Here is a 42,620-nt window from a genome sequence, read left to right on the forward strand (position 1 = left end):
TCGTGCACCACGAACGGCACGCCCTCACGGCGCGCGGCGACATATGCCGGCGCAGACGCGTATCCGCCGAAGCCCACCACCACGTCGATGCCGTGCCGACGGATGTGGTCGCGCACCTGGGCGATGGCCCGACGGAACCGCCCCGGGAACGACAGGGCCTGTCTGTTCGGCCGCCGCGGGAAGGGCACCTTGTCGACGATCAGCAGTTCGTAGCCGCGCGCGGGGACGAGACGGGACTCCAGCCCCTCGGCCGTGCCGAGCACGAGCACGGAGGCTTCGGCATCACGTGCGCGGAGACCGTCCGCGACGGCGAGCAGGGGGTTGACATGACCGGCGGTGCCACCGCCGGCGAGGAGATACGAAGTCACCTGGTGACCCTACCCCGCTCGGCTGACTGCTTCTCGGTCACAGGGATCGTCCGTGCGAACGCCAGCAGCACGCCACAGGCGATGAGCACCGCGAGCAGGGCCGTGCCGCCCTGGGACATGAACGGAAGGGGGACGCCCATCACCGGGAAGACGCCGATCACGACGCCGACGTTCATGACGGCCTGGCCGACGATCCACACGGTGATGCCGCCGGCTGCCACGCGGATGAACGGATCCGGTGTCTTGCGGATGATGTGGAAGGCGCCGATCGTGAAGAACGTGAACAGGGCGAGCACGACGATGCAGCCGATCAGGCCGAGCTCCTCGCCGACGATCGCGAAGATGAAGTCATTGCCCGCGGCGGGAAGCCACCCGTACTTCTCCTGCGAGTTGCCGAGGCCGAGGCCGAAGATGCCTCCGGTGGCCATACCCCAGATCCCGTGGATCGACTGATAGCAGTCCGTGTAGTAGAGCGCCATGTTGTCGCAGGTCGCGGTGATGCGCCGCATGCGGTCCTCGCTCGACAGCGCGTAGGCGAGCACCGCGATGACGCCGAGGATCAGCGGGATGATGAACAGTCGGAGCTTGACGCCCGAGAAGAAGAGGCACCCGAGGAGGATGAGCACCAGCACCATCGCGGTACCGAGGTCCTTGCCCGCGAGCACGGTGCCGATCGCGAGTGCACCGACCGGGATCACGGGGATGAACACATGATGCCAGGTGCCGAGCATCGTGCGCTTGCGCAGCAGCACGGCAGCGATCCAGAGCGCGAGGGCCAGCTTGAGGAACTCCGAAGGCTGCAGGGTGAAGCCCGCGATCTTGACCCAGTTCCGGTTACCGCCGTCCTCGATGCCCAGCGGAGTGAACACGAGCATCTGCAGCGCCACGGCCCCGAAGAGTGCGGGCCACGCCATCCTCTTCAGGAAGTCCACCGGCAGACGGCTGATCAGGAACATCAACGGGATGCCGAGCAGCGCGAACACGCCCTGGCGCAGCACGCCGTCCATCGGGTTGACCCCCTTGGAGACGGCTGTCGCGCTGGTCGCAGACAGCACCATGACGAGACCGAAGAGGGTGAGGAGCAGGGCGGTCGAGGCGATGAGCAGGAACTCGGTCGACACCGGGGTGAATCGGCGTCCGAGGGAGACCCTGGCCGCGAGACCGCCGGACTCAGAGCGCGGAGGGCGGGATACCTGTGTCATCGGCGCTCCCCCGGTCGATCCAGTCCCGCACCGCCTCGGCGAAGCGATGGCCTCGTTCCGCGTAGCCGGAGAACTGATCGAAGGATGCCGCCGCCGGGGCCAGTAGGACTGTGCCCTCGTCGTCGACGATTCCCGCGGCGATCTCCACGACACGGTTCATGACCTGTCCAGTCTCGCCAGCATCCACCTCGAACACCGGCACCCCGGGCGCGTGTCGTCGGAATGCCGCGACCACGACGGAGCGTTCGACCCCGATCACGACGGCTGCACGCGCCGTCGTGCCGACATCGGCGACCAGGTCGGAGATGTCCACACCTTTCAGATCTCCGCCGATCACCCACACGGCGCCGGGGTATGCGCGCAACGACGACGCCGCGGCGTGCGGGTTCGTCGCCTTGGAGTCGTCGATCCAGGTGATGCCGCGGTGCCGGGCGACCACCTGGATGCGATGCGCATCGAGGCGGAAGGACTGCAGGGCCGTGTGGATGGCCTCCGGCTCGACGCCGAGCGAGCGTGCCAGGGCACTCGCGGCGAGGATGTTCTGCACGATGTGAGGAGCGGCGAGACCCGCCGCATCGAGATCGGCGACCGTCGTCAGCTCGAGGGCGGTTCGCGAGCGATCGTCGAGGAAGGCCCTGTCGACGAGCAGTCCCTCGACCACGCCGAGATCGCTCGGGCCGGGGATGCCGAGATCGAAGCCGATCGCACGGGCTCCCTCGACCACTTCCGCCTCTTCCACCATGCGACGCGTGGCCTCGTCCGCCTTGTTGTAGACGCACGCGATCCGGGTGTTCCGATACACGACGGCCTTCGCGTCCCGGTAGGCCTCTGCGCTCCCATGCCAGACGAGGTGATCGTCGGCGAGGTTGAGACACACGGAAGCGTAGGGGAACAGCTCCCCTTCGGGCCTCGACTGTCCCAGATACCAGAGCTGATGGCTGGAGAGCTCGACCACGAGGACGTCGAATCCCGCGGGGTCGCGTACGGCGTCGAGCACCGGCACGCCGATGTTCCCGCAGGGGGCAGCCCGCAGTCCGCCTTCCACGAGCAGCGTGGCGGTCAACTGGGTGGTCGTCGTCTTGCCGTTCGTCCCGGTGATGAGCACCCAGTCTGCCGGCGTGCCGTCGTCACGGACGACCTTGTCGCGCACGCGCCAGGCGAGCTCGACGTCACCCCAGATCGTGACAGCGGATTCCTGCGCCCACCGGATGAGTGGATGCGACGGCGAGAATCCCGGCGAGGCGATGACCACCTCGGGGTCGAACTCGACGAGCACGGGCGGCACCTCGGCGAGCGGGCCCAATTCGAGCCGGGCACCGATCACCGGGAGCAGTCGCTCGTACTGATCCTCAGCCGACTCGCTCAGCACGAGAACGTCGGCGCCCAGTTCGGCGAGCGTGTCCGCCACCGAGAAGCCTGTCATCGAGAGGCCGAGAACGGCGACCCGTAGACCGCTCCAGTCGGCGTTCCAGCTCGTCAGTCCGGCGAGACGATCAGTCGACACGAGTGAGCCATTCGACGTAGAAGAGTCCGACCGCCGAGACGGCGAGCAGCCCGGCGATGATCCACATGCGCACCACGATCGTGACCTCGGACCACCCGCGCATCTCGAGATGGTGATGGAACGGGCTCATGAGGAACAACCGCTTGCCACGAGTGATCTTGAAGTACGCGCGCTGCAGGATGACCGAGCCCGACGAAAGCACGAAGACGCCGGCGATCACGAGCAGGAGGAGCTCGGTGCGGGTCAGGATCGCCATCGCGGTGATGACGCCGCCGATCGCCATCGACCCGACGTCCCCCATGAAGACCTTCGCCTTGGGTGCGTTCCACCAGAGGAATCCGATGAGGCTCGCCGCGAACGAAGCCGCGATGATGGCGAGGTTGAACGGGTCGCGCACCTCGTAGCAGCCGCCGAGGGCATCGGGATCGCCGCCGATGCACGGCTGCTTGAACTGCCAGAATGCGATCACGCTGTAGGCGCCGACGACGATGACGCCGGCTCCGGCAGCGAGCCCGTCGAGTCCGTCCGTGAGGTTCACACTGTTCGAGGTCGCGACCCCGATGATCGAGATCCAGACGAGATAGAGGATCCATCCGAGCACCACGCCGAAGGCGAACAGGTTGAGCCAGGTGATGTCGCGGAACAGCGAGATCGCGGAGCTCGCCGGTGTCTGGCCCCACTTGTTCGGGAAGTTCAGCGCGACGATGCCGAAGGGGATGATGACCAGCAGCTGGCCGATCACCTTCCGCCAGCCCGAGAGCCCGAGGCTGCGCTGACTGCGCACCTTCATGTAGTCGTCGATGAATCCGACGGCACCGAATCCGACCATCAGCCAGATCACCAGCAGCGCGGAGAGTGCGGGGACTTCACCGCTCACCAGCACACCGGTGAAGTAACCGACCATCGAGCCGACGATGAAGATGACGCCGCCCATCGTGGGGGTGCCGCGCTTGGCCTCGTGACTCGGGTTGTGGACGGACTCCGGGGTACGGATGACCTGCCCCCAGCCCCACTTCCGGAAGAGCCGGAGGAAGACGGGGGTCAGGAACAGGGTGAAGGCGAGCGAGATCGCCGCCGACATGATGAGAGACCTCACGAGAACAATTCTCCCAGACGATCGCCGAGATGCCGGAGGCCCACGGAATTGGATGACTTCACGAGCACGCGGTCGCCGTCGCGGAGCTCGGTGCGGAGATACTCGAACGCAGCGTCCTGGTCGGGCAGATGGATTGCCTCGCTGTCCCAGGAGCCCTCCCCGACCGCGGCGAGGTAGAGGCGCCTCGCCTCGGGGCCGACGACGACGATCCGCTGGATGTTCAGACGTACGGCGAGCAGCCCGATCCTGTCGTGCTCCTCCCCCGCGCTCTCACCGAGTTCGCTCATGGCTCCGAGGACCGCGACGGTGCGCTCGTCGGGACCGGTGATCTGTGCGAGCGTGCGCAGGGCCGCCGCCATGGAATCCGGGCTGGCGTTGTAGGCGTCGTTGATGATCCGCACCCGATCGCTGCCCAGGGGCTGCATGCGCCAGCGTTCGGCGACCTCGACCGTCTCCAACCGGGCCACGGCGTCGGCCGCCGAGACCCCGAGCACGCGCGCTGCGGCGATGGCCGCCAGAGCGTTGGAGACGTGGTGCGCCCCGAGCACGCGCAGCCGCAGGGGAATCCGTTCGCCGTCGACCTCGATGACGCAGGACGTGCCGGAAGCGGATACCTCGATCTCATGCGCGCGCACGTCCGCTGTGGGCCCCTGACCGAAGCCGACGGTGCGGAGTCCGCGAGCGTCCGCGAGTTCGCGCATGGCCGCGACACGCGGGTCGTCGACGTTGAGCACGGCGGTCCCGGGCACGCGGGCGGCGGCGACGAGCTCGGCCTTCGCCTTCGCCGTCTCCTCGATGCCGCCGAATCCGCCGGCGTGCGCCATGCCGACCATCAGCACGACGGCGACGTCCGGCTCGACGAGTCCTGCGAGGTGCGCGATGCTCCCCGGCGCCGCGGCACCGAACTCGCTCACGAGGAAGCGGGTGCTCTCCGTCACCCGGAGCATGGTGACGGGGGCGCCGACCTCGTTGTTGAACGACTTCACGGGAGCGACGGTCTCGCCTTCACCCTCGAGGATGCGTGCGAGGAAGTTCTTGGTGGTGGTCTTGCCGTTCGATCCGGTGATGCCGACGATCCGGAGCGCGCCGTCGGTACGGACACGCGCGACGACCTCCCTCGCGAGTGCGCCGAGGGCGGCGACAGCGTCCGGAACCACGATCTGGCTCACGGCGACGTCCACCGGGTGCTCGACGATCGCCAGGGCCGCTCCTGCGGCGACAGCGGACCCGACGAAGCGGTGTCCATCGGTCTCGGCTCCGGGCTTGGCCACGAAGATCGATCCGGGCCCCATCGTGCGTGAATCGGTGTCGACGATTCCGTCGACCGCGGTCTCGGCCGTGTCTTCACCGGCCACGCGCAGATCACCGCCGACTGCGGCGGCGATCTCAGCGAGCGTCAGGGCGATCATGTCATCTCCATGCGCGGCTCTCGCCGACTATCCGAACTTGGGGAGGAGCTCGTCCATCGGGACAGAGGACGGCATCACGCGATACGTTTTCATCACCTGCGTCATCGCCTTCTGGAAGGCGGATGCGGTGGCCGCGGACGATACAACCTTAGTCGGCTCGTCGAGGGTGACCACGACGACGTACTGCGGATCGTCGACCGGCGCGAAGCCCACCATGCTGGTGTAGTACACGCCGGCCTTGTAACCGCCGTTGCCGTCCGACACCTGGGCCGTACCCGTCTTGCTGGTCACGCGGTAGCCGGGAACCTGGATGCGCTCGGCGTTGCCGCCCTGCACTGCGACGTTCTCCAGCATGCGAGTGAGCTCCGCTGCCGTCTGCTCCTTGATGATCTGCTCGCGCTTCGGGTCGGCTGGCGCGGTCACGGTGCCGTCCGCGGCGGTGCACGACTCGACGAGCGAGAGGTCGATCTTCTCGCCGCCGTTCGCGATCGCCTGGTAGGCGCCGGCGAGCTGGGCTGCCGTCACGGTGAAGTACTGCCCGAACGTCGTCGTGTAGAGCGACTGGTTGTCCCAGTCGCTGACCGGGTGCAGGATCCCTCCGACCTCCGAGGGGAAGTCGAGCGTCTTGTCCCCCACCCCGAAGCGCTGGAGGTAGTCGTAGCGCACATCGGGGCTCACCATGGTGCCGAACTTCGACAGGGCGACGTTCGACGAGTCGATGAGGCCCCCGGCGAGCGTGTAGTTGTACGCCGGGTGGGTGAACGCGTCGTTCACGACGGCGCCGTTCGGGAACTTCTCCCGAGAGGCCGCGCTCACCGTGCTGAGCGGGGTCAGGCCCGCACCTTCGATGGCGGCAGCCGCGGTGACGGCCTTGAACGTCGATCCGGGCTCGAAATCGTGGTGGAAGATCTGACTGGCCCTGGTCGCCGGTGTCGACGCATCGAGATCGTTCGGGTCCAGCGCGGGCCACTCGGCCGCGGCGCGGATCTTGCCCGTCTTGACCTCGACGACCGTGACTGTCCCGCCCTTGGCGCCCTGCGCCTGTGCCTCTTCGGCGATCATCTGCTGCAGGTACCAGTTGAGGTCGCTGTTGATGGTCAGCTGCACGGATCCGCCGTTCACGGCATCGACGGTGCGCTCGCTGCCGGGGATCACGACGCCGTCCTTGCCCTTGCGGTAGGTCTCCTCGCCGTCGATGGGCGCCAGGCAGGAGTCGTCGAGCTTCTCCACACCGGCCTGCGCCTCACCCGAGCTGTCGAGGAAGCCGAGGATGTTTCCGGCGACCGCGCCGTTCGGGTATACGCGTGTCTCTCGCGCCTTCAGCGACAGGTACGAACCGACTCCGAGATCCCGCAGCGCCATGTACTGCTCCGTGTTCAAGCCCTTCTTGAGAGGCGCGTACTGGCTGTCGGGGTTCTCGGCGAGGGCATTCGAGACCAGAGCCCGCACCTCGTCGCCGGTCTGGCCGGTGATGGCGGCGATCTTGTCGGAGGCCTCGGCCCACGGCAGCTTCGGCTTCTTCTCCTCGACGAGCATGATGACCTGCGGGCTGAGCTGCGCGTCGTAGACCATCACACTGGAAGCGAGCACCGTGCCGCCGGAGTCGACGATCGACCCGCGCTGGCCCGGAATCGCCGAACTCGCACCGAGGTGCTCGAGGGACTCGGAGACGTGCTCGTCAGCGCTGACCACCTGGATGTCGACGAGGCGCACCACGAACGCGACCAGCACCGAGAGGATGACGGCGAGAGCGACGACGGTGCGTCGCCGCGGGCCGCGGGTGGCTCGTGTCGTCATGGGATCTCTCCGTCGCTCGTGGGTGTCAGTGCGTCGTGGGGCTGGGGAGGCCGTCGGTGATCGACGGCGGAAGGTCCTGGGTGGGCTGATCGGTCGCCGTCCCCTCCTCGGTCTCCGCCGGAGGGGGCGGCGGTTCCACGATGAGGGAGTTGCTCACGGCGCCGACACCGGCGGGATTGACGGTCGATGTCCAGTCGGCCCCCGCACCGGTGCCGAAGACGGCACCGTCGCTGAGACGCAGATACGACGGCGAGCCGGCGACCACCATCCCGAGTCCGGCTGCATTGCTCGCGAGCACCTGGGGCGAGCTGACTCCGGTGAGTTCCTCCTGGAGCGCGTGGGTCTGGAGATTCAGTTCGCGCTGCTGCGACGAGAGGCTCGCGAGCGTGAACGAGTCCTGGGTGATGGCGAGCGACAGCGCGATCTGGGCGGCACCGATCGCGAGCGCACCACCGAGCGCGACCAGGGCGTAGGCCAGCTTCGGCTTGCGCCGCACCGCCGGTCGGGTCACCGGGTGCAGCTTCCGCTGCGGCGTCCTCTCCGGGGCGACCGGCTGCACCGGCTTCCGGACGACGGCATTCAGGCTCATGCGCTCTCCCGCAGCTTCTCGGCGGCGCGCAGGCGCACCGGGATCGCCCGCGGGTTGCGCGCGCGTTCTTCGTCGTCGGCCAACTCGGCGCCCTTGGTCAGGATGCGGAAGCGCGGAGCGTGTTCGGGGAGCTCGACCGGGAGCCCGGCAGGAGCGGTCGAGGCGGAGGCCGCAGCGAACGCCTGCTTCACGAGACGATCCTCCAGCGACTGGTACGACATCACGACGATGCGCCCGCCGACTGCGAGCGCGTCCATCGCCGACGGGATCGCGTCGGCGAGCACGTTGAGCTCGGTGTTCACCTCGATGCGCAGCGCCTGGAAGACGCGCTTGGCCGGGTGGCCCGCGCGCTGGGCAGCCGCAGGTGTGGCGGCGATCAGGATCTCGACGAGTTCACCCGACCGCGTGATCGGCTGCTTCTGCCGCGCGTCGATGATGAACCGTGCATACCGACCGGCGAGCTTCTCCTCGCCGTAGCGCTCGAAGATGCGGCGGAGATTGCCTTCGCTGTAGGTCGCGATGACCTCTGCGGCCGTGACGCCCTTGGTCTGATCCATCCGCATGTCCAGCGGGGCATCCTTCGAATAGGCGAAGCCGCGGTCGGCTTCGTCCAGCTGCAGAGACGAGACGCCGAGATCGAAGAGGATGCCGGCTGCGCCCTGGGCGTGCAGTCCGATCTCGTCGTACACCGTGTGCACGAGCGTGACGCGGTCCTTGAAGCGGGCGAGCCGCTCCCCCGCGATGCGCAGCGCATCGGTGTCGCGGTCGAGTCCGACCAGACGGATGTTCGGGAAGCGTTCGAGCAGCGCCTCGGAGTGACCGCCCATGCCGAGGGTGGCATCGACGAGCACCGCTCCGTCCGCCTGGAGGGCGGGAGCGAGCAGCTCGACACAGCGGTCGAGCAGTACTGGGGTGTGGATGTCTCGGAGGTTCATGATCTTTCTCGGGGCGACCTTCGGCTCTGATCCCCCTCCGCTTCTCGACCCGGCACCGGGGAAGTGTGTCGGGGCGGGAGCGGCGGGGCATCACAGCCGTGGTCAGAAGAGTCCCGGAATCACCTCCTGCTCGAGGTCGGAGTAGGTCTCCTCGCCGGCGGCGAGGTAGGCGTTCCAGCTCTCGGCATCCCAGATCTCGGCGTGGGCGCCGACTCCGGTGACGATGAGTTCCTTCTGCAGGCCTGCGTACTGACGCAGGTGCGCCGGGATGGTGATGCGGTTCTGGCTGTCTGGCATCTCCGCGCTGGCTCCGGAGAGGAACAGTCGCATGAAGTCACGCGCCTGCTTGTTCGCGAGCGGCGCCTGACGGATCCGCTCGTGCATCGCCTCGAACTCGGCCGTGCTGAACACGTAGAGGCACCGTTCCTGGCCTCGGGTGACGACGATGCCGCCGCCGAGGTCTTCGCGGAACTTCGCAGGAAGGATGACCCGTCCTTTGTCGTCCAGCTTCGGTGAGTGCGTACCCAGCAACATCGGCCACCACCCCCTCTGCGTCCGGCCAACTCGAGGTGCGCCCCACTTTACTCCACTTTCCTCCACATACCTACGACCAATCCATCGGGAATCAGGGTCTATGCCGACAAGCGCGCCGAACAACCCCGGAATTCCGGGGTGGAGGAAGGTGGAGGGCGAGTGGAGGGCGAGTGGGGGACGGACACGGTGAGCCGGCCTGCCGCGAACGCGGTCAAACGACAGAAGCCCGGATGCTCAGCATCCGGGCTTCTGTCGTGAAGTGTGTGGGGAGGTCAGTGACCGTCCTGGCGGCGATCCCATCGGTCGTTCATCCGATCCATGAAGGAGGCGGATTCCTGCCGCTTCGGAGCGGAACGCTCACGGGACGCGGTCGCGGTGGTGCGTCGCACAGGCGTGACGGCGACCATGACACCGGCGAGCATCGCGGCGAATCCGACGACACCGACGACGATGCCCCAGACGCCACCGAGAATCACTCCGGCGACCAGACCGCCGACACCGGCGAGCAGGAGAAGTGCTCCGTAGACGAGATTTCGGTAGCTCAATGCTCGATCGCCGGACGGCGCGGTCACGACGTCGGCATCGTTGTGGAGGAGATGGCGTTCCATCTCGTCGAGCAGACGCTGCTCCTGTTCGGAGAGTGGCATTTCGTCCCCCTCGGGTATCGTGCCTCCCATTCTACGCGCGCCGAGGCGTCCGGGGCTAGCAGTTCGACGTCCCCTTGCTTTACGTATGCTGGGAGTCGTGCCGTCCTCCTCCCCCGTCCCCGACGCCGTCGCCACGCACCTCGCACGCTTCCTCGCACGGATGCGTGAGGAAGCCTCGGACTACGGCCCTGACGCGGCAGCATTCCTGGACGCCGCCGCCGGCACGCTCGAGGGCGGCAAGCGCCTTCGAGCCCGCTTCTGCCATGCGGGGTGGCGGGCCGTCGCGAAGTTCGATGACCGCGACGCGACGGAGACCGATGCGCTGTGGGACATGTGCACCGCACTGGAGATCTTTCAGTCGGCCGCGCTCGTCCACGACGATCTGATCGACAACTCCGATACCCGCCGCGGTCGCCCTGCCGCGCATCGTGCGCTCGAGACGTCTCATCGCGCGGCCGGGTGGTCCGGAGATGCAGAGCAGTTCGGAAGGGCGTCCGCGATCCTCCTCGGCGACCTGCTCGTCGCGTGGAGCGATGACCTTCTGGAATCCGCACTCGAGGGACAGCCGCATGCGCGAGCCGTGCGCTCCGAGTACGCGCGGATGCGAAGGGATGTGACCACCGGCCAGTTCCTGGACATCGCAGAGGAGTCGGCCTGGAGCGTGAACGACGGAAGTCTCCACGCCGAGAGGGCCCTGCGCGTGGCATCCCTCAAGTCCGCCAGATACAGCATCGAGCAGCCGCTCGTCCTGGGTGGCGCTTTCGGCGGAGCCCACGAGGACCAGGTCGCCGCGCTGCGGCGCTTCGGCCATCCGATCGGCCTGGCCTTCCAGCTCCGCGACGACGTGCTCGGCGTGTTCGGCGACGCATCCGTCACCGGCAAGCCGGCGGGCGACGACCTTCGGGAGGGCAAGCGCACGGTGTTGATCGCCCTCACCCGACAGTCGCTCGATGCCTCCGCACGGAATCTCCTGGACGAGATGCTCGGCGACCCCGCCCTGACATCCCCGCAGGTATCGTTCCTGCAAGCCACGATCACTGCTTCGGGCGCGCTGGAACAGGTCGAGGCGATGATCGCCGACTATGCCCTCGAAGCCGATCGTGCGCTGTCGGGCGCCCGGCTCGACAACGCCGCCGTCGGCGAGTTGCGCGATCTCGCACGCGCGGCCACCGTGCGCGCGTCCTGACGGGATTCGTCAGGCGAGAGTGCGCGCGAGACGCCGGACCGAGCTCTTGTGCCCGGCCAGCAGGGCGGCGATCGGCGAGCGACCCAGGCTTTCCTCCTCGGCGAGCAGCCAGTCGATCAGCTCGTCGTCGGTGAAACCGGCGTCCTGCAGGACGATCACTGTTCCGCGCAGAGAACTCAGCGGGTGGCCGTCGACGATGAACACCGAGGGCACAGCGAACGTCCCGTTGCGACGCGACCCCACGAGGTAGTGCTCATCGATCAGACGACGCACTCGGCCGAGGGGTTCGTCGAGCACCTCGACGAGGTCGGGCATCGTCAACCACTCGACATCGGGAGCGGCAGGGGATCCAGCAACGTTCTCAGACACGTTGCCACTATCTCACCTCCGCCTGGCCGACGCATATCGACCCACCAGTCACATCTGTCACTTGCGTCACTTCTGTTGACTTCTGTTTACATCCGTGTCAGCGTGAAAAACTCGAAAAGGGGGCAAGCCTTGACAGTCAAGACCGCCACGCGTCGAACGCGACACCTGCCTATCGGAGTGCCTGCGGCGGTGCTCGGAGCCCTGGCGACCACGCTCACGGCGACGCCGGCCCATGCGGCTTCTCCGTCGGATGCTGCCGCCGTCGAGCGTCCACGTCTTCTCCCCGCACGCGCGGTGCCCACCGAGGCCGCTCCACCGAGCTACGTCGTCCGCCCGGGCGACACCGTCTCCGCCATCGCCACGCGCTTCGGTCTTCGAGCGGTCGACGTCCTGGCCTGGAACGGCCTCTCCTGGCGTTCCGTGATCTACCCGGGCCAGACCCTGACGCTCCTGCCTGCGACCCCCGCTGCCATGCCCGCCGCCGCGCCGGCGCCCCCGGCCTCGGCCACGCATCAGGTCGTCGCCGGCGACACCGTCTACGCCATCGCGCAGCGATACGGCACCACCGTCGACGCCGTCCTGTCGGCGAACGGTCTCACGCGCGCTTCGATCATCCTTCCCGGTCAGAGCCTCGTCGTCGCCGGCACCGCAGCACCGGCAGCCGCGCCGACACCGGCAGTTGTCCCCGCAGTCGCTCCCGCATCCGCCGCGACGCACACCGTCGTGGCCGGAGACACGCTGTTCGGCATCGCGCAGAAGTACGGCACCACGACGCAGACGCTGTACGCCGCGAACGGCCTCGGCCCCTCGTCGATCATCTATCCCGGCCAGACACTCTCTCTGCAGGCGACGCCGGTAGCGGCTCCCGCCCCCACCACCGCTTCCGCCTCGGCCGGCGGCCAGCAGACGGCGACGCTCACCGCGGAACAGGCTGCGAACGCTGCGCTCATCATCCGCGTCGGTCGCGAGCTCGGCGTCTCGGACCGGGCCATCGCCATCGCCCTCGCGACGGGGATGGTCGAGTCCGGGCTGCGCAACCTCGACTGGGGCGACCGTGACTCGCTCGGCATCTTCCAGCAGCGCCCCAGCACCGGGTGGGGAACGCCCGCGCAGATCATGGACGCCGAGCGGAGCACACGCGTGTTCTACGGAGGGCAGGCCGACCCCAACGGGCAGGTGACGCGCGGGCTCCTGGACATCCCGGGCTGGGAGGGCATGCCCTTCACCGAGGCGGCCCAGGCGGTGCAGATCTCCGCCTATCCGGACAAGTACGGCCAGTGGGAGACGCAAGCCTATGCCTGGCTCGCTCTGCACGGCTGACGACATCCGGGAAAACCCGAAGGCCCGAGGGGTGAGCCGCTCCCCTGTCTTTCAGGCAGTTCTCCATAGAATTCTGACGTGACGACCAATCAGCAGGCCGACCCCCTCATCGGGCGGCTTGTCGACGGCCGCTACCGGGTGCGTGCCCGCATCGCCCGCGGCGGGATGGCGACCGTGTACGTCGCAACCGACCTCCGCCTGGAGCGGCGCATCGCCCTCAAGGTGATGCACGCGCACCTCAGCGACGACTCCGCCTTCCAGAGCCGGTTCATCCAGGAGGCCAGAGCCGCTGCCCGGCTGGCGGACCCCCACGTCGTGAACGTGTTCGACCAGGGCCAGGACGGCGAGCTGGCCTACCTCGTGATGGAGTATCTGCCCGGCATCACGCTGCGCGAGCTCCTCCGCGAGCAGAAGCGCCTCACGATCCCGCAGACCATCACCATCATGGATGCGATCCTGGCCGGTCTCTCGGCCGCGCATCGTGCCGGGATCGTGCACCGCGACGTGAAGCCCGAGAACGTCCTCCTCGCCGAAGACGGTCGCATAAAGATCGGCGACTTCGGGCTCGCGCGAGCGACCACCGCGAACACCGCGACCGGACAGCAGCTGCTCGGGACGATCGCCTACCTCGCCCCCGAACTCGTCACCCGCGGAACCGCCGACGCCCGCAGCGACATCTACGCCCTCGGCATCATGCTGTACGAGATGCTCGTGGGTGAGCAGCCCTACAAGGGCGAGCAGCCCATGCAGATCGCTTTCCAGCACGCCACGGAATCGGTGCCCCGACCGAGCGTGCGCAACCCCGCCGTGCCGGAGCAGCTCGACGAACTCGTGCTCTGGGCAACGGAGAAGTCGCCGGACGACCGACCCGACGACGCGCAGCAGATGCTCGAGCGCCTGCGGGAGATCGAACGAGACCTCGGCATCGCCCCGACTGCGGCCAGAGCCACCGCGCCGCAGCACAGCCAAGGCGACTCGGGTGACCTCACCAAGGTGATGCCGGGAACGATGGTCATCGCCGACCCCACGGCTCCGGCACCCGCCGCCCTCGACAACGCGACCCTCCTGCGACGACGAGCGTCCAAACGCCGCGCGCGCGGGGCGTTCCTCCTCACTCTCGTGCTGCTGCTGGCGGTGCTCGCCGGCGGGGTCGGCTGGTGGTTCGGTTCCGGACCCGGCTCTCTCATCGCCGTGCCCGCGGTCGCCGGAGGCACATACGACGCCGCCGCGGCGACGCTCACGGACGCCGGATTCGCGCCGTCGCAGAAGGACGAATTCTCGATCGACATCCCCGCGGGGACCGTCATCGAGACCGATCCGGAAGAGGGGGCGCGACTCGAAAAGGGCGCCTCGGTCACGGTGATCGTCTCCGCGGGGCCGGCGACGCACACGCTCGACCCGTTGAACGGCCGCGCCGAGCAGGATGCGCGCGACTACCTCACCGGTCTCAAGGTCAACGTCACGGACAAATCTCTCCTGCTCTTCTCCGATGCCGACGCCGGCATCGTCATCAACGCGTACGTCACACCGCGGGCCGGCGGGGACGCCTACATCTGCGGGGACGGCTGCGAGGTCTTCGAGGACGACACGGTGGAGCTCTACGTCTCCGCCGGCGACTTCCCCGACGTCGCGGGTATGTCGGTCGGCGAGGCCACCTCCACCCTCACGGACAAGGGCCTCACCGTGACGGAGGACCCGCAGTACACCTTCAGCGACAGCGTCGCCAAGGACGTGGTCATCGGAGTGGCCGATCGTGCGGAAGAAGGCAATTGGCGGCCGGGCGACAGCGTGCAGCTCATCGTCTCCAAAGGCCCGGAGCTGTTCCCCGTGCCGGATGTCTCGGGCAAAACCTTGAACGAGGCCAAGAAGATCCTCTCCGACAAGGGGTTCAAGTCGACCTATGCCGCCTGGGGCGATCTGCCGGGCTTCGCGGAGATGGCCAAGGTCACGGGGCAGGATCCCGGCCCGGACAAGTCGCTCCCCCGTGGAGGCACCGTGAACCTCTCGATTCAGCTCAGCGGCTGAGCGCTCCGTCGGCGAACGTCCGTGAGACGTCATGAGCAACGAGAAGGCCGCCCTCCCCGTCTTCCGGGGGGGCGGCCTTCCTCGTCTGCGTCTCAGCGCTTATGTCTCAGCGCTTCTCGAGCTCCTCGGCCACCAGGAAGGCGAGCTCCAGCGACTGCATATGGTTCAGTCGCGGGTCGCACAGGCTCTCGTAGCGCGTGGCCAGCGCGGCCTCGTCGATCTGCTCCGACCCACCGAGGCACTCGGTGACGTCGTCGCCGGTGAGCTCGACGTGGATGCCGCCGGGGAAGGTGCCGACCGCGCGGTGCGCTTCGAAGAAGCCCCGCACCTCGTCGACGACGTCGTCGAAGCGACGGGTCTTGTAGCCGGTCGGCGTGGTGATGCCGTTGCCGTGCATCGGGTCGGTGACCCACAGCGGCTGCGCGCCGGAATCGCGGACCGCCTCGAGCAACGGCGGCAGTGCGTCACGGATCTTGCCCGCACCCATGCGGGTGATGAACGTCAGGCGTCCGGGCTCGCGTTCGGGATCGAGCTTGTCGATCAGCGCGAGCGCGGTGTCGGGCGACGTCGTCGGTCCGAGCTTCACGCCGATGGGGTTGCGGATCTTGGAGAAGTAGTCGACGTGTGCGCCATCGAGCTCGCGCGTGCGCTCTCCGATCCACAGGAAGTGCGCAGAGGTGTTGTACGGCGTGTCCGTGCGCGAGTCGATGCGCGTCATCGGGCGCTCGTAGTCCATCAGCAGACCCTCGTGCCCCGTGAAGAACTCGACGCGCTTGAGCTCATCGAAGTCCGCTCCTGCAGCCTCCATGAACTTGATCGCGCGGTCGATCTCCGCGGCCATGCGCTCGTAGCGCTGGTTGGCAGGGTTCTGCGCGAAGCCCTTGTTCCACGAGTGCACCTCGCGGAGATCGGCGAAACCACCCTGGGTGAACGCGCGGATCAGGTTGAGGGTCGACGCCGCCGTGTGGTAGCCCTGGAGCAAGCGACCGGGGTCGGCGGTGCGGGACCCCTCGGTGAAGTCGTAGCCGTTCACGATGTCACCGCGGTAGGCGGGCAGAGTGACGTCACCGCGGGTCTCGGAGTCGCTAGAGCGCGGTTTCGCGAACTGACCCGCCATCCGGCCCATCTTGACGATGGGCATCGAGGCGCCGTACGTGAGCACGACAGCCATCTGCAGCACCGTCTTGATGCGGTTGCGGATCTGTTCGGCGGTCGCCCCGGCGAAGGTCTCGGCGCAGTCACCACCCTGGAGGAGGAACGCCTGGCCGGACGCCGCACGGGCGAGCCTGTCACGCAGGTTGTCGACCTCGCCGGCGAAGACCAGGGGCGGAAGGGTCGCGATCTGCTGGGAGACGTCGGCGACGCGGTCCGCGTCGGGCCACTGCGGCTGCTGCTTGATGGGAAGCGAGCGCCATGCATCAAGGGCTTCGATGTGGTGCGGGAGCATGCGTTCCAGCCTAGTGGTCGCGGGTACCACCCAGATCCGCGTGAGGCCTATGTGACGCGCGTGGGGAGCCGGTCCTTGACGGTCGACGCGTAGACGTCTTCGTACTTCTGCTCGCCGAGCCGCTGCAGGGCCACCATGATCTCGTCGGTGACCGAACGCAGGATGTAGCGATCGTTCTCCATGCCCGCGTAGCGCGAGAAGTCGAGGGGCTCCCCGATCACGATTCCGACGCGCACGATGCGGGGTAGCCTCCTGCCGATCGGCATCGCCGTATCGGTGTCGACCATGATCACCGGCACCACCGGGACCTTCGCCTCGAGCGCCATCCTGGCGATGCCGGTCCGACCCCGATACAGCTTTCCGTCGGGGCTTCTGGTGCCCTCGGGGTAGATGCCGAGCAGGTCGCCTCCGCCGAGCACCTGGAGTCCGGTGTTCAGCGAGGCCTCGGAAGCCTTGCCACCCGATCGATCGATGGGGATCTGTCCCGTCGCCTTCATGAAGAACTTCGTGGCCCAGCCTTTGAGGCCGCGGCCCGTGAAGTAGTCGCTCTTCGCGAGGAAAGACATCGACCGGTCGATCACCAGAGGAAGGAAGATGGAGTCGGCGAAGGAGAGGTGATTGCTCGCGAGGATCGCCGCACCGTTCGCGGGCACGTTGTTGCGCCCGACGATCCAGGGGCGGAACACCGCCTTGACCACGGGGCCGATCACCACGTACTTCATCAGCCAGTAGAACATCGTGGTGAAGTCTAGCGCCGCGCCCGGCGTCCGTGGAGTCGGCTCCTTACTCCGACCATCCACGCGACCCAGTTCCACCCGAGGCGCGACTGGGTTCCATGCCCTAGACTCAGAGGCAAGTCCGTGCCCGACCGGTACCGAAGGAGCTGCCGTGGTCCAGTTTGAAGTCCCCGCGATCGTCCCCGCCGATCCCGACGCGAACGTCGCCGACCTGCTGGTGAAGCGCGTCGAAGCCACTCCGGATCGTGCGCTGTTCTCGGTTCCGGAGGGAGAGGGGTGGCGAGACATCTCGGCCGCCGACTTCCAGACGGCCGTGACCGCCCTCGCGAAGGGCTTCGTCGCCGCCGGCATCCAGCCCGGCGAGAAGGTCGGATTCCTGGCGCGCACGACCTACGAATGGACACTCGTCGACTTCGCGCTGTTCTACGCCGGCGCCGTGATGGTGCCGATCTACGAGACCAGCTCGCCCTCTCAGATCCAGTGGATCCTCGAGGACTCCGGTGCCATCGCGCTCATCGTGGAGTCGCCCGAGCACTTCGCCCGCGTCGACGAGGTCCGTGGCGACCTCCCGCTGATCCGCGAGGTGTGGCAGCTGCACCTGGGCGCCATCGACACCCTGACCGCCCAGGGCGCCTCCGTGGCCGATGCCGAGATCGAACGCCGGCGCTCCCTTGCGGTCGGATCCGACATCGCCACGCTCATCTACACCTCCGGCTCCACGGGGCGCCCGAAGGGGTGCGTGCTCACGCACAGCAATTTCGTCGAGCTCTCCCGGAACTCCGCCAAGGCTCTGGACGAGGTCGTCCAGACACCGGGAGCCTCCACCCTTCTCTTCATCACGACTGCCCATGTGTTCGCACGGTTCATCTCGATCCTCGACGTCCACGCGGGAGTGCGCACGGGTCACCAGCCCGATACGCGCCAGCTTCTTCCGGCGCTCGGCTCGTTCAAACCGACGTTCCTCCTCGCTGTCCCCCGCGTGTTCGAGAAGGTGTACAACTCGGCGGAGCAGAAGGCCGAAGCCGGTGGCAAGGGCAAGATCTTCCGTGCCGCCGCCGACGTCGCCATCGAGCACTCCAAGCTGCTCGAAGCGGGCAAGCCGATCCCGTTCGGGATGAAGCTCAAGTTCGCCCTGTTCAACAAGCTCGTCTACAGCAAGCTCCGGGAGGCCATGGGCGGCAATGTCGTCTACGCCGTCTCGGGCTCCGCTCCCCTCGGCTCGCGGCTCGGCCATTTCTTCCACAGCCTCGGTGTGGTGATCCTCGAGGGCTACGGCCTGACGGAGACGACCGCGCCCGCCACGGTGAATCTGGCGGACAAGTCGAAGATCGGGACGGTCGGCCCCGCCCTCCCCGGCGTCGGCGTCCGCCTCGCCGACGACGGCGAGATCGAGGTGCGCGGCATCAACGTGTTCAAGGAGTACTGGAACAACCCCGAGGCGACGGCCGAGGCCTTCAGCGAGGGCGGCTGGTTCCACACCGGCGACATCGGCAGTTTCGACTCCGAGGGCTTCCTGACGATCACCGGTCGCAAGAAGGAGATCATCGTCACGGCCGGCGGCAAGAACGTCGCTCCGGCCGCGCTCGAGGACCCGATCCGCGCGAATCCGATCATCGGTCAGGTCGTGGTCGTCGGTGACCAGCGTCCGTTCATCTCGGCGCTCGTCACGCTCGATCCCGAGATGCTTCCGACCTGGCTCGCCAACAACGGCCTCGAGGCCACCATGTCGCTCGTGGACGCGTCCAAGAACGCGGCCGTCCGGGCCGAAGTGCAGCGCGCGGTCGATGCCGCCAATGCGCGCGTCTCGCGAGCCGAGTCGATCCGGAAGTTCACGATCCTCGACTCCGAGTGGACGGAGGCCTCGGGGCACCTGACCCCGAAGCTCTCGATCAAGCGGAACATCATCATGAACGACTTCGCCGACGAGATCGCCGCGATCTACGACGAGCCCGTCGCGACCACGAATGTCCCGATCGGCGGCTGACCCGATCCCCCCGATGAAGAAGGGCCCCGCACGCGCGGGGCCCTTCTTCATCTGTCCGGCGTCAGAACCAGGAGCTCTCCCGCACTTCGCGCATGGCGACCTTGCGGACCTCCGGATCGAGCCGGGTCAGGAAGAGCTTGCCGTCGAGGTGATCGGTCTCGTGCTGCAGCGCCTGAGCGAGCAGGCCGTCCCCCTCGAGCACTACGGGGTCGCCGTCGAGATCGATCCCCTCGACGCGCGCCCAGGGATGGCGCTGCGCGTCGTGCCAGAGCCCCGGGACTGAGAGACAGCCCTCCCCCGTCGGCTCCGGCTCACCGCGCACCTCGGTGAGCACCGGGTTGAGCACATAGCCGATGTCGCCGTCGATGTTGTAGCTGAAGGCACGCAGAGCGACGCCGATCTGCGGCGCCGCGACTCCCGCGCGCCCCGGCAGCTCGACGGTGTCGACGAGGTCGGCCACGAGTGCCCGGACCCCGTCGTCGATCACCTCGATCGGGGCGCAGACCGTACGCAGGACGGGGTCGCCGAAGATGCGGATCTCACGGACGGCCATCAGGCGGCCCTGGCCCGCAGGGCCCCCCCCCCCCCCCCCCCCCCGTCGCCGCGGGGGGGGGGGGGGGNNATCAGGCGGCCCTGGCCCGCAGGCCCTCGACCAGCAATGCCGCGAGTTCTCGGGCGGCGATGCGGGTCTCGGGCAGAAGGTTGGCGAACACGATCGTGCCACCCCCGGCGATCTGCGGGTCGTAGGGGACCCGCACGACACTCCGTGCACGTGTGGCGAAGTGCGCCTGCAACTCGTTCAGCCGCACGAGGGGCGTCCCGGGCGTGGACTGGTTGAGGACCACGATTGCCTCGCGCGCCTGCTCGGCATACCCGTTGGTCTCGAGCCACGTGAGGGTCTCGGATGCGAGGCGCGCCTCGTCGACGCTCAGCCCCGAGACGATGACGACCTGGTCGGCGAGATCGAGAGTTGCCGACATCACCGAGTGGACGATCCCTGTTCCCGTATCGGTGAGGACGAGCGAGTAGTAGTGCGCCGCCACGCCGGCCACGTCACGGTAGTCGCTGTCGCTGAAGGCCTCGGCGATGCGCGGGTCGGCATCGGAGGCGAGGACGTCGAGGCGTGTCGCGTCGCGCGCCACGATGGCGGAGATGTCGTGGTATCCCTTGACGTCATCGTGGATGCGGACGAGGTCGCGCACGGACTTGCGGTGATGCGGACGCACGATGCGCTCGGCGAGTGTTCCGCGATCCGGGTTGGCGTCGACGGCGATCACGCGATCTTCCCGAGCGTCGGCCAACGCCATGCCCAGCAGCGCCGTGATCGTGGTCTTGCCCACCCCGCCCTTGCGGGAGAGTACGGGCACGAAGCGCGCTCCCCCCGCGAGCGGTGCGGCGATCCGCGCGGAGAGGGCCTTGCGCTCCCGCGCACGACGGCCGTCGCCGATGTTGATGCGACGACCGGAGACGGCGTAGAGGAAGTGGCTCCATGCCCCCTCGGGCTCCGGCTTCGCGATCCGGTGCGGGTCGAGCAACCGGTCGGCGGTGAGCAGATCGGCGGACTCGCGCGAGGACTCGCCCAGATCGTCCAGGCGCTTCGAGGTGAGCGTCACGTCCGTGCGGGCCGCCGGGCGAGCCGGTTTCGCCACGACGGGCCTCTCTTCTGGGGTGGACACGGTGGTGGTCTCCTTCTCGGCGGACGCCCGCACGGCGGATGCCGGTGCAGGAGGAGTCGTCTCGATCTCGGATCGAGCCTGGGAGAGGAACCGGGCAGCCGCGGCTTCCTCTGCAGCCCGCCCCTCGGCGGAATCCAGATCGTCGGTGACCGGCTCAGAGTCCGGCTCATCGATGACGACCGCATCGACGACGACCGCATCGACGACGACATCGTCGACGGGGATCACCGGATCGAGTGCGGTCACCTCGATCACGATCCGTTCCGTGCCGGGTGCCTCATCGATGACGGGCGCCTCGTCGATCACGGGCGTCTCGTCGATCACGCCCGTGACGACGGGAGGTTCCACGGTCGACCCGACTGTGGGCTCGACGTTCGAGGAGGCCGCCGGCTCCTCCGCCGGTTCGACGACGGGTGCCGATCCGGAGACCGGCGCGGATGCGGCGGCGTTCGCCGATGGGGTCACAGGACGGGTCTGCGATTTCGGCAGCGTCTTCGTCTTCCCCTTCGTCCCGGACTTCGGGTTCTGCTCCACGGCAGGCACCTGATCGATCACGAGGTCGCCGATGACCTCGCCGTCGACGACGCCGTCGTCGGCGAGGTCATCCTCCTCGTTTCGGGGAAGGGTCACGCTGACCTGAGCGGTCCCGCCGAGGATGCCGATGCCGGCCGTGTCGAGAGACGCGGCTTCGTCGAGCACCCCCAGCGAGTTCTCCTCGGGGTCGGTGGTGTTCTTCGGTGTCACGATGTCGCTCCAAGCCTGCGCGAGCCTCGGGTGCGCACGCATGCGCGGCCCTCGCCCGCACAAGATTAGTGCGCCGGACGGATCACGACCAAAAGATCTCCGGCGTCCACCTGCTGCGTCTCGGCGATCGCGTGGCGCTCGACCACGCCGTCGACGGGGGCGGTGATGGCCGCCTCCATCTTCATCGCCTCGATGGAGGCGACGGGTTCGCCGGCCCGGACGACGGCTCCGACCTCTGCCTTCAGAGTGACGACGCCGGAGAACGGAGCCGCCACCTGACCGGGAACGGAGGTATCGGCCTTCTCGACCTCGATCGCATCGACCTTGATGGAGCGGTCCCGAACGAACACCGGGCGGAGCTGTCCGTTCAGCGTCGTCATCACGGTGCGCATCCCCTTGTCGTCCGCGTCGCCGATGGCTTCGAGCCCTACGTACAACCGCACCCCGCGATCGATCTCGATCTGATGCTCCTGGCCGGCGACGAGGCCGTACAGGTAGTCGCTCGTGTCGAGCACCGACAGGTCGCCGAACAGCTCGCGACGCTCCGCGAACTCCGCACTGGGCGCAGGGAACAGCAGCGTGTTGAGTCGCGTCCGCCGTTCGGCGCTGGTCCCACCGAGGGCTGCCTCGTCGTCTGCAGTGATCGCGGTGAGCCCCGTACGCACGGAGCGCCCGGCGAGGACCTTGGTGCGGAACGGCTCCGGCCATCCTCCGGGAAGATCGCCGAGCTCGCCGGCCATGAAGCCCACGACCGAATCGGGGACGTCGTACTTCTCGGGATGGGCTTCGAAGTCGGCAGGGTCCGCCTTCACCGCCGCGAGGTGGAGGGCGAGATCGCCGACGACCTTCGACGACGGCGTCACCTTGGGCACACGGCCGAGGATACGGTCGGCCGCGGCGTACATGTCCTCGATGAGCTCGAAGTCGTCGGCGAGGCCGAGCGCCTTGGCCTGCTGCCGGAGGTTCGACAGCTGACCGCCCGGGATCTCGTGGTGGTACACACGGCCTGTGGGACCGGGAAGCCCGGACTCGAAGGGCGCATACTGGCGACGCACCGCCTCCCAGTACGGCTCGAGGTCGGAGACGGCGTCGAGCGAGATGCCGCTGTCGCGTTCGGTATGGGCGAGGGCCGCGACCAGCGACGACAAGGACGGCTGACTCGTGGTTCCGGACAGCGGCGCCGACGCGGCGTCCACCGCATCCACGCCGGCGGCGCTGGCGGCGAGGAGAGTCGCGAGCTGACCGCCGGGGGTGTCATGCGTGTGCAGATGGACCGGCAGATCGAAGCGCTCGCGCAGCGCCGTGACGAGTGCGGCAGCGGCGGCGGGACGCAGCAGACCCGCCATGTCCTTGATCGCGATGATGTGCGCGCCGGCCTCGACGATCTGGTCCGCAAGGCCCAGGTAGTAGTCGAGGGTGTAGAGGTCCTCCGCGGGGTCGAGCAGGTCGCCGGTGTAGCAGAGCGCGACCTCGGCGATCGCGGTCCCGGTGTTGCGGACGGCCTCGATCGCCGGACGCATCTGCTCCACGTCGTTGAGTGCGTCGAAGATGCGGAAGATGTCGACGCCGCTGGCGGCGGCCTCCGCGACGAATGCCTCGGTCACAGCCGTCGGGTACGGCGTGTAGCCGACGGTGTTCCGCCCACGAAGGAGCATCTGGATCGCCACGTTGGGCAGAGCGGCACGGAGCTTGTCGAGGCGCTCCCACGGGTCTTCGCCCAGGAAGCGCAGCGCGACGTCGTAGGTCGCACCGCCCCATGCCTCGACCGAGAGGAGTCCAGGAGTGAGCCGCGCGAGATACGGTGCGGCAGCGACGAGATCCTTCGTGCGCACACGCGTCGCCAGAAGCGACTGGTGCGCGTCGCGGAACGTCGTATCGGTGATCGCCAGCGCCGTCTGCGCACGAAGGTTGCGGGCGAAGCCCTCCGGCCCCAGCTCGAGGAGCTTCTGACGCGAACCCGGCACCGGCTCAGAGGTCAGATCGATCGACGGAAGCTTGGTGACCGCGTCCACCACACCGGGGTGCACGCCGTGGGGCTTGTTCACCGTGACGTCGACCAGCCAGTTGAGGAGCTTCGTGCCGCGGTCCTTGGAGACGCGACCGCGAAGCAGCTCGGGCCGCTCGTCGATGAACGACGTGCTCACGTCGCCGGCGATGAACGCGTCGTCCTCCAGAAGCGCCTGGAGAAAGGGGATGTTGGTCGAGACGCCACGGATGCGGAACTCCGCGAGGGCTCGACGGGCACGAGCGACGGCAGCGGGGAAGTCGCGTCCGCGGCAGGTGAGCTTCGCCAGCATGGAGTCGAAGTGGGGGCTGATCTGTGCGCCCTGATGGACCGTGCCGCCGTCGAGACGGATCCCGGCGCCCCCGGGAGAGCGGTAGGTCGTGATCTTGCCGGTATCGGGGCGGAAGCCCTGCGTCGGGTCCTCCGTCGTGATCCGGCACTGCAGTGCGGCACCGCGCAGATGCAGGTTCTCCTGCTGCAGTCCCAGTTCGGCGAGGGTCTGGCCCGAGGCGATGCGCATCTGGCTCTGCACCAGGTCGACGTCGGTCACCTCTTCGGTGACCGTGTGCTCGACCTGGATGCGCGGGTTCATCTCGATGAAGACGACCTCTCCCGTGCGCTCCCCCGCGGTCTCGAGCAGGAACTCGACCGTCCCGGCGTTCTCGTACCCGATGGAGCGGGCGAAGGCGACCGCGTACCCGTGCAGAGCGGTGCGCACGCTGTCGTCGAGGTTCGGCGCCGGTGCGATCTCGACGACCTTCTGATGACGCCGCTGCACCGAGCAGTCACGTTCGAACAGGTGCACGGTCTCGCCGGTCTTGTCGGCGAGGATCTGCACCTCGATGTGGCGCGGGCGCACGACCGCCTGCTCGAGGAACATCCTGGCGTCGCCGAAGGCACTCTCGGCCTCTCGCATCGCTTCTGCCAGAGCGGGAGCGAGGTCCCCGGCCGTCTCGACACGACGCATCCCGCGGCCTCCGCCACCGGCCACGGCCTTGGCGAACAGCGGGAATCCGATCTCCTCCGCCTGGGCGACCAGCGCCTCGACGTCATCGGATGCCTCGGTGGAGCGGAGGACCGGGACACCGGCTTCGATCGCATGGCGTTTCGCCTCGACCTTGTTTCCGGCCATCTCGAGCACGTTCGATGGCGGACCGATGAACACGATGCCGTTCGCCGCCGCCTTCTCGGCGAGCTCCGGGTTCTCGGAGAGGAAACCGTATCCGGGGTAGATCGCGTCCGCCCCCGACTCGAGTGCGACGCGGATGATCTCGTCGACATTCAGGTACGCGCGCACCGGATGCCCGCGCTCACCGATCTCGTAGGCTTCATCGGCCTTGAGCCGATGGACGGAGCCGCGGTCCTCATGCGGGAACACCGCGACGGTGCGCGCTCCCACTTCGACAGCCGCACGGAAGGCACGGATCGCGATCTCGCCGCGGTTCGCCACAAGGATCTTCTGGAACATGCACACCTCTGGGAGCTCGATGCGCAGCGTTTTCGATGCGCATGGGGCGGGGCTGAGTGTTCCCCCAGCCTAGGGGAAGGTAACGTGGTCTCCGTGCACGTACTCAGCGTCAGCTCTCTCAAGGGAGGCGTCGGCAAGACGACCGTGACACTCGGGCTGGCCTCAGCGGCTTTCGCCCGAGGCGTCCGGACTCTCGTCGTCGACCTCGACCCGCAGTCCGACGTCTCCACCGGGATGGACATCCAGGTGGCCGGACGACTCAACATCGCCGACGTCCTGGCGAACCCGAAGGAGAAGGTCGTCCGTCAGGCGATCACCTCCAGCGGCTGGGCGAAGGTGCACCCGGGCACGATCGACGTGCTCATCGGCAGCCCCTCCGCGATCAACTTCGACGGTCCGCACCCGAGTGTGCGCGACGTGTGGAAGCTCGAAGAGGCCCTCGCCTCCGTCGAAGCCGACTACGACCTCGTGCTCGTCGACTGCGCGCCGTCCCTGAACGCGCTGACCCGCACGGCGTGGGCTGCGAGCGACCGTGTCATGGTCGTCACCGAACCCGGCCTCTTCTCCGTCGCCGCAGCCGACCGCGCCCTCCGCGCGATCGAGGAGATCCGGCGCGGACTCTCGCCCCGACTCCAGCCGCTCGGCATCGTGGTGAACCGCGTGCGCCCCCAGTCCATCGAGCACCAGTTCCGCATCAAGGAGCTGCGCGACATGTTCGGGCCGCTCGTGCTCTCCCCTCAGCTGCCCGAGCGCACGTCTCTGCAGCAGGCTCAGGGTGCCGCCAAGCCGCTGCACATCTGGCCCGGAGACTCCGCCCAGGAGCTCGCCGCCGACTTCGACCAGTTGCTCGACCGCATCATCCGCACCGGTCGCATCCCCGTCCCCGAGAGCGGTCAGCAGAGCTGACCCTCCCGACGCGCACAGCGAAACGGCCGCCCTCTTCGAGGACGGCCGTTTTCTGTATGACGTGAGACGTCAGGCGGAACGCTTGGTGCGACGAGCGGACAGCTCGTCGACAGGGTCCGGAGCGGTGGCATCGAAGGCGACGAGCGTCGACTCCACCTCGCGGAGCACCTTGCCGACGGCGATTCCGAAGACACCCTGACCGCGGCTGACGAGGTCGATGACCTCGTCGTTCGATGTGCAGAGGTAGACCGAGGCGCCGTCGCTCATGAGCGTGGTGCCTGCGAGATCGCGGATGCCGGCGCGACGGAGTTCCTCGACGGCGGTGCGGATCTGCTGCAGCGAGATGCCGGTGTCGAGAAGACTCTTCACGAGCTTGAGGACGAGGATGTCGCGGAAGCCGTAGAGACGCTGCGAACCCGAGCCGCTCGCGCCTCGGACGGTGGGCTCCACCAGCTCGGTGCGGGCCCAGTAGTCCAGCTGACGATAGGTGATGCCGGCGGCACGAGCAGCGACCGCACCACGGTAGCCGACCTCGTCATCCATGGCCGGAAGGCCGTCGGTGAAGAGGAGTTCGGGTACGAACCGCGGGTCGCCTGTGAGCTCATCCGCATTCATCTGAAATCCTCCCTGGAACGGTTATCTTCCACGGTAGAGCAGTGCCTGGGCACCGGCAATCACATCCGTGCCGCGGCGAAGGTGTGTCGCAATCAGTTCGTTACGAAAGCACGCGCGAGAGCGCATCCTTGACGAAGAGCGAGCGCACTTCGTCGATGCGCGTGGCGAGCTCGGGAGCGAGCTCGCTGGCTTTCGCTCGGGAGGCCGCATCGGTCCGGCGGAGCAGCGCGGACATGGCGGATTCGATGAGGGCGACCTCGCGCTCGGCGCCCTGACGCAGCGAACGAAGGTGCCGCGGCTCGATGCCGTGGCGGTCCAGGCCGACGAGACCGCGAAGCAGTGTCACCGTCGCCTCGGGGTAGCTCTCCTGAGCGGTGATGACGCCGGTGCTGATGGCGTCGTTGAGGAGCTGCGGGCCTGCTCCGGCCGCGGCGAGGAGCTCGTCGCGGCGGTACCGGCGGGGCGCCGGGGTGATCGACGGCGGGGGCACGAGAGCAGTCGCGTCTCCCCCGGCGTCGACGTCGTCGAGCTGTTCGCGGATGACGCTCAAAGGAAGGTAGTGATCACGCTGCAGCGTGAGTCCGAGCCGGAGGCGCTCGATGTCGGACGCCGAGAACTTGCGATAGCCGGAGTCGGTGCGAGAGGGCGTGACGATGCCCTGCACCTCGAGGAAGCGCAGTTTGCTGGAGGTCAGGTCGGGGAACTCCGGGGTGAGCCTTGCGAGCACCTGACCGATACTCAACAGACCCGCGGACGCAGAGCGTTCGCGGGCAGGAGAGGCCCCCATCAGGCGTTCGCCGCCGGGCGGTCGTGCGGAGAGGCGAAGAAGTTCAGACGGAACTTGCCGACGCGGAGTTCGGAACCGTCCACCAGGGTGCTGCGATCGACACGCTCGCCATTGACGTAGGTCCCGTTGAGCGAACGCTGGTCGATGATCTCGAACGTCGACCCCGTGCGCGTGATCTCCGCATGCCGGCGCGAGACCGTCACGTCGTCGAAGAAGATGTCGGCCTCGGGGTGACGGCCGACGGTCGTCACGTCGGTGTCGAGGAGGTACCGGGCTCCGGCGAGAGCGCCGGAGCGGACCAGCAGAAGCGCCGATCCCGCAGGCAGCGCGGCGATCGCCGACTGCTCGACGTCGGTGAGTTCCACTCCGAACGGCACGAACGACAGATCGGAATCGTGCCCGAACGTCTGCGTAACGTCGTGTCTCTGCTCACCGGAACGGTGGATCGCGGCTTCTCCGGCCGGTCGGCTGTCGCTGTCAGTCACTGTGCCCTCCTGGTTGTCCAGACTAACGGATGCCGAGCCGGTCGCGGGAGGCCGCTTCCACACTCAGCCGCCCCATACCGAGGATTCATAGGCTGTACTCGTGAAGACCAAAGCTCTGAGCCGCTCGGCCGCCCCGATCGCCCTCGCCGCGACCCTGCTCGCCGCCTTTCTCGTGCTCCTCTCCCCTCTCTCCGCCTCTGCGCACGACGCACTCGTATCGTCGTCGCCGGCGGCAGACGAGTCACTCGAGGTCGTTCCCGCCGCGTTGACGCTCACCTTCAACGCGAAGCTGATCGGCGGCGAAGGCGCCACCGAGGTCGTCGTGACCGATCCGTCCGGCGCCTCCATCACCGATGGTCCGGCGACCGTCGACGGCGCGATCGTCACGCAGCCCTTGACGGGCTCGGGGCCGGCCGGCGCCTACCACGTGATCTGGAAGGTCGTCTCCAGCGACGGGCACCCCACGTCGGGCGAGTACTCCTTCACCGTCACCGTCGGCGACGAAAGCGCCGCGACGACCGAACCCAGCGCCGCGCCGACCACGACGCCGCCGACGGCCGAGCAGACGGCAGCCCCCGCCCCCACGGCCACGACCGTGACGGAATCCGGCGATTCTGCCGACGGGTCCGCCTGGATCTGGGTGGTCGTGATCGTCGCCGTGCTCGTCGTCGCCGGCGTGGTCGTCTGGATCGTCATGAGCCGCCGCGGCGGAGGCCCCCGGACCGATTCCGACCCCTCGTCCGAGCGATAGGCTTAAGGCATGCCACACTACGACGTCGTCATCCTTGGTGCAGGTCCTGGCGGATACGTCGCTGCGGTTCGCAGCGCGCAGCTCGGTCTCTCCACCGCGATCATCGAGGAGAAGTACTGGGGCGGTGTCTGCCTCAACGTCGGCTGCATCCCCTCCAAGGCGCTCCTGAAGAACGCGGAACTCGCCCACACCCTGAATCACAAGGCTGATTTCTTCGGAATCTCCGGTGAGTTCACGATCGACTTCGGCAAGGCCTTCGATCGCAGCCGCGAGGTGGCCGAAGGCCGCGTCAAGGGCATCCACTTCCTCATGAAGAAGAACAAGGTGACCGAGTACAACGGTCGCGGCACCTTCACCGGCCCCAAGGCGATCTCGGTCGCCAAGGCCGACGGCACGACCGAAGAGGTCACCTTCGACAACGTCATCATCGCCACCGGCTCCAAGGTCCGCCTGCTCCCGGGCGTCACGCTCAGCGAGAACGTGGTGACCTACGAAGAGCAGATCATGACCCGTGAGCTGCCCGAGTCGATCGTCATCGTCGGCGCCGGCGCCATCGGCATGGAGTTCGCGTACGTCCTGACGAACTACGGCGTCAAGGTCACGATCATCGAGTTCCTCGACCGTGCGCTCCCCAACGAGGACGCCGACGTGTCGAAGGAGATCACGAAGCAGTACAAGAACTACGGCGTCGACATCCTCACCTCGACCAAGGTCGAGTCGGTCGTCGACAACGGCTCCTCGGTCACCGTCACCTACACCGGCAAGGACGGCCAGCAGAGCTCGATCGAAGCCGGCAAGGTCCTCATGTCGGTCGGCTTCGCCCCGAACGTCGAGGGCTTCGGGCTCGAGAACACCGGCGTGAAGCTGACCGAGCGCGGCGCGATCGACATCGATGACCACATGCGCACCAACGTCGACGGCATCTACGCGATCGGCGATGTGACGGCCAAGCTGCAGCTCGCCCACGTGGCGGAGGCGCAGGGCGTCGTCGCCGCCGAGACCATCGGCGGAGCCGAGACCCAGACGCTCGGCGACTACCGCATGATGCCGCGCGCGACGTTCTGCTCCCCGCAGGTCGCGTCGTTCGGTCTCACGGAGCAGCAGGCCAAGGACGAGGGGCGCGAGATCAAGGTCGCGACCTTCCCGTTCATGGCGAACGGCAAGGCACATGGCCTGGGCGAGCCGGTCGGCTTCGTCAAGCTGATCGCTGATGCCGAGCACCTCGAGCTCATCGGCGCCCACATGATCGGCCCCGACGTCTCCGAGCTCCTCCCCGAGCTGACGCTGGCCCAGAAGTGGGACCTGACGGCTCTCGAGCTGGCCCGCAACGTGCACACCCACCCGACGCTGTCGGAGGCGCTGCAGGAGGGCTTCCACGGCCTCGCCGGTCACATGATCAACTTCTGATCGATACTCCTCACGAAGGCCCGGTCCGCCGACAGCGGATCGGGCCTTCGTGCGTCTCCGGAGCCGTCAGAGGCCGCGCATCGTGAGGAGGCCGGTCGTCCATCCGCGCAGCGGTGCCGATCCGAGCCCCTGCATCAGCACCTCCCGTCCACGCACGACCGTCCGGGGAGCGGGAGCGCCCATCGACATGTAGAACGCCGAGCGGCGCTGCGCCCGGGAGGCCGATCTGCGCGCGTGCCGCTCGTACCCCGACAGGTCGGGCATCCGACTCGGCAGCGTCCTGACGAGGGCGGTGGCGAGACGAACGGCATCCATCCACCCGAGGTTCATCCCCTGCCCGCCGATCGGACTGATCTCGTGCGCGGCATCGCCGAGGAGCACCAGCCGCCCGCGCTGCAGTCGCTTCGCCGCGTGCTGCGCGGCGACGAATGACGTCGGCATCGCGTCCGCCGCGGGGGCGACGGCGATTCCCGTGCGCGTCTCGATGGTTGCGCAGAATTCCTCGATGCTGCGCAGACCTCCGCCCTCCGCTTCCCGCACCACCCACCGGCGCTGTCCACCGGGAAGTGGGAACGACTCGACGAGTCCCTCCGGTTCGCAGTGCAGCACGGCGCGCGCGTCGGGTGTCGCATCGGCGAGGTCGACCATCGCATAGGAGGCCCGTCCGAGGCGGCGGCGCCACCCGGCGTCGATCCGGTCACGGAGTCGGCTGCGCACGCCGTCCGCGACGACCACCACGGAAGCCGACAGCTCGTGCGGTCCGTCGGGGGAAACGCATGCGATCTGCACGGCATCCGCGTTCTGCCGTACGCCCCGCACGTCGTGTTCGAGAAGCAGCGACTCGGGGGAGAGCGACTGCAGGCGTGCGCGCAACAGTGCGCCGGTCCGCGGCTGCGGGAGGATGAGGATCGGGTGATCCTGCCCGAACGTCAGAGTCGCCAGGGTCCGACGGCGACTGCGCACCTCGCCGCCGTCGAGGCGCAGCGCCTCCGCCCGCACCGCGTCACCGATGCCCGCGGTATCCAGAGCCTCCAGCCCCGGACGGTGGATCCCGATCGCCCTGGTCCGCTCATCCGCATCCGTACGGCGCTCGCACACAGCGACATGCCTCCCCTCCTGCACCAGCAGACACGCCAGCAGCAGCCCGACGGGCCCCGCTCCCACGATCAGGACGTCATGGTCGGGCACGGTCTCCCTCCCACCGCAGTTCCAGACGAGCGGGCACACCCCCGCTGACGATCCAGCCACTCGGGGCGATCGCTGCGAGCTCGGAGACCGTGTACGAACGGCGGATGCTGATGAGGCCGTCCTCGCGGATGAACGAGTCCGCGAGCAGAGTTCCGGAGACCGGCCACGTCGCCGCGGCGAACAGCGCATGAGCCGTGCGGCTGCGGGCGATGTCGTGATGGGATACCAAGCCGTCTGGAGCCGCGAGCTGCACGGAGTCGCTGAGCACGGTCCGGAGTTCGGCGTCGTCGAGATGGTGCAGCACGTGGTTCGACAGCACCACGTCGTAGGTCTCGCCCGCCGCCACCAGCTCGGTCGTGAGGGCGCGGCGATACCGGATGCCGGCGCCGCGATCGTGCGCCGATGCCCAGCGGATCGCCCGCTCGTCGACGTCGAGAGCGGTGATCTCGGCGTCGAGCCCCTCATGACGCAATCGCCGGGCGAGCAGACGGCAGAGGTCGCCCCCGCCCGCCCCCACGTCGAGGATCCGCAACGACCGGGAGCGCAGCGCCCGAGGCCGGATGTCACGACGGTAGAAGGTTCCCGGGCGGGAGACCAGAGCGTTCACGAACCCGAACCGCCCGTAGGTCCGGGCCAGCTTGCGCGCATCGGCGTGCGGATCGTCCATCAGCTCGCGGGCGCCGACGTCCCGCGTGGCGAGGGACCGCCTCATGACTCGGTCGAGGCGACGACGGTCATCAGCGCGCTCTCGGCGGTGAGCCCCGGGCCGAACGCCATCGCAGAGACCCGGTCCCCTGCCCTTGCCCCCTCCTCCTCCTCCTCCAGGATGTGTTTGAGGACGAACAGTACGGTCGCGCTGGACATGTTTCCGTTCTGCCGCAGCACCTCCCTGGCCGGGTGCAGCTGCGCGTCGCTGAGGTGCAACCGCTCCTGCACCTTGTCGAGGATGCTGCGCCCACCGGGGTGGATCGCCCAGTGCTCGACCACCTCCCCCACGCTGCCGGTCTCGAAGGCCTCGCCGAGACTCTCTTCCGCGGCATAGAGCGGTCGGAGGGCGCCGATGATCGTCTCGCCGATGATCTGCGGAACCGCGGTGGAGAGGATCATCTCGAATCCGGTGTCGCCGATCGTCCAGGCCATGTCCTTCTCGCCCTCCGGCGCTATCGCGGTGTGGAAGCGGTCGAGGCGCAGCCCGGTCGAAGGAGAGGGAAGGTCGCGGGCCGTGACGATTCCGGCAGCCGCACCATCGGCGAACAGGGACGAGGCGACGATCGTGTCGGGGTCCTCCGAGGAGCGCAGATGCAGCGTGCACAGCTCCACGCTCACGACCAGGACGACCGCATTCTCGTCCGCCGCGCAGAACTGACTCGCTGCGCGGAGCGCCGGCATGGACGCATAGCAGCCCATGAAGCCGAGGTGGAAACGCTGCACCGCATCGGACAGCCCGAGGGCGCGGACGATCTCGTACTCCGGGCCGGGGGCATGGAATCCGGTGCAGGAGACCGTGATGACATGCGTCACATCGGCGGGCCCGAGATCGGGGTCGGACCCGATCGCTCGCCTCGCAGCCTCGACGAACAGCCGCGTGGCCTCACGCGTGTAGAGGTCGTTGCGTACTTTGGTGCCGGGGGCGAGCAGCCTCCCGGTTCGCCGGTCGAAGAAGACGGGATCGGTCGTGTCGGATGCGAGCGACAGCTCATCGATCACCGTGTGCCTGGCGTCGATCCCTGAGACGTTGAAGGACGTCGTGACGATGCGCTGCGCCAGCCTCCCGAGGTCGGGCTGCTGCGCGAAGACATCACGCACCTGCTCCTGGACGAGAACGGTGTCGGGGACGATCGTCTGCAGCGATCGAAGCACAGGCGGTCGGCTCATGGTGTCACTCAAGCACTGCGCACCGTCCCGGGGGAAGGGGTTGCGCGCGACCGCAGCCTGCCCTAGAAGCCGAGCGCCCGCGCGAGCTTGGAGCCGGATGCCGATTCGCGGCCTCCGGCTGCGCGGACGGCCTGCTCCACGGCGTCGAAGAACAGGGCACGCCCCGCGTCATCGGTCGGCGCCGCGGGCCCGAGCTCCATCTCCCATTCCCGCCATTCGCGCTGCACGTTCTGACGCAGGTCGGTGGCGCGCACCCGGTCGTCGACGAACTCGGCGACGACCCCGCCGGGGCCCGTGAGCAGATAGGCGGTGCGGTCGTTCTCGATGCGTGCGAGCGGGGTGAGGGGTGCGCTCGTCCACTCCGAGACGGTCTCTGCGACGGCGGGCGGGAGCTCATCGCCCTCGCCCAGCGGCCAGCCGATCTCGACTCGCCCGTCACCCTGCCGCGGACCCTTCACATGCCAGCCCTCGTCGGGCCCGCCGGTACGACGACGCAGTGCCACGCCGCTCTGCGAGAGAGCACCATCAGCGGTGTCGAGGTACCGGGCATCCAGGGTGCGCACCTCGCCGGAGGTGACGGTGTCGACTCCGGGGATCGCGTCCCAGCGCGGCAGCGGCGTCTCGAGATCGACGTCGTACTTGCGCTCGACCTCGACCGTACGGGACGGTTCAGTCATCGTCGAGCGTGAGGTCCTCGAGAGACTCGTCGAACCAGTAGTCGACCTCGGTGGGCCCATCGTTCGGGCCGGTGTTCTGCGGTCCGCCTCGGCGGTTGTACACCACCTGCGTCTCGCTGTAGGGGACGATCAGCTTGTCGTCCGCGTCGCCGAGAGGGATGATCTGCCCGTCGAGCGGGCCGCCGTGAAGCCGTGCGAGTGCCATGTGCTCAGGGTAGCGCCGTCGGTGCGGTATCCGGGCGAGGCATGCGGATTCCTCCGAGGGCGGCGTCATCCGAGGACGACGCCGAGAAGGGCGCCGGCGATCATCCACGGCCCGAAGGCGATGCGGGTGGAACCGTCCGCTCTTCGCAGCAGGATGAGCACGAGCGCGTAGAGCGCCCCCAGCACGAAGGCCGCTGCCGCGCCGACCGCCAGTGCCTGCCAGCCGTGCCACCCCAGCACCAGGCCGATGACGGCGGCGAGCTTCACGTCTCCCCCACCCATCCCCGCACGGCTGATGACCCGCAGCACCGCGTAGAAGCCGCCGAGCAGCAGCATGCCGAGGAGGGCACGGAGGAACGGCCCGCTCTCCCCCGTGCACAGAGCATCGATCGCGCCGAGTCCGATCAGGGAGGCGAGCGTCGGCAGCACGATGCGGTTCGGGAGCCGGTGTGTGCGGACGTCGATCACGATGAGCCAGGTCCCGACGCCCAGCAGGAGACCGTGCACGAGGACGACGAGGGAGAGTCGGATATCCATCCCCGCAGAGTAGGAGATCGCCGACCGCTGCCCCGACCCCCTGTGGACAACCCCTGGCCAATGTCCGATGTACGAACTATCGTCAGTCAGACCCCTTGGTATATTAGAATATATCTTCGAGAAAGGATGCAGGTGATCGGGCTCGATGCCATCGCCCCGCTCTCTCCGGCGGGCGATTCCCGCGCGGGAGAAGTGCTGCGACTGCGCCGCGAGATCAGCCGGATGCAGCGGCGACGCAGCGAGCACGCGCTGCTCCCCCTCGACCCCGCCCTCGCCGCCCTCCTTCCGGAGGAAGGGTTGCAGACCGGCACCTCCTACACCGTCTCCCCGTCGCCGAGCCTCGTGCTCGCGCTCCTCAGCGCGGCGTCGCAGAAGGGGCTCTGGTGCGCCGTTGTCGGCATGCCGACCCTCGGCGTCGAAGCGGCCGCCGCATTCGGCATCGACCTCACCCGGCTGATCCTGGTGCCCGCACCCGGCGATCGTTGGCTGGCGGCGACCTCCGCCCTGGCCGAAGTCGTTCCCCTGATCGTCGTGACTCCCGGCTCACGGACTCGAGACGCCGACGTCTCCCGGCTGAGCGCGCGCCTGCGCGATCGCGGATGCACACTCCTGGTCACCGAATCTCCCGGCGTCGAACGCTGGCCGCAGACCGAGGGGACGATTCGCCTGCACGACCCGCACTGGCACGGCCTCGGTGCCGGCTGGGGACTGCTCTCCGACTGCACGGTCACGGTGACGGCTCGGACACGGCACAGCCCTCGCCCGTCGAGCGTGCGCGTGCAGCTGCCGGGCGGACACGGCGCCGTCGAGCCCACCGCCGTCGAGCCCATCGCCATCGCGCCCGCTGCCGTCGACCTCACCGCGCTGTCCGCCCCTTCCCACGACTCTCCCGTGCCCGTCGAGCCCGTATCGCTGGAGCTCCTGCACTGGGCGGAGGCCGGATGAACAGCCCGCTTCGCGTCCTCGTGCTGTGGTTCCCCGATTGGCCGATGCGTGCCGTCCTCAGCAGCGCGCCCCCGCATCCGCCCGCAGCCCTGGTGCAGGCGAACACGATCGTCGCGTGCACCGCCTCCGCCCGGGAACACGGCGTGCGCACCGGCCAGCGTCGCCGGGTCGCGCAGGGGCATCTCTCGTCACTGCGAGTGCTCCCCCATGACCCCGAGAGGGACGAGCGCGCCTTCCTGCCGGTGCTGCATCTGATCGAGAGACACGCCCCTGGGGTCACGCTGCTGAGACCGGGGCTCGCGATCCTCCGTGCCCGGGGCATCTCCCGTTACCACGGAGGAGAGGCGGAGGCCGCAGAGGCACTCACCGCCGTCCTGACGGAGGCCGGCTTCCCCGAGGCACGTGCGGGGGTCGCCGATGGTCCCTTCACGGCGGAGATCGCCGCGCGCGGTTCCGCCGCGTGCACGGTGGTGCCACCGGGGGGCTCCCGTGAGTTCTTGGCGCCCTACCCCGTGCAGGTGCTGCGCGACGAACAGATCACCGGTCTGCTCGTCCGCCTCGGAGTGCGCACCCTCGGCGAGTTCACCGCCCTCGCCCCTCTCGACGTGCGCGATCGCTTCGGCGAGCACGGCGCGCGCCTGCACGCGCTCGCGGCCGGTGCCGACTCCCGGCCGCTGACACCGCGCCCACCCGATCCGGAGCTGGCGCGGCGGATCGAGTTCGACTCCCCGCTGGGCGGAACGGATCAGGTGGCCTTCGCGGTGCGCCAGACGGCTGATGCGGTGATGCTCGCTCTCGGCGACGTCTCACTCGTCTGCACCGAGGTGCGAATCGAGCTGACCGACGACAACGGGGCCGTCTACTCCCGCTCCTGGCTGCATCCGACCTGCTTCGACGCCTCCGACCTGGTCGACCGGGTGCGGTGGCAGCTGGAGGCTCTGGCCGCGCAGTCCGCCAAGGAACCGGTCGACGAGGCGCGGGCTTTCGGCGGCATCATGGCGGTGCGCATCATCCCCGCCGCCGTCGATGACGCCGCGCATCACCAGCCCGGTCTCTTCGGCTCCGGCACCGATGAGCGCCTGCACCACGCGGTCTCGCGCGTGCAGACCATGCTGGGCCATCAGGGCGTGGTCACCGCCGCCGTCGCGGGTGGGCGCTGGCTCGCCGACCGGCAGGTGCTCACACCCTGGGGAGAGCGCACGGTCCCTCCGCGCGACCCCGGCTCCCCCTGGCCGGGAAGCCTTCCCGATCCGCTGCCCGCCGAGGTCTTCCTCCCCCCGCGCCCCATCGCGGTGCTCGCCGCGGATGAGAGCACCATCGGCGTCGACGAACGCGGGGCGCTCTCGAACGACCCCGCCCGCATCGAGGGAGCGGCTGTGCAGGCATGGGCCGGCCCCTGGCCGGTGCACGAACGACGATGGACCTCGGGCGGAGGGAAGCGAGGGCACCGGCTCCAGATCGTCGACGACCACGACCGCGCGTGGCTGGTCTTCCACGCCGGCGAGCGCTGGTGGGCCGAGGGGAGGTATCGCTGATGGGGTGGCACAATCCCCCCTTGTCCTGGAACGAGCTGGAGCGCACCCTCAGCGGCGAGGAGTCACCCCCGCCTCCTCCCGGCTCCGAGCCTCGAGGGCAGCGGACGGACCCCGGACCGGTGAGCCGTCGCCGCACGCGCACGCCCCCGGCCGCGCCCCGACCCGAAGACCCGATCCCCTATGCCGAGCTGCACACCCATTCGTCGTACTCGTTCCTCGACGGCGCCTCCTCCCCGGAAGAACTCCTCGCCGAGGCCGACCGCCTCGGGCTGACCGCTCTGGCCCTCACCGACCACGACGGCTTCTACGGCGCCGCGCGCTTCGCCGAGGTGGCCGGCCTCATGGAGAGCCCGCTGCAGACAGTGTTCGGAGCGGAGCTCTCCTTGGACCTGCCCGCACCACAACGGGGTCACGCCGATCCCGCCGGCGAGCATCTGCTGGTCCTCGCCCGGGGCACGGAGGGCTATCACCGGCTCTCGGGGGCGATCACCGCGGCGCAGCTGCGCGGCGGTGAGAAGGGGCGCCCGGTCTACGACCTCGACGATCTCGCCGCACGTGCGGGCGGGCACTGGACGATCTTGACCGGATGCCGCAAAGGCGCCGTGCGCCGCGGTCTCGAGGCCGGAGACGCCGCCCATCCGCTGCGGTCGCTCGTCGACCTGTTCGGGAGCGAGCACGTCGCCGTCGAGCTCTTCGACCACGGAGACCCCCTCGACACCCGTCGCAACGACACCCTCGCCGAGCTGGCCCGTCGGATGCGCCTGCCGGTGGTCGCGACCAACAACGTGCACTACGCCACGCCGGCGCAGGCGCCCCTCGCCGAGGCCGTGGCCGCGGTGCGCGCGGTGCGCAGCATGGACGAGCTCGACGGGTGGCTGCCCTCCCACGGCGGTGCACACCTGCGCAGCGGGGCCGAGATGTCGGCGCGCTTCCGGCGCCACCCCGGAGCGATCTCGTACGGGCTCGAACTGGCCGCGGCATCCGCCTTCCCCCTGCGCCTCGCACGACCGGCGCTGCCGCAGCAGAAGGTGCCGGAGGGGCACACGCCCATGAGCTGGCTGCGCCATCTGGTCTGGGAGGCGGTACCTACGAAGTACCCGCGACTGGACGACGACGGCCGGCACCGGATCGCGCGCGAGCTCGACGTGATCGAGGAGAAGGACTTCCCCGGGTACTTCCTGATCGTGCACGGGATCGTCACGGAGGCACGACGGCTCGGCATCCTCTGCCAGGGTCGGGGGTCGGCCGCGGCGAGCGCGGTCTGCTACCTGCTGGGGATCACCGCCGTCGATCCGATCCTCTACCGTCTCCCCTTCGAGAGGTTCCTCGCGACGACCCGCACGGAAGAGCCCGACATCGATGTGGACTTCGACTCCGACCGCCGCGAGGAGATCATCCAGTGGGTGTATCGGGAGTACGGCAGGGAGCGGGCGGCCCAGGTGGCGAACGTCATCCAATACCGCCCGAAGAACGCGGTGCGGGATATGGCCAGAGCACTCGGCCATTCCCCCGGCCAACAGGACGCATGGTCCCGCCAGGTCGACGGCTGGGGCGTGGGTCTGGAGCCCGTCGAAGGACACGACATCCCCGAGAACGTGCTCGCCTACGCGGGAGAGCTGCTGAAGGCTCCTCGGCATCTCGGCATCCATTCCGGCGGCATGGTGCTCACTGCACGCCCGGTCGGCGAGGTCGTTCCCGTGGAGCACGCCCGCATGGAGAACCGCACGGTCATCCAGTGGGACAAGGACGACTCCGCCTTCATGGGACTGGTGAAGTTCGATCTGCTGGGTCTCGGGATGCTCGCCGCCCTCCAGCACTGCTTCGACCTGATCCGGGAGACCACAGGCGAGCAGTGGACGCTCGAGAGCATCCCCAAGGAGGAGGCGGGGGTCTACGACATGCTCTGCCGTGCGGATTCGATCGGAGTCTTCCAGGTGGAATCCCGCGCGCAGATCGGACTGCTCCCCCGTCTGCAGCCGCGGAGCTTCTACGATCTCGCCATCCAGATCGCGCTCATCCGCCCCGGCCCCATCCAGGGTGGCGCTGTGCATCCTTTCGTGCGGCGCAAGATGGCGAAGGACCGCATCGATGAGGAGAACCGGGAGCGCGCCCTGCGCGGCGAAGAGCCGGTGGAGTTCCTGATCCCGTATCCGCACAGCGATCTGGAGGACATCCTGAAACGCACGCTGGGCATCCCGATCTTCCAGGAACAGCTCATCCAGATGGCGACGGCGATCGGCGACTGCACGGCCGATGAGGCGGACCTGCTGCGCCGGGCCATGGGCTCCAAGCGCGGCCTGGAGAAGATCGAGAAGGTCAGGGACAAGCTGTACGCGGGGATGGCGCGGCGCGGACTCGTCGATGAGGCGGCCGATCGCATCTACGCGCAGATCCAGGCGTTCTCCAACTTCGGCTTCGCCGAGTCGCACTCCCTGTCATTCGCCCTTCTCGTCTACGCCAGTTCCTGGCTGAAGCTGCACTACCCCGCCGCGTTCCTCGCCGGCCTCCTGCGCTCGCAGCCCATGGGCTTCTACTCCGCAGCGACCCTCACTGCCGATGCTCGACGGCATGGGGTCGAGGTCCACCGCCCCGATCTGCATGTCTCCGGTGCGACAGAGACCCTGGAACCACTCGCCGGCGCCTCGGGGAACGGGCCCACCGGCCGGGACGCGTGCCTCGCCGACCCTCAGCCCTCCGTCCTCCGCTTCGATCGCGAGGCATCGGATGAGTCGGCTGCGCATCGCAGGGACGGCGAGTTCGCGGTGCGGCTGGGACTCGGCGGCATCCGTGGGATCGGGGCGCCGATGGCGGAGAGGATCGTCGCCGAACGCGACGCGAACGGCCGGTACCGGGACTTGAACGACCTGGTGCGACGAACGGATGCCACCGCCGCGCAACTGGAGGCCCTCGCCACCGCCGGCGCCTTCGACTGCCTGGGCCTGGAACGCCGAGAGGCCATCTGGATGGCCGGCGCCGCGGCGGACGACCGTTCCCGGTTCCTCCCGGGGACGACGGTCGCGGTGCAACCGCCCCTGTTCGCCGATCAGACCAGCTACGAGCGTCTCTCCGCCGACCTGTGGGCGACCGGCGTGTCGACCGACGATCATCCGATGGCGCACTTCCGCGACGAGTTGCGCGCGCGCGGGGTTCTGACGGCGATCGACCTGCAGGGACACGAGGTCGGTCGACGCATCGAGGTCGCCGGTCTGGTCACTCACCGTCAGCGACCCGCGACGGCCGCCGGGATCACCTTCGTGAATCTCGAGGACGAAAGCGGCCTGGTGAACGTCGTCTGCTCAGCCGGGGTCTGGAACCGCTACCGCCGGGTCGCCCGTGATTCACCGGCACTCATCATCCGCGGCATCCTGGAGCGATCTGCGGAGGGCGTGGTCAACGTGCTCGCCGATGGGTTCGAGGATCTTCGCACCGGTCTCACGCATCGGTCCAGGGACTTCCGCTGAGGACGGCCGCCCCGACTCACCAGAATCGCTCGGGCTCCTCCACGGGAGGACGGTCGGCTCCACCCCAGCGGTCCGCCTCGGCCTTCGCGGCGTCCGCGGCTGCGTCGGCTTCACGGAGAGCGACCTTGGCGCCGGTCGGACCGGGCCCGATGGGGTCGACGAGCAGCGAGGTGTGCGCGCCGGCGCCACCCATCGTCACGGTGCAGCGCAGGACGCGCCCGATCCAGCAGGAGAAGTCGCCGCTCGGGTCTTCTGCGCGTCGATAGCGGATGCCCGTGTCGAGGTCGACGATGGCGAGGATGACCGGTTCGTCAGTGAGCGGATCGGTCTGCTCCGTCACCTCGATGCGATGGCCGTGGGCGATGGCGACCTGAGCGGTGAGCACGAGCAGTCTGTCCATGAGTCCACCCTAGAGAAGGCCGTCAGGAAGACACCAGGGAGTCCCTCACGAGCAACATTCGTAAATTTCTTTGTCCCCCAAATGGCGGACAAGCGGATTAAGCGATATTCTGCTCTTCGTAGCGGGGGCTACGAGGCTGAGGACTGGGGAATCAGCCGTGAGCGCAGCGATATCTTCGCCGCCTCCCCTACCGTCCGGGAAGGGCGGTGAGCCCTCTCGACGACACCGTCTGGGGCGGGTCATCGAGAGGGCCAATCTCCCCGGTCGACGCGACGCATCGCGACACGGTCAGTCGAGCGGGATGACCTCGAGCGTGTTCGAACGCACCGGCTCCTGACCCATCTCGGGAGCGTATGGGCTCGGCGTGTACTTGCGGAGGTACTCGGCATCGATCGCGGCGTTGATCGCCTCATCGCCGACCCTCTCGAAGCGGACATCCTTCGTGACGCCACCCGCGGAGACGCGTCCGCGCAGACTGGCCAGGGCCGGGGCGTACCACTTGCCCGCAAGTCCCGTGTAGGAGCGGACGAACAGACGACCATCGACCGCGACCGCCCAGATCCCCACGGTCTTCGGCATCGTGCCGTCCTCGAGCTGCGCGGAGAGATCGAACATCTCCGGCTCGGCGATGCGGCTGAGCTCGTCAGGGTTCCAGGTCGTCATGTGTCCTCCTCGGGATCGACGGATGCGGCAGAGTGCATGCTACGTCAGAACCGGGAAGACGCCTGATCGGTCATGGGCGGAGTGCCGACGAGACGCGCGCGCAGCGAGTCGAGGAGCAGGCCGACCCCGAGCTCGAATGTGCGATCCGACCGTGCACTCCCGCGCTCCGCTCCGTCGATGAGACGCCCCAGAGTGCGCGTGCCGCCTTCGGGCTGCCAGACCTCGTCGGGAGAGGCGAGATCGAGACCGAAGCCGATCGCGAAGGCGTCGATGACGGCGATCACCGAGAGCGCCTCATCGTCGGGGAAGCCTCCGTCGACGAGCACGGATGCGAGATCGTCGTATGCGGCGATCACCGCCGGGTGCGTGATCGTCTTCCCCACGAGCAACGGAACGAGCTGCGGGTGATCTGCGTACATCCGGCGTTGCGTGCGCAGCACAGCGAGCACGAACTCGTCCCAGGGCTCGCCGTGCCACTCGACGCGGTATCCCTCCACGAGTTCTCCGCGCATGAGCTCGAGGATGCCGTCCATGCCGTCGACGTGGTTGTAGAGCGATGACGGGCGCACGCCGAGCTCGCGGGCGATGGCGTTCACTCCGAACGGTTCGCCGGCTCTCGCGAGCGCGAGACCCGCCGAGCCGATGATCTCCGGGGACAGGAGCGGGGAGGAAGGCCTCGGCATCGGGGACTCGCTTTCTCCGGCGGACCGGGTATGAGATCTGGGGGTTCCGCGAGAACCCTCATCTGTGCATAATAATGAACACCATTCGTTTACGAACACCATTCGTTTACGCCTCGTGCCCCACCCGCCGCACGTCCGCTGTCTTCCCTCTCTCCGCACAATGCCGTGCCGACTCCCTGGAGCCCCATGACCACTCTCGATCTCCGCACCCGAATCCCCCTCCGCTTCCCGACGGCGACGGCGACGTTCGCCATCGGGATCGCGGGGTACCTGGGCGTCAATCTTTCGCCCTACATGATCACCGCCGCGCAGACAGGCCTCGGCCTCGACGTCCTCACCGCCAGCTGGCTCGTCACCGCGACCCTCCTGCTCACCGCGGTGACCGGCTTGGCCATCGCCCCGCTGTGCGCCGGGGTGCATCGCCGCACGGTCGCGCGCGCCGGGCTCGGCCTCGCCGTC

Annotated in this window: 39 protein-coding genes (1 of these 39 cut by a window edge); 11 read left to right on the forward strand and 28 right to left on the reverse strand. The window is 68.4% G+C overall.

What is annotated here, in order from left to right; all coding sequences use genetic code 11:
- From B2869_RS17095 to B2869_RS17140, 10 genes are all read right to left on the reverse strand, one after another.
- Positions 1-368, reverse strand: partial view of a UDP-N-acetylglucosamine--N-acetylmuramyl-(pentapeptide) pyrophosphoryl-undecaprenol N-acetylglucosamine transferase gene (locus B2869_RS17095; RefSeq protein WP_021199337.1) — the 5' portion only. It extends 709 nt beyond the left edge of the window; only the first 368 of its 1,077 coding nucleotides appear in the window; the start codon lies at positions 366-368; its stop codon lies beyond the left edge, outside the window.
- Positions 365-1,570, reverse strand: coding sequence for a putative lipid II flippase FtsW (gene ftsW, locus B2869_RS17100; RefSeq protein WP_029258350.1), 1,206 nt, complete (start codon positions 1,568-1,570; stop codon positions 365-367). Before ftsW ends, B2869_RS17095 begins: the two co-directional genes overlap by 4 nt.
- Positions 1,539-3,074, reverse strand: a complete 1,536-nt coding sequence (gene murD, locus B2869_RS17105; RefSeq protein WP_021199335.1) for a UDP-N-acetylmuramoyl-L-alanine--D-glutamate ligase — start codon at positions 3,072-3,074, stop codon at positions 1,539-1,541. The genes ftsW and murD overlap by 32 nt, the downstream gene beginning before the upstream one ends.
- Complete coding sequence (gene mraY, locus B2869_RS17110; protein WP_029258352.1) at positions 3,064-4,170, reverse strand: phospho-N-acetylmuramoyl-pentapeptide-transferase; 1,107 nt, start codon at positions 4,168-4,170, stop codon at positions 3,064-3,066. The genes murD and mraY overlap by 11 nt, the downstream gene beginning before the upstream one ends.
- Positions 4,167-5,579, reverse strand: coding sequence for a UDP-N-acetylmuramoyl-tripeptide--D-alanyl-D-alanine ligase (locus B2869_RS17115; RefSeq protein WP_021199333.1), 1,413 nt, complete (start codon positions 5,577-5,579; stop codon positions 4,167-4,169). The genes mraY and B2869_RS17115 overlap by 4 nt, the downstream gene beginning before the upstream one ends.
- Positions 5,580-5,606: 27 nt before the next feature.
- Positions 5,607-7,376: a peptidoglycan D,D-transpeptidase FtsI family protein gene (locus tag B2869_RS17120; RefSeq protein WP_021199332.1), complete on the reverse strand. Its 1,770-nt coding sequence runs from the start codon at positions 7,374-7,376 to the stop codon at positions 5,607-5,609.
- Positions 7,377-7,401: 25 nt separating this feature from the next.
- A complete protein-coding gene (locus B2869_RS17125; protein ID WP_021199331.1) occupies positions 7,402-7,965 on the reverse strand; it encodes a hypothetical protein in 564 nt (187 codons plus the stop codon).
- A complete protein-coding gene (gene rsmH, locus B2869_RS17130; RefSeq protein ID WP_021199330.1) occupies positions 7,962-8,900 on the reverse strand; it encodes a 16S rRNA (cytosine(1402)-N(4))-methyltransferase RsmH in 939 nt (312 codons plus the stop codon). Before rsmH ends, B2869_RS17125 begins: the two co-directional genes overlap by 4 nt.
- Positions 8,901-9,002: 102 nt before the next feature.
- Entirely contained in the window at positions 9,003-9,434 is a 432-nt protein-coding gene (mraZ, locus tag B2869_RS17135) for a division/cell wall cluster transcriptional repressor MraZ (protein ID WP_017830220.1), read from the reverse strand.
- Between the two features lie 272 nt (positions 9,435-9,706).
- Entirely contained in the window at positions 9,707-10,081 is a 375-nt protein-coding gene (locus B2869_RS17140; protein WP_021199329.1) for a DUF3040 domain-containing protein, read from the reverse strand.
- A gap of 97 nt (positions 10,082-10,178) precedes the next feature.
- On the opposite strand from B2869_RS17140, the gene B2869_RS17145 reads away from it, so the two are divergent.
- Positions 10,179-11,267 carry a polyprenyl synthetase family protein gene (locus tag B2869_RS17145; RefSeq protein WP_292769200.1) on the forward strand — a complete coding sequence of 363 codons (1,089 nt, stop codon included), beginning with the start codon at positions 10,179-10,181 and terminating at the stop codon, positions 11,265-11,267.
- Between the two features lie 9 nt (positions 11,268-11,276).
- Here the strand turns inward: B2869_RS17145 and B2869_RS17150 are convergent, their stop codons facing one another.
- A complete protein-coding gene (locus B2869_RS17150) occupies positions 11,277-11,636 on the reverse strand; it encodes an Rv2175c family DNA-binding protein (protein ID WP_349678067.1) in 360 nt (119 codons plus the stop codon).
- A 129-nt stretch (positions 11,637-11,765) separates the two neighbouring features.
- On the opposite strand from B2869_RS17150, the gene B2869_RS17155 reads away from it, so the two are divergent.
- Both B2869_RS17155 and pknB read left to right on the forward strand, forming a co-directional pair.
- On the forward strand, positions 11,766-12,956 hold the full coding sequence (locus tag B2869_RS17155; RefSeq protein WP_292769203.1) for a lytic transglycosylase: 1,191 nt from the start codon (positions 11,766-11,768) through the stop codon (positions 12,954-12,956).
- 78 nt (positions 12,957-13,034) lie between these two features.
- A complete protein-coding gene (gene pknB, locus B2869_RS17160) occupies positions 13,035-14,981 on the forward strand; it encodes a Stk1 family PASTA domain-containing Ser/Thr kinase (protein ID WP_292769206.1) in 1,947 nt (648 codons plus the stop codon).
- Positions 14,982-15,087: 106 nt separating this feature from the next.
- Here the strand turns inward: pknB and B2869_RS17165 are convergent, their stop codons facing one another.
- Both B2869_RS17165 and B2869_RS17170 read right to left on the reverse strand, forming a co-directional pair.
- On the reverse strand, positions 15,088-16,428 hold the full coding sequence (locus B2869_RS17165; RefSeq protein WP_017830214.1) for a class II 3-deoxy-7-phosphoheptulonate synthase: 1,341 nt from the start codon (positions 16,426-16,428) through the stop codon (positions 15,088-15,090).
- A 47-nt stretch (positions 16,429-16,475) separates the two neighbouring features.
- On the reverse strand, positions 16,476-17,165 hold the full coding sequence (locus tag B2869_RS17170; RefSeq protein WP_021199324.1) for a lysophospholipid acyltransferase family protein: 690 nt from the start codon (positions 17,163-17,165) through the stop codon (positions 16,476-16,478).
- Between the two features lie 151 nt (positions 17,166-17,316).
- Here B2869_RS17170 and B2869_RS17175 point away from each other — a divergent pair, with 151 nt between their 5' ends.
- On the forward strand, positions 17,317-19,149 hold the full coding sequence (locus B2869_RS17175) for an AMP-dependent synthetase/ligase (protein ID WP_021199323.1): 1,833 nt from the start codon (positions 17,317-17,319) through the stop codon (positions 19,147-19,149).
- Between the two features lie 61 nt (positions 19,150-19,210).
- Here B2869_RS17175 and def read toward each other — a convergent pair whose 3' ends face one another.
- The 3 genes from def to B2869_RS17190 form a co-directional block, all read right to left on the reverse strand.
- Positions 19,211-19,702: a peptide deformylase gene (gene def / locus B2869_RS17180; RefSeq protein ID WP_292769211.1), complete on the reverse strand. Its 492-nt coding sequence runs from the start codon at positions 19,700-19,702 to the stop codon at positions 19,211-19,213.
- A gap of 70 nt (positions 19,703-19,772) precedes the next feature.
- Positions 19,773-21,569 (reverse strand): MinD/ParA family ATP-binding protein, encoded by a 1,797-nt coding sequence (locus B2869_RS17185; protein WP_292769214.1) that lies wholly within the window; start codon positions 21,567-21,569, stop codon positions 19,773-19,775.
- Between the two features lie 65 nt (positions 21,570-21,634).
- The gene (locus B2869_RS17190) at positions 21,635-25,042 is read right to left on the reverse strand and encodes a pyruvate carboxylase (RefSeq protein WP_292769217.1); all 3,408 of its coding nucleotides are present in this window, start codon (positions 25,040-25,042) and stop codon (positions 21,635-21,637) included.
- A gap of 93 nt (positions 25,043-25,135) precedes the next feature.
- On the opposite strand from B2869_RS17190, the gene B2869_RS17195 reads away from it, so the two are divergent.
- Positions 25,136-25,948 (forward strand): ParA family protein, encoded by an 813-nt coding sequence (locus tag B2869_RS17195; protein ID WP_029258366.1) that lies wholly within the window; start codon positions 25,136-25,138, stop codon positions 25,946-25,948.
- 69 nt (positions 25,949-26,017) lie between these two features.
- Here B2869_RS17195 and B2869_RS17200 read toward each other — a convergent pair whose 3' ends face one another.
- From B2869_RS17200 to B2869_RS17210, 3 genes are all read right to left on the reverse strand, one after another.
- Complete coding sequence (locus B2869_RS17200) at positions 26,018-26,563, reverse strand: MerR family transcriptional regulator (RefSeq protein WP_021199318.1); 546 nt, start codon at positions 26,561-26,563, stop codon at positions 26,018-26,020.
- Positions 26,564-26,663: 100 nt separating this feature from the next.
- The gene (locus B2869_RS17205) at positions 26,664-27,350 is read right to left on the reverse strand and encodes a MerR family transcriptional regulator (protein ID WP_292769222.1); all 687 of its coding nucleotides are present in this window, start codon (positions 27,348-27,350) and stop codon (positions 26,664-26,666) included.
- On the reverse strand, positions 27,350-27,835 hold the full coding sequence (locus B2869_RS17210) for an FHA domain-containing protein (protein ID WP_029258367.1): 486 nt from the start codon (positions 27,833-27,835) through the stop codon (positions 27,350-27,352). Before B2869_RS17210 ends, B2869_RS17205 begins: the two co-directional genes overlap by 1 nt.
- A 100-nt stretch (positions 27,836-27,935) precedes the next feature.
- Between B2869_RS17210 and B2869_RS17215 the strand changes: the two genes are divergently transcribed.
- Both B2869_RS17215 and lpdA read left to right on the forward strand, forming a co-directional pair.
- Entirely contained in the window at positions 27,936-28,586 is a 651-nt protein-coding gene (locus B2869_RS17215) for a copper resistance CopC family protein (RefSeq protein WP_292769225.1), read from the forward strand.
- Between the two features lie 9 nt (positions 28,587-28,595).
- Positions 28,596-29,993, forward strand: a complete 1,398-nt coding sequence (lpdA, locus tag B2869_RS17220; protein ID WP_029258369.1) for a dihydrolipoyl dehydrogenase — start codon at positions 28,596-28,598, stop codon at positions 29,991-29,993.
- Positions 29,994-30,059: 66 nt separating this feature from the next.
- On the opposite strand, the gene B2869_RS17225 is transcribed toward lpdA, so the two are convergent.
- The 6 genes from B2869_RS17225 to B2869_RS17250 form a co-directional block, all read right to left on the reverse strand.
- Positions 30,060-31,181, reverse strand: a complete 1,122-nt coding sequence (locus B2869_RS17225) for an FAD-dependent oxidoreductase (RefSeq protein WP_292769228.1) — start codon at positions 31,179-31,181, stop codon at positions 30,060-30,062.
- Positions 31,168-31,893, reverse strand: a complete 726-nt coding sequence (locus B2869_RS17230; protein WP_029264904.1) for a methyltransferase domain-containing protein — start codon at positions 31,891-31,893, stop codon at positions 31,168-31,170. The genes B2869_RS17225 and B2869_RS17230 overlap by 14 nt, the downstream gene beginning before the upstream one ends.
- A complete protein-coding gene (locus B2869_RS17235) occupies positions 31,890-33,056 on the reverse strand; it encodes a type III polyketide synthase (protein ID WP_292769234.1) in 1,167 nt (388 codons plus the stop codon). Before B2869_RS17235 ends, B2869_RS17230 begins: the two co-directional genes overlap by 4 nt.
- 62 nt (positions 33,057-33,118) lie before the next feature.
- A complete protein-coding gene (locus B2869_RS17240) occupies positions 33,119-33,733 on the reverse strand; it encodes a CYTH domain-containing protein (RefSeq protein ID WP_292769237.1) in 615 nt (204 codons plus the stop codon).
- Positions 33,726-33,938: a hypothetical protein gene (locus B2869_RS17245; protein ID WP_021199309.1), complete on the reverse strand. Its 213-nt coding sequence runs from the start codon at positions 33,936-33,938 to the stop codon at positions 33,726-33,728. Before B2869_RS17245 ends, B2869_RS17240 begins: the two co-directional genes overlap by 8 nt.
- A gap of 65 nt (positions 33,939-34,003) precedes the next feature.
- Positions 34,004-34,474, reverse strand: a complete 471-nt coding sequence (locus B2869_RS17250) for a prepilin peptidase (protein WP_292769240.1) — start codon at positions 34,472-34,474, stop codon at positions 34,004-34,006.
- Between the two features lie 126 nt (positions 34,475-34,600).
- Between B2869_RS17250 and B2869_RS17255 the strand changes: the two genes are divergently transcribed.
- From B2869_RS17255 to B2869_RS17265, 3 genes are read left to right on the forward strand one after another with little or no spacing between them, the layout of a single operon-like run.
- Positions 34,601-35,419 carry a hypothetical protein gene (locus B2869_RS17255; RefSeq protein WP_292769243.1) on the forward strand — a complete coding sequence of 273 codons (819 nt, stop codon included), beginning with the start codon at positions 34,601-34,603 and terminating at the stop codon, positions 35,417-35,419.
- Entirely contained in the window at positions 35,416-36,954 is a 1,539-nt protein-coding gene (locus tag B2869_RS17260; protein ID WP_292769246.1) for a DNA polymerase Y family protein, read from the forward strand. The genes B2869_RS17255 and B2869_RS17260 overlap by 4 nt, the downstream gene beginning before the upstream one ends.
- Positions 36,954-40,415 carry an error-prone DNA polymerase gene (locus B2869_RS17265; RefSeq protein WP_292769249.1) on the forward strand — a complete coding sequence of 1,154 codons (3,462 nt, stop codon included), beginning with the start codon at positions 36,954-36,956 and terminating at the stop codon, positions 40,413-40,415. Before B2869_RS17260 ends, B2869_RS17265 begins: the two co-directional genes overlap by 1 nt.
- A gap of 16 nt (positions 40,416-40,431) precedes the next feature.
- Here the strand turns inward: B2869_RS17265 and B2869_RS17270 are convergent, their stop codons facing one another.
- From B2869_RS17270 to B2869_RS17280, 3 genes are all read right to left on the reverse strand, one after another.
- A complete protein-coding gene (locus B2869_RS17270; protein ID WP_292769252.1) occupies positions 40,432-40,815 on the reverse strand; it encodes a hypothetical protein in 384 nt (127 codons plus the stop codon).
- Between the two features lie 288 nt (positions 40,816-41,103).
- Positions 41,104-41,478, reverse strand: coding sequence for a DUF2255 family protein (locus tag B2869_RS17275; protein WP_021199303.1), 375 nt, complete (start codon positions 41,476-41,478; stop codon positions 41,104-41,106).
- Between the two features lie 44 nt (positions 41,479-41,522).
- Positions 41,523-42,161, reverse strand: coding sequence for a TetR/AcrR family transcriptional regulator C-terminal domain-containing protein (locus B2869_RS17280; RefSeq protein WP_292769256.1), 639 nt, complete (start codon positions 42,159-42,161; stop codon positions 41,523-41,525).
- Between the two features lie 186 nt (positions 42,162-42,347).
- Between B2869_RS17280 and B2869_RS17285 the strand changes: the two genes are divergently transcribed.
- A partial coding sequence (locus B2869_RS17285; protein ID WP_373695379.1) for a hypothetical protein occupies positions 42,348-42,620 on the forward strand: 273 nt, incomplete at its 3' end.

The sequence above is a fragment of the Microbacterium sp. UBA3486 genome (genome assembly GCF_002377845.1).
GTDB classification, from domain to species: Bacteria; Actinomycetota; Actinomycetes; order Actinomycetales; family Microbacteriaceae; genus Microbacterium; species Microbacterium maritypicum_A.

Excerpts from the sequence above, each read along its gene's own strand:
- ftsW (WP_029258350.1), bottom strand. The coding sequence starts at position 1,570 with ATGACACAGGTATCCCGCCCTCCGCGCTCTGAGTCCGGCGGTCTCGCG.
- B2869_RS17115 (WP_021199333.1), bottom strand. The coding sequence starts at position 5,579 with ATGATCGCCCTGACGCTCGCTGAGATCGCCGCCGCAGTCGGCGGTGAT.
- B2869_RS17120 (WP_021199332.1), bottom strand. The coding sequence starts at position 7,376 with ATGACGACACGAGCCACCCGCGGCCCGCGGCGACGCACCGTCGTCGCT.
- B2869_RS17125 (WP_021199331.1), bottom strand. The coding sequence starts at position 7,965 with ATGAGCCTGAATGCCGTCGTCCGGAAGCCGGTGCAGCCGGTCGCCCCG.
- rsmH (WP_021199330.1), bottom strand. The coding sequence starts at position 8,900 with ATGAACCTCCGAGACATCCACACCCCAGTACTGCTCGACCGCTGTGTC.
- mraZ (WP_017830220.1), bottom strand. The coding sequence starts at position 9,434 with ATGTTGCTGGGTACGCACTCACCGAAGCTGGACGACAAAGGACGGGTC.
- B2869_RS17140 (WP_021199329.1), bottom strand. The coding sequence starts at position 10,081 with ATGCCACTCTCCGAACAGGAGCAGCGTCTGCTCGACGAGATGGAACGC.
- B2869_RS17165 (WP_017830214.1), bottom strand. The coding sequence starts at position 16,428 with ATGCTCCCGCACCACATCGAAGCCCTTGATGCATGGCGCTCGCTTCCC.
- B2869_RS17170 (WP_021199324.1), bottom strand. The coding sequence starts at position 17,165 with ATGTTCTACTGGCTGATGAAGTACGTGGTGATCGGCCCCGTGGTCAAG.
- def (WP_292769211.1), bottom strand. The coding sequence starts at position 19,702 with ATGGCCGTCCGTGAGATCCGCATCTTCGGCGACCCCGTCCTGCGTACG.
- B2869_RS17190 (WP_292769217.1), bottom strand. The coding sequence starts at position 25,042 with ATGTTCCAGAAGATCCTTGTGGCGAACCGCGGCGAGATCGCGATCCGT.
- B2869_RS17200 (WP_021199318.1), bottom strand. The coding sequence starts at position 26,563 with ATGAATGCGGATGAGCTCACAGGCGACCCGCGGTTCGTACCCGAACTC.
- B2869_RS17205 (WP_292769222.1), bottom strand. The coding sequence starts at position 27,350 with ATGGGGGCCTCTCCTGCCCGCGAACGCTCTGCGTCCGCGGGTCTGTTG.
- lpdA (WP_029258369.1), top strand. The coding sequence starts at position 28,596 with ATGCCACACTACGACGTCGTCATCCTTGGTGCAGGTCCTGGCGGATAC.
- B2869_RS17230 (WP_029264904.1), bottom strand. The coding sequence starts at position 31,893 with ATGAGGCGGTCCCTCGCCACGCGGGACGTCGGCGCCCGCGAGCTGATG.
- B2869_RS17235 (WP_292769234.1), bottom strand. The coding sequence starts at position 33,056 with ATGAGCCGACCGCCTGTGCTTCGATCGCTGCAGACGATCGTCCCCGAC.
- B2869_RS17240 (WP_292769237.1), bottom strand. The coding sequence starts at position 33,733 with ATGACTGAACCGTCCCGTACGGTCGAGGTCGAGCGCAAGTACGACGTC.
- B2869_RS17245 (WP_021199309.1), bottom strand. The coding sequence starts at position 33,938 with ATGGCACTCGCACGGCTTCACGGCGGCCCGCTCGACGGGCAGATCATC.
- B2869_RS17250 (WP_292769240.1), bottom strand. The coding sequence starts at position 34,474 with ATGGATATCCGACTCTCCCTCGTCGTCCTCGTGCACGGTCTCCTGCTG.
- B2869_RS17255 (WP_292769243.1), top strand. The coding sequence starts at position 34,601 with ATGCAGGTGATCGGGCTCGATGCCATCGCCCCGCTCTCTCCGGCGGGC.
- B2869_RS17260 (WP_292769246.1), top strand. The coding sequence starts at position 35,416 with ATGAACAGCCCGCTTCGCGTCCTCGTGCTGTGGTTCCCCGATTGGCCG.
- B2869_RS17265 (WP_292769249.1), top strand. The coding sequence starts at position 36,954 with ATGGGGTGGCACAATCCCCCCTTGTCCTGGAACGAGCTGGAGCGCACC.
- B2869_RS17270 (WP_292769252.1), bottom strand. The coding sequence starts at position 40,815 with ATGGACAGACTGCTCGTGCTCACCGCTCAGGTCGCCATCGCCCACGGC.
- B2869_RS17275 (WP_021199303.1), bottom strand. The coding sequence starts at position 41,478 with ATGACGACCTGGAACCCTGACGAGCTCAGCCGCATCGCCGAGCCGGAG.
- B2869_RS17280 (WP_292769256.1), bottom strand. The coding sequence starts at position 42,161 with ATGCCGAGGCCTTCCTCCCCGCTCCTGTCCCCGGAGATCATCGGCTCG.